The following is a 57671-nucleotide window of genomic DNA, read 5'->3' on the forward strand; positions in this document are numbered from 1 at the left end:
AGCCCTCTCGCCTCGTGCCCCGGCCCTACGAGTACTTGCCCGTGAGCGCCGCCGTATTTGCCAAGCTGGCCGTGCGCGAGCGCTCCGATGGCGTGCTGGCTTTATTGCGCACGCCCCGCCGCACCCTGGCCGACTTGGCACTACCTGAAAACCCGCTGGTGCTGGTGCTCGAAGCCGTGGAGAAACCCGGCAACCTAGGGGCCATCCTGCGCACCGCCGACGCTGCGCCCGCCCACGCCGTGCTGGTCGGCGACCCGCGTACTGACTTATATAATCCCAATGTCATCCGGGCCAGCCTAGGGGGCATTTTTACGGTGCCCACCGTGGCCGCGCCGATGGCCGAAATCCTGGCTTTCTTGCGCGAAAAAGGCATCCGCACTTTTGCCGCCGCCCTCGCCGACGACGCCAAAAGCTACACCGCCACCAATTTTGCGGGGCCCACCGCCCTAGTGCTCGGTACCGAGGCCGACGGCCTCACGCCTGCCACCCGCCAAGCCTGCGACGAAACTGTCATCATCCCCATGCGCGGCGTGCTCGACTCGCTCAACGTGAGCGTGGCGGCGGCAGTGCTCACCTTCGAGGCCGTGCGCCAGCGTGGCTAGTATACTACCAAGCTAAAATCGAGCTCCTTGGCTAAGCTGCGCAAGGTTTCGACGTGCGCATCGGCTACTATGCTCAGCGCGTGTGCGTCGCTATCTAGCGGCAGCAGCACTAGCGCCAGCCCTAGGGGCTCTAAAGCATCTTGTAGAATGTCAAGGGCTTCGGGGCCGGTGGCGGCACGGCTAGCAAGCTCTTTTTCGTTCAGCCGCTCGGGGCGGCCTTGCTGCGCCAGCGTTTCGTTGAGGCCGTAGGCGAGGTCTGCCACCGGGTCTTGCCAGTCGGCTTCCCACAGCAGCTCCTCATTGAGCAGCGCATCAATCAAGGCTACATCGCGCAACTCCTGTGCGGGCAGCGCGGCCACAATTCCACGCTCTTCCAGCTCTTCTGCAAATTCTTCTTGGTAAGCAGCCGAGTCGTTAAGCACCAACGCCAAGCGCTTCGTAACGCGTTGCATGGCTTCGGTATCGGCCAGCGTGAAGAGCTGAACGAAAGCAATCAATGATTCCATAAACTAGATAACTACTAATAGCAAAATGTGAAACAGCTACGTGCGAGTAGCTTCAAAAACAAAGAAAGGCTGCCCAAAGGCAGCCTTTCCCACTCTGTCCGCTTAGTCAGCCTGCGCAGCAGGCGTATCCGCGAAATCCTAAAAATCCGTTCGAATCTGCGATTATTGGGCGTCGGCGGTCTTTGCGTAACGCAGGCGCTCATTTTCGTCGAGGTAAATCTTGCGCATGCGTACCGACTTCGGCGTTACTTCCAGGTACTCATCCTTCTGGATGTATTCCATGGCGTCTTCCAGCGAGAACTGGCGCTTGGGCACAATTTTCACGTTTTCGTCCGAGCCCGAAGCACGCATGTTGGTCAGCTTCTTGCCCTTCTGAATGTTGATGGTCAGGTCGTTGGGGCGGGTGTGCTCGCCAATAACCTGGCCGCCGTACACTTCTTCACCTGGGTCTACGAAGAAGATACCGCGGTCCTGCATCTTATCGATGGTATAAGCCGTGCCGGGGCCGCTTTCCAGCGAAATCAGCGAGCCCGAGATGCGGCCCGGAATCGGGCCTTTGTGCAGCTCGTACGAGGCAAAGCGGTGGTTCATGATGGCTTCACCAGCAGTGGCAGTCAGCACGTTGTTGCGCAGGCCGATAAGGCCCCGGCTCGGAATGCTGAACTCCAAGTGCTGCAGGTCGCCCTTGGGCTCCATGATGGTCAGCTCACCTTTGCGCATCGTTACCAGCTCGATAACCTTGCCAGCGGTTTCCTCGGGCACATCTACTACTAGGTGCTCGATGGGCTCCATGCGGTTGCCATTGTCGTCCTCTTTGTACAGCACCTGCGGCTGGCCGAGCTGCAGCTCGTAGCCCTCGCGGCGCATGGTTTCGATGAGTACCGACAAGTGCAGAATGCCCCGGCCAAACACCAGGAAGGTGTCTTCACGGTCGGTTTCTTTCACGCGCAGTGCCAGGTTCTTCTCAGTTTCTTTGAAGAGACGGTCGCGCAAGTGACGCGAAGTCACGAACTTACCTTCCTTACCAAAGAACGGCGAGTTGTTGATGGTGAACAGCATGTTCATCGTTGGCTCGTCGATGGCGATGCGTGCCAGGGCCTCTGGGTTTTCGGCGTCGGCCAGCGTATCGCCGATGTCGAAGCCTTCGATACCGGTTACGGCGCAGATGTCACCGCTGCTTACTTCGGCTACCTTGGTGCGACCCAGGCCTTCGAATACTTGCAGCTCCTTGATTTTTACTTTTTTCACGCTGCCGTCGGCCTTCATCAGGCTCATGTTGGCGCCCTCTTTCAGGGTACCGCGATGCACGCGCCCAATGGCAATGCGGCCTACGAACGACGAGTAGTCGAGCGAGGTAACCTGCATCTGGGGGGTACCTTCGTTGACGGGGGCGGCCGGAATCGACTCGATTACGGCGTCCAGCAGCGGAGTGATGGTGTCGGTTTTTACTTTCCAGTCGGTGCTCATCCAGCCCTGCTTGCTCGACCCGTAAAGGGTTACGAAGTCAAGCTGGTCTTCGGTGGCACCTAGGTTGAACATCAGGTCGAAAACCTGCTCGTGCACCTCGTCGGGGCGGCAGTTTTCCTTGTCTACTTTGTTCACCACCACGATGGGCTTCAGGCCCAGGTCGAGGGCTTTGCCCAGCACGAAGCGGGTCTGCGGCATGGCGCCTTCAAAGGCATCCACGAGCAGCAGCACGCCATCGGCCATCTTCAACACGCGCTCTACCTCGCCGCCAAAGTCGGCGTGACCAGGGGTGTCGATGATGTTGATTTTTACGCCATTGTAGCGTACCGACACGTTCTTCGAGACGATGGTGATGCCACGCTCCCGCTCTAGGTCGTTGTTGTCGAGGATAAGGTCATCGAACTGCTGGTGAGCGTCGAAAATCTTAGAAGCGTGGATAATCTTATCCACCAAAGTCGTCTTGCCGTGGTCAACGTGGGCAATGATGGCGATATTCCGAATGTTCTGAGTCATACGTAAGTTTTTGCGGCCGCAAAGGTACGGATTCTCAGGCACAAATCCGGCATCCGCACAATTATCTAGTTATTACCTGGCTCGGATACAGACACTTTTTAGATTTTTAAAATTCCGGTTTTGCTATTCTTTAAAAGCACGGCACTACATCCGAACGACTTGGTTTTCGCGTTTGTTAGCTAGTCAATTACCCCCTTAGTAACTATGCGCCTCTCCTTGCTTTCACTTCTGCTGAGCTCACTCGCCTTCACGCCCGCTTGCTCGCAAACCCACGCCGACCAGTCCAAAACCGTGGCGGCGGTGCCCACCGGCCCTAAAGGTGCCACTGTTACCACAGCCAAGTACCCGCAGCCCCAGCCCGTGACGGGCAAGGCCGGCGAATTTGCGGTGGTGAAATCGGATGCCGAGTGGAAGAAGCTGCTGACGCCTGCGCAGTACTACATCCTGCGCCAGGAGGGCACCGAGCCGCCCTTCCACAACAAGTATTTTGATAACCACGCCGCCGGTAATTATTACTGCGCCGCCGACCACAACCTGCTGTTTTCGTCGTCCACCAAGTTTGAGTCGGGCACTGGCTGGCCCAGCTTCTACGCCCCAGCCACCGACGCCAGCGTAAAAGTGAAGTCCGATAAAAGCTTTGGCATGAGCCGCGACGAGATAGTGTGCGCCAAGTGCGGAGGCCACCTAGGGCACATCTTCGATGATGGCCCCAAGCCCACTGGCCAGCGCTACTGCATGGACTCCGACGCCATGCTATTTGAAAAGAAGTAAGCCCAACTCCTAGCTTCGAGTTGCGTTTAAAGAAGGCGGCCCACCTAGGGCCGCCTTCTTTGCTGATAATCATGTCATTTCGTACTTATCTACGCCTAGCTTGGCTGGCTGGGCCCGCGCTGCTGGCAAGCTGCACGGCCACTGAGCAAACCGCCGAAAACGCTGCCCCGCGCAGCATCCCGACCGAAGTAAACTCGGACGCTGACCGCCGCGCCATTTACCAATCAAACGGCACGGTTAGCCGGGCCGGCGCGCCCGTGCCCGATGCCACTCCCAATGTAATGCGCCTTGGGGAAGAGGCGTCGGACATCAACCGCACCAAGCGCCCCGAAACGATGAATACCAACGACGCTAACCTCACCACGCCCGAAACACGCCTGCGGCGCATCGACCAGTCGATTGCCGATACCCTGCGCCGCCCTTAGTACTTACACAACACAATGCTGCCTACCTAGGCGCCTAGCTTCTATAGTGCGGAAGCCAAGCGCCTAGGTAGGCAGCATCGTATTAAAACCGGCCTAGGGCCTAGGCTAAACGTTATCTATAGCTACGCCATCGTTGGTCGTAGCGGTCGGCGTGCTGAGGTCGGAGGCGCCCTCCGCCACTACGTTATCAGCGGCAGCGCGCTTCGAGCGTCCACCGCGGCTAGGGCTGGCGGCCGGGGCAGCGCTAGCGGCGGGCTTGCGGGTAGTCGCAGTAGCCGCAGAGCGGCTGCGTTTGTTGGCGGCCGGTGTTGCATTGGGCGCTGGGGCGGTTTTGCTTGTGGCAGCGGCCTTCTTAGTGCTGCTCTTGGGGGCTTTGCTGGTGCTAGGCTCCGCTGCCGCGTCGGCAGCGTTGGCGCTTGGGGCGGGAAAGCTTAAGTCGGTGCTGCGGCCCGGTGCCACCGAGTCGTAGTGCCGCACAATGGTGTGCAGGGCCTGCTCAAACATGCGCTCGGTGTCTACGTCGAGGCGGCGCGTGGCTTCCTTCACTACCTCTTTCAGCTTGGCCTTCGTTTCTTTGCGGATGCGAGCGACCATTTCACTCATGCGCGCATCTAGTTCTTTCTGCAGCTGCTTGGCCGCCGTTTTAAGCGTTTCCTTCTGGCTAGCCTTTTTCTCGGCTTGGCTATTGGTAAGGGTTTGGCTGGCGCGGCGGCTAGCTTTATCGGCTTTGCGCTGGGCTTTTTCCTGCGGTGTGCGCTTGGGAGAAGCTACCGCATCAGCAGCTTCGGGATTAGTTTTTTTGGCCATGAGTACAGGTGAAATGGGAAAATAAACGCGGTGAAAGCTGACTGAAATTGACAGCCCACGCCTCATGCAAGTAGCTGATTTGCAAACGGCGCCGGTGGTTAGGTTGTTAGCTGCTATGCTCTTCGCCCTAGGTGGTTTTTTACTCGAAATAATTTTCGCAGCGAGTATACTTAATTATCGTCAGCAGTGCTAATTAAACTGCGCACTAAGTAATACGGCGCTTCGCTAAAGAAGTACTACAGTTGTTTACAATGAACTCATTGCCAGAACGCTATACGGTTACCGCGGCCCTGCCTTACGCCAATGGTCCGGTGCACATCGGCCACCTAGCCGGTGTTTATTTACCAGCCGACATCTACGTGCGGTATCTGCGTGCCCAAAACCGCGACGTAAAATTTATTTGCGGCTCCGACGAGCACGGGGTGCCCATTACTATTCGGGCTCAGAAAGAAGGTGTTACGCCGCAGCAAATTGTCGATAAATACCACAAGATTATCGGCGATTCTTTCCGCGAGTTCAACGTGTCGTTCGACGTGTATTCGCGCACGTCTTCCAAAACCCACGCCGAGGTTTCGAGCGAGTTTTTTAAGAAGCTGTACGAGGAAGGCAAATTCATTGAGCAAACTACGCAGCAGCTCTATGACGAGCAAGCCGGTCAATTTTTGGCCGACCGCTACGTGGTGGGCACCTGCCCCAACTGCGGCAACGAAAATGCCTACGGCGACCAGTGTGAGCGCTGCGGCACGTCGCTCAGCCCCACAGAGCTAATCAATCCGCGCTCGATGCTGAGCGGCAACACGCCCGTGCTGCGTGATACCAAGCACTGGTTTTTGCCCCTCGACCAATACGAGCCCTGGCTGCGCGAATGGATAATCGAGGGTCACAAAAACGATTGGAAAACCAACGTGTACGGCCAGTGCAAATCGTGGATTGACCAGGGCCTGCACCCCCGCGCCGTAACCCGCGACCTTGACTGGGGAGTGCCCGTGCCAGTGCCCGGCGCCGAAGGTAAAGTGCTGTACGTGTGGTTTGATGCGCCCATTGGCTACATCTCGGCCACCAAGGAAGGCTTCCCCGACGAGTGGCAGAAGTACTGGCAGGACCCCGGCACCAAACTGGTGCATTTTATCGGTAAGGATAATATCGTATTTCACTGCATTATTTTCCCAGTAATGCTGCAGGCGCACGGCAATTACATCCTGCCGGATAACGTGCCCGCCAATGAATTCCTGAACCTAGAAGGCGACAAAATCAGCACCTCGCGCAACTGGGCGGTGTGGCTGCACGAGTACTTGCAGGATTTCCCGGGCCAGGCCGATGTGCTGCGCTATGTGCTCTGTGCCAACGCGCCCGAAACCAAGGATAACGATTTCACTTGGAAAGACTTCCAGGCGCGCAACAACAACGAGCTGGTTGCCACCCTAGGCAACTTCGTGAACCGCGCCGCCGTGCTCACGCAGAAGTTCTTTGAGGGGAAGGTGCCCGAGCGCGGCGAGCTAACCGAGATTGACGAAGAGGTTTTCCGGCAAGTAGGCGAGTTTCCGGCGCGAGTAGGGGAGCTAATCGAAAATTACCGCTTCCGCGACGCCCTAGCCGAGGTAATGAACCTAGCCCGCGTCGGCAACAAGTACCTGGCCGAAACCGAGCCCTGGAAACTCATCAAAACCGATGCAGCGCGCACCGGCACTGTGCTGCACGTAGCCCTGCAAGTGGCCGCCGCGCTGGTACCGCTACTCACGCCTTTCCTGCCCGAGTCGGCCGCCAAGCTGGCTAATATGCTGAATTTTCAGCCCGGCGATTGGCAGAGTGCTGCTCGCGCCGAGCAGCTGCCAGCTGGACATCAACTGCAAGAGCCCGCATTGCTATTCACCAAAATCGACGACGCTGTGGTGAACACGCAGGTGCAAAAGCTGCTTGACACCAAGCAAGCCAATGCCTTGGCTAACACTCCGGTTACGGCCGCGAAGGAAAACGTAAGCTTCGAGGAATTTGGCAAGATGGACCTGCGCGTCGGGACTATTATCGCCGCCGAAAAAGTAGCCAAAACCAAAAAGCTGCTTAAGCTGACGATTGACACCGGCCTCGACCAGCGCACCATCGTCAGCGGCATCGCCGAGTCGTTTATTCCGGAGGCTCTGATTGGGCAGCAGGCCATGGTGTTGCTGAACCTGGCGCCCCGTGAAATAAAAGGTATCCAGAGCCAAGGCATGCTGCTGCTGGCCGAAAACGCCGATGGCAGCCTGGCCCTGATGCAGCCCGGCGCCGCCGTGCGCAACGGCAGCAGCATCCTATAGCAAGTAGCAAGCTCAGCAGGACAGCCGTTTTTGCATTCGCGGATTAACCTTTTTTATTTGACATTCACCACGTTCATCGCGCGCTCCAGGCCCATCGCTCCGAAGGCCAGCACCGCTTCGCCAGCTTTCTCAATGCGCAGCGGAAGGTCAATTTGCTCGTCGGCCGAGAAAGGGTCAAGCACATAGTCAACCTGGCGCCCCTTCGAAAAATTGGCATCGACGCCAAAGCGCAACCGGGCGTATTTATCGGTACCTAGGGTGGCTTGGATGTCCTTCAAACCGTTGTGCCCACCCGCCGAGCCTTGGCCTTTCAGGCGCAGCTTGCCAAAGGGCAAGGCCAGGTCGTCGGTCACGACTACCATATTATCGACCGGAATCTTCAGCGTGCTCAGCCAATGCTGCGCCGCTTTGCCGCTAAGATTCATGAATGTAGTAGGCTTCACCAACACGTAGGTGTGGCCTTTGCTTTTAAACTCAGTAGTGAACGCGTGGCGACCTAGGGCGAAGCGCGGCGCCTCAAATTTTTCGGCCAAGTAGTCGGCCACCATAAAGCCAATATTATGGCGCGTGTCGGCATACTCAGGGCCGATATTGCCTAAGGCAAGAACCAAAAAGACCACAGATTCAAACGGATTTTTAGGATTGAACGGATGCGCCTGCTGCGCAGGCTGACTAGCTGGCAATGCTTGAGGCTAGCTGATGTGATAGTAGCAAAGCAGGCCAACTTGAAGTAAGTACTAGGCAAAAGAAAAAGGCTGCTTGTAAAGCAGCCTTTTTCTTTTGCAAAACAACGCAGTGGCAGCAGTTAAACTGCTTAACGGAAAGAAGGCCGTCCGGGTAGGCAGCCTGCGCAGCAGGCGTATCCGTTCAATCCTAAAAATCCGTTTGAATCTGCGATTAACGGTTAGCGGCCATTTCGCCTTTCAGTGCACGCGGGATGGTGATGGTGGCGATAGGAGCCTGGGCGTTGGTGAGGATGGTGTAGTTGTTGGTTTGCACCGCGCCTACTTTCACCGACTTACCGAGCTCTAGGGTGCTGATGTCAACTTCTACGTAGTCGGGCAGGTTTTCGGCCGTAGCCTTCACCTTCAGCTTACGCAGCTTGCTAGCCAGCTTACCACCGGCGAGTACGCCCGGCGATACGCCTACGTATTTCACGGGGATGTCCATTTTCACTTCTTTGCCTTCCTGCAGTTCCAGGAAGTCAACGTGCAGCAGCATTTCGTTGACGGGGTGGAACTGAGCATCTTGCACGATGGCGCGGTAGTGCGTGCCTTCCACGTTCAGGTCCACGATGTGGGCCTCCGGGGTGTACAGCAACTCGCGGAACAGGATGGCGGGCACCGAGAAGTGCACTGCTTCGGCACCACCGTACAGTACGCAAGGCACTTGGGAGTCGAGGCGCAGTGCCTTGGCGTCCGTCTTGCCGAGATTCGCTCTTTTAAACCCTACAATCTCTAGGCTTTTCATAAAAGAAGTTGGTTTGGAATGAATTAGCCGCCCGGCAACCTTGCCGAAACGGGCCGCAAAGGTACGGCTTTAGGCCGGCAAAAGCAAGCCTTGCGTAGTTACCCCACCCCCGACCCCTCCCCTCCGGGAGAGGGGAGCCGACCGCAACCAGACGTTTGATAACGCTAGCAGTCATTAGGCTCCCCTCTCCCGGAGGGGAGGGGCTGGGGGTGGGGTTATACAAGCACCGATTAAATAAACAGCGAGCTGATGCTGTCGTGCGTCACTACATTGCGAATAGCCGCCGCAAACAGCGGGGCCACCGAAATCACCCGAATCTTGTCATTGGCCTCGCGCTGCGGAATTGTGTCGGTCGTAATCAGCTCCGTGAGCGACGACGCCCGAATGCGCTCGTGCGCCGGGCCACTGAGTAGCGGGTGCGTAATAACAGCGCGCACCGAGCGGGCCCCACGCTCCATCACGAGGTCGGCGGCTTTGCAGATGGTGCCGGCCGTGTCCACCATGTCGTCCACAAATACTACATCCATACCCTTCACGTCGCCGATTACCTGCATCGAGGCGATTTCGTTGGCCCGCAGGCGCATCTTGTCGCAGACTACGATTTCGGCCCCAAATTTCTTGGCATAGGCACGGGTGCGCACCACGCCGCCCACGTCAGGCGAGGCAAAGATGAGGTTCTCTAGGTTCAACGACTTGATGTAAGGCGCCGTAACGGTGGCCCCATCGAGGTGGTCTACCGGAATATCGAAGAAGCCTTGAATCTGGCCGGCGTGCAGGTCGCAGGCCATGAGGCGGTCGGTGCCCACGCTCTGGATGATGTTGGCTACCACTTTGGCCCCGATGCTCACGCGGGGCTTGTCTTTGCGGTCTTGGCGGGCGTAGCCCATATAAGGCATCACGATGTTGACCTTGTGCGCCGAAGCCCGCTTGCAGGCATCCACCATCAGCATCAGCTCCATGAGGTGCTCGGAGGGCGGGAAGGTGCTCTGAATGAGGAAGACTTCGCAGCCGCGCACGCTCTCGTTGAAGCTGGGCCCTAGCTCGTTATCAGCAAAGCGCTGCACCGTGAGGTCGCCCAGCGGCTGGCCGTAGCATTCGGCAATGTGGCGGCCCAGCTCTTGCGAGGCAGTGCCGGCGAATATCTTAACAATGGGTTCCATCGAAGAAGGAAGCAAGTGGTAGCTTGCCGTAGTAAATGTTAGAGAACAGCCTGAAGCCAGTGGGGCGAGCAGTGGCTTGCCCCGCCGGGGTAAAAAGCGAAAGGCGCCGGCTTGCTCCCGAAGGGGAACAGCCAGCGCCTTTATAAAAATTGCAGCGTAGGGTAGTCGTAGCGAGGCATTGCTGCCACAACGTTTCCCAGGATGTAAAGCAAGGCCGCTGCGGCAGCCAACCCGCCAGATACTCCGCGCGTGCCCAACTACTAGGGTCGGGTCTTTCGGAAGCTAAGGGCTGCGGCGGCTGCTTACTCATGCGGTCGAAACTTAGCAGGGCTGCCAATAGGCAGCGGTTTGCGCCTGCAAAGTTGCGATAGGTTTAAGGAATTGCGGCGGAATAAATGCACAACTGCCAAAAATTAACACGTCGGCTAGGGCTGCTGAAGCAGCTATATCCTTCTGGTTGGGGTAGGTATCAGTGGCGAGAGCCCTAGGTATGCCCACGGCGTAAAAGTCGTATGAAACCGAGACTACCCTTTCGCAGCTAGTGAAAAGAGGTAGGCTTGATTTGTGTTGCGTTCGAGCTTCTCAAACCGCTCATTTTGGTATCATCGGGTATTCACGAACTGGATAAAGCCAGCGAAGCCTAGCCGCTCAAGTACTTCTGGCTCTTACTATTCTAGTTTACCTGTTTGAGGGGAAGGTGGCCCTCCACATACAGCCCGAGTAACTGGCGCTCCTACAAGCGGCGGGCGCGAGCGCTTGGGGCACCTGACTTTATGCGCTTTGTGGGGCCCGGTCGCCGCTGGGGCAAGGATGGCAAAAGCCGGTGGGTGCTCTTTGGCTGAAAAGACCTATTGGTAGTGAGTAATTGCTAGTGACGTACTGCTAGTGTCGCGCTAACTAAAACGAAAGCCCCAACCGATGAATGGCCGGGGCTTTTTGCGTCTAGCGCCTTGTTGCTAAACCTAGTACAACAAAGTTGTGCCAGCTTGCGGCGCCGCCTATCTTGGTAGCCGTGAAGCACTTTCTACTCTCTTGTTGCCTGCTGCTCGGCTTTGTGCTTGGCGTTACCATCCTGCCGCCGTTCCCGGACCTGGCAGCCACCGCGCGGCCCCGGCGGCTGGCTCGCCCCGCGCCCCTCACCGATACGGTGTACGTGTGCCAGGGCGCCCATGCCCGGCTCTACCATTGTAGCCGCACCTGCGCGCAGCTCACGCGCTGTGGGCACCCAGTGCAGCTGCTGGAGGCGGCCCAGGCCAAACGCTGGGGCCAGTGGGCGTGCCAGCAGTGTCTTATACGCTTGGTCTGAGCGGCCCTGGGGCGCTAGGCGCTAAAGCTGGGGACGCTTAAATATTTAAAGTGCTATCAACATTAAACAATACTTGCTTATTATATATGGACTTGAGAGAATTAATTGAATACGAAAACGAGAATACTAATCTTGATTTTAAAAAGGTTCCTTATCGGAAGGAGATGTTTGGAGAGCTCCTTAAAGACCTAATTGCAATGGCGAATGCTGATACAAGAGGCGATAGATTTATAATTATTGGCGTTAAGCATTATCCCGATGGTAGAAGGGATATATTAGGAATAGATAATTTTATTGATGATGCTATATATCAAAAGCTAGTCAATGACAATATTGAGCCGGAGTTACGTTTTGAATATTCTGCTTTTGATTTTGATGATAAAAAATTAGCTTATTTTAGAATATATAGTTGTGTTGACCAGCCATACATGATGAAGAAGGATTACAGTGTGAAAGATAATGACACTATTCAAAGGGGTGAAAGCTTCGTTAGAAAAGGTTCTTTTAAAACTCGTTTACTGCGTAGGGATATTGATAGAATGTTTGCTAATAAGTTGGAAAAAGATGATTTTAAAAATTTTATTAGTGTAGAATTAGATTGCGATAGTGGATTCGGGCTTTATGAAAGTGGAGAATTTATTCTGCCTTCTAGAAGCGCAAGAAAAAGAATTGAGGAAGTTATAAAACAAAAGGAAAAAGAACTTGAAAATCTAAGTCGTTTACAAAACAGGATAAAAGAGGGCCCACTTGCTGAATTAGATGCATCTCTTATTGCATGTAATTTGCCTTTACTCATGCCTAGTAATCCCTTTGGTTCATACGAACAAAGAGATTTGAGTACATTGAGAGAAAATCTAGCGAAGGTCACAGAAACGTATAGAGAAGATGATGCTTATTGTGTTTTTGAAGAGCAATCTAGCAAAATAAATTTTAAACTTATTAATGCAGGCGAGAAGTATATAGAAGATGTATCTTTAGAATTCTCCATTAGAGGAGACTTTGATTTTTTGATAGCCCCTGAAAAATTTTCAAAGCCTAGCTCATTCGGGCCTACAATTCCCTTATCCAATTGGGAGAGGCTAGAGTATCCTGAAGTAATTGAAAACAACAATAGTTACATTATTCATTCTTCTATAGGACAATTAAAGCATGGTATTCCATCTAAAGCGTTTAAGGTTCCAATAAGAATATTTTTACCTCTTGGATGTTTTGGAAAGAAACTTATAGTTGATATTAAAATATTCGGTGCCAATATTGCCAAGCACATTAATAAATTTATTGAAATTGATATTTTGCAAAACACTGCAAAATGAGTTTTGCGACAATAGAAATAAAAAAGTCCGACCAACCGGCCGGGCTTTTTTGTGTCATGTCAGTAGTACCTAGGATATACCTAGCCACCTAGACTCATTGGAAGTCAGTATACGCACCAGCCCTGAAGTATTTAACCCTCGTGCCTTTGCCACCTCGCTCTCAAGTGTAGTAGCAGCTCCCATTACTATTATGTAAGCTTGGATTACTTGATACAGAAAAAGGCGGCCGCTACGGTAGGTAGTGACCGCCCTTTTCTAAGCTGGTGCTAGTGAGAAAGCGAGCGCTGGAACTGCGCTACCACATAAGCACCAGTTAGGTACTGATAGCCTACTAGCTCCCACCCTCTACTACTTAGGTAATTGAAGGCCTGCGACTCCGAGTCAAAAGAAGCAACCTTAGTAGCCTCTTCCTCCAAGCGACTGTCTACTAGGGGAGCCTTTTTAGACTCCTGCCCATACGCCATCGCAATTGTTAGTGCCCGGTCAGAACTCGCCCGTAGCGACACGTACAGGCGGCAAAACTGTTTGGGCTGGCTGGTGGGCGTGCCGGGGGTAGCCTGGGCAAAGACGGGAGAAGCAGCGCTGGTGGCAAGCAGCAGAGCAAGCGCGAGGTGTTTGAGCATGAGGCATGAAATAGGTGATGTTTCAAAAATAGCGGGTCTGCCCCTGCGAGATAAGGCGTTAGCTACTCACTAGGCAGTGAATTGCGCAGCCTTCCTCGCAGCAATTGCCGCTCGCTTCGTGTCGCCGTCCACGTGCACGTACTTCCTCGTGGTCTTGCTGTCTTTGTGGTCCAGCAGCTTTTGCAATACCTCGGCCTTGCCCCGACCCGCCCGATGTTGGTGGCGAAGGCCTCGCGGCCCACGTGGTGGGGCAGGTCCCATAGTCAGGCCCAGCGCCCAACCTAGGCGCTGAAGCAGACAATTAGAATAGTGGTCGGTGTAGTCGTAGAAGCCGGGCAGCTCATTCTCCTGCCAGGCATTCCCTAGGTAGCCGATGGCCCGCGTGGTGAGCGGCAGTATGTCGTGCGTCTTCTTGTGGGGCAAATGCCGGTAGCGTCGTCGAAGAGTTCGGGCCACCAGCTGCTATTGAGCCCGATAGGGTGGGGCGCCCGGTCGGTGACTAGTTGCAAGCGCAGCAGGCAGGTGCCGTCCTGCTTGGCGGGTATTCGCAGAATAATCTTGGCGGAGTAGCTCACTGGGTAAACGCCAAAATGCCAATAACCCGAAAACGGCCTCCGCTCAGATTGAGCGGAGGCCGTTTTCGGGTTATTCAGCGGCACTATCGTGTGCCTGAGTTGTCCGACCAGGGCTCGAACCTGGACTTTCTTGAATCAAAATCAAGCGTGTTGCCGGTTACACCATCGGACAAGGTCCCTAGAGCGATGTGCTGTTCGGGGCTGCAAAGGTACAAAAAGAATGATACGACGCAAGAGGGAGGTCAAAAATTTTTTAAAAAACTTTGTGAACGGTTTCTGAAGGCTGTTTTAGGAAGGGTGGGCGTGGGTAGCCAACCTAGGCGCTGCACAGCTTTGAAAAGCCCCGTTTTGAGCGTACTTTTGCACCCTCAAAACGTATTAACTTAGTAAAACAAAACCAAATGGCGAATTCGGGCAAAATCACCCAGGTTATCGGCCCCGTGGTGGACGTGAGCTTCGCGGGCGAAAGCGACCTCCCCAACATCTTCGATGCGCTGGAAGTAACCAAAGACAATGGCCAGGTGGTGATGCTGGAGTGCCAACAGCATTTGGGCGAAGACCGGGTGCGCACCATCGCCATGGACTCGACCGAGGGCCTGACCCGCGGTGCCGCTGTGCGCAGCCTAGGTCACGCCATCACGATGCCTACCGGCGACGGCGTGAAAGGCCGCCTGTTCAACGTGATTGGCCAGGCCATCGACGGTATCGCGCAGCCCGTGAGCACTGGCGGCTTGCCCATTCACCGCAACGCGCCTGCCTTTGAAGACCTCGCTACTTCGTCAGAAGTATTCTTCACCGGCATCAAAGTAATCGACCTGCTCGCTCCGTATGTGAAGGGTGGTAAAATTGGTTTGTTCGGTGGTGCTGGTGTAGGCAAAACCGTACTGATTCAGGAACTCATCAACAACGTAGCCAAGGCCTACTCGGGTCTGTCGGTGTTTGCTGGTGTGGGTGAGCGTACCCGCGAAGGCAATGACCTGCTGCGCGAATTCATCGAAGCCAACATCATCCGCTACGGCGATGCGTTCAAGCACTCGATGGAAGAAGGCGGCTGGGACCTGAGCAAGGTGGACATGGCCGAGATGGAAAAATCGCAGGCTACCCTCGTGTTCGGCCAGATGAACGAGCCCCCCGGAGCCCGCGCTCGCGTGGCCCTGTCGGGTCTGACGATTGCGGAGAGCTTCCGCGACGGCGACGGCACCGGTGCTGGCCGCGACATCCTGTTCTTCATCGACAACATCTTCCGCTTCACGCAGGCGGGTTCGGAAGTATCGGCTCTGCTGGGCCGTATGCCTTCGGCCGTAGGGTACCAGCCCACGCTGGCTACCGAGATGGGTGCCATGCAAGAGCGCATCACCTCGACCAAGCGCGGCTCGATTACCTCGGTACAGGCCGTGTATGTACCTGCCGATGACTTGACTGACCCGGCTCCGGCTAACACCTTTGCTCACTTGGACGCTACGACGGTATTGAGCCGTAAAATCGCCGAGCTAGGTATCTACCCAGCTGTGGACCCGCTCGACTCGACCTCGCGCATCCTTGACGCTACTGTACTCGGTGCTGAGCACTACAACACTGCCCAGCGCGTGAAGGAAATTCTGCAGCGCTACAAGGAACTGCAAGACATCATCGCCATCCTAGGTATGGACGAACTGTCGGAAGAAGACAAGCAGACTGTAAACCGCGCTCGCCGCGTGCAGCGCTTCCTGTCGCAGCCCTTCTTCGTGGCCGAGCAGTTCACTGGCCTGCAAGGCGTGCTGGTTGACATCAAGGACACTATCAAAGGCTTCAACGAAATCATCGACGGCAAGTACGACCACCTGCCCGAGTCGGCCTTCAACCTGGTTGGCACCATCGAAGACGCAGTAGCCAAGGGTGAGCGTCTGGTGGCTGAAGCCAAGTAAACCGCATGTCATGCTGACGAAGGAAGCATCTTATCACGGCTGCTTTCGTCAGAAATTAGTAATCCGAACCTTGCGAACGTGATAAGATGCTTCGCAAGCTCAGCATGACAGAAGAAATGCATTTAGAAATCATCACCCCCGACCGCAAGGTATTTGATGGCGAAGCTACTTCGGTGCGCTTTCCGGGTACCGATGGGTCGTTTGAAGTGCTCAACAACCACGCCCCGCTGATTGCGGCCCTCAAAACGGGCGACGTGATTGTGACGGGTGCGGGCGGCGGCACGTTTCACATTGGCGGCGGCATCGTGGAGGTGCTGCGCAACAAAGTGACCGTGCTAGCCGAGTCGGCCTCGGCCTAGGTTACGAATAACACCTATTGCGGGAGCGCCCGCGCTGGCTTTGGCCGGCGCGGGCGCTTTTTTGCTACCTAGGGCCTGTTGTTTGGGTGGGTACTTCAGCCTTGCGGGGCGTTTTTTCGTTCAGCGACTATTCTTCCCTTTTTACTGGCCTCTGCGCAATGTCGCTTCCTGCTGAAACCAATATTTACACCCCCCGCCAGCGTTACCTGCTGCTTATTGCCACGCTGCTTATACTTGGCGCGCTGGCCCTGTACGGGATGCTGGGTTACCTCACGGCCTTCCTGGGGGCGGGCATCCTGTATGTAGTGCTGCGCCCGTGGTTTACGGCACTGGTGCACAAGCGCGGCTGGAACCGCACGCTGGTGACGGTGCTGCTGCTGATTTTCGCAGTGGTAGTGCTCATCATTCCTTTTTTTGCTCTCACCTCGCTGCTCATTGACAAGGTGCGGATAGTGGCGCAAAACACCGACCAAATTCTGGCGACGGTGCAAGATATCGAGCGTAAACTAGGCATTCAAGTAACGCAACAGGCGCAGGTGCGCCAACTCTTGCAGCAAGGTGCGGCGCGCGTAAGCCAATGGATACCAACGCTGGCCAGCAGCGTGCTCAACGTCATTGTCATCGTGGGCCTGATGCTCTTCACGATGTATTATCTATTTATGCAGGAAGAAACCTTCCTGGCGGGCCTGCGCCGCTACTTGCCCTTCCGCGAAAAGACGCTGGACGAGCTCAGTGAGTCGCTGCGCAATAACGTGAATGCCAACGTGCTGGGGCAAGGGGTGGTAGCTCTGGTACAGGGCTTATTGACCGGCCTGACGTTGTGGATATTCGGGGTGCCGTCGCCGATGTTCTGGACGGTTATAGCGTTTTTCATGGCTTTCATCCCGGTACTAGGTACCCCGCTGGTGTGGGGGCCGGCCGCCATTTATCAGTTTACCCAAGGGCACAATGGGCAGGCCATTGGCATTCTGATAGTAGGCGTTGTGGTGATTATCAACGTGGATAACCTGCTGCGCATCTGGATGGCGAAGTACATGGGCGACATCCACCCCTGGGTGACGCTGGTGGGGCTGACTCTAGGTGTCGATATTTTTGGTATTGTGGGGCTGGTTATCGGGCCGCTGCTGCTGTCGTACCTCATCGTACTGATGCAGGTGTTTGCCCGCGAAAACCGGGTATTGCTGCACCTAGTGCCCGACACGCTGACGGCCAAAGCCGAAGAAATAGTAGATGAATCGGTGAAAGTGCGCAGCGAGGCCGAAGAAATTCGCCGAACCCAGTAGGTAAGCGCGGGCGCGGCAGTAGTCTGGCGCTACCTTCGCCCTGCTATGGACCTGACCCCGATTCACCCGAAAGTTACCCCCATCTACCAGACGTCAGTCTTCAAATTCAGCTCGCTGGCCGAGCTTGAAGACTACTACACTACGCCCGGCCGCGGGGGTATGTATGGCTACTCGCGCTCCGAGCACCCCAATTCGGACGAACTGGTGGCCGAAGTAGCCCGCTTGGAGGGCGCCGCGGGCGGCGTAGCCACCGGCGCTGGCCTAGCTGGCCTGCTGGCGGCCGTGCTGGCCACCTGCCAGGCCGGCGACCATGTACTGTGCCCCGCCGAGCTCTATGGTGGCTCAGTGGTGCTGCTGTCGCAGGAGTTGAGCCGCCTAGGTATCGAAACCACCTATGTGCCACTGGCGCAACTTTATGATTTGGCTCAGCACCGCAAGCCTAATACTAAGTTGGTGCTGGCTGAGGTGCTGAGCAACCCCTTGCTAACAGTGCTCGACGGGCCCCGCCTGGCGCAGGCATGCCGCGAGCAAGGCATTAAGCTGCTTATTGATAGCTCGTTTACTTCGCCCATGCTAACGCGCCCGCTGGACTGGGGCGCCGATATGGTGTGGCACTCGGCCACGAAGTACCTGGCCGGCCACTCCGACGTAACGGCTGGCGTGGTAGTGGCCAACGACCCAGTCCTCAATAAGCGCCTGCGGCAAGTGGCCACTAACTTGGGGCTGATGCTGGCCCCGCTGGATAGCTGGCTGGCCGTGCGGGGCCTCAAAACCCTGCGGCTGCGCATGCGGCAGCATTCAGAAAATGCGCTGGCCGTGGCCCGCTTTCTGGCTAAGCACCCAGCCGTAGCGGAAGTTTTTTACCCCGGCCTCGACACGCACCCCGGCCACGATTTAGCCAAAGCACAACTGCTGAATGGCTTGTACGGGGGGATGCTCTCGCTGCGGCTTGCCAACGATACCGTGGCGGCGGCCGACGACTTTGTGCAGCGCACCAAGCTGTTTCCGCTGGCGCCCTCGCTGGCGGGTGTTGCGTCGTCGTGCTCGTACCCTACGGCAACCTCGCACCGCGGCCTCAGCGACGAGCAGCGTCGGGCTCTAGGTATCACGCCGGGCGTGCTGCGCCTGAGCGTGGGCATTGAAGAGCCCGCCGAGCTGCTAGCTGACCTAGGGCAAGCGCTGGACTAAAGCAGGCCTTCGCGCACGGCCTTGACTACGCGGCGCTGGTCGTCGTCGGTCATGGCCGTGCCGCTGGGTAGGCACAGGCCGCGGGCGAATAAGTCCTCGCACACCGCGCCACCATACATGGGCGCGTCGGCAAACAGCGGCTGCTGGTGCAGGGGCTTCCAGAGGGGGCGGCTCTCGATTTTGCGGGTTTCGAGGTGCTGGCGCAGGCTTTCGGGCGTGGCGCTGGTCTGGCTAGCGCCGTCCTTCGGCTCGGCGGGGTTGAGCAGCACGGTGGTTAGCCAGCGATTAGCGCGGCTACCGGGCAGCTCGGCGTCGGGCGCTACGGCCAGGCCGGGCAGGCCTGCTAGGTTCTCCTTATACCAGGTAAAAATCTCGCGGCGGCGCTTCACCCGGTCCTCCAGCAATTCCATTTGGCCCCGACCAATGCCCGCGAGTAGGTTGCTAAGGCGGTAGTTGTAGCCTACTTCTGAATGCTGGTAGTGCGGGGCAGCATCCTTGGCCTGCGTAGCCCAGAAAAGGGCCTTGGCAGCGTAATCAGCACGATTCGTTAATAAGGCGCCGCCGCCGCTGGTAGTCAGTATCTTATTACCATTGAAGCTGAACACGCTTACCTCGCCGAAGCTGCCCAGCGGCCGACCCTGGTAGCGAGACCCTAGGGCCTCGGCGGCATCTTCGAGCACCGGCAAGCCAAACTCTTGCGCAATAGCCAGCAGTTCGTCGAGCTTGGCGGGCATGCCGTACAGGTGTACCAGCAGCAAGGCTTTGAGCTTTTTACCTAATCTGAGCCGGTCGGTGATGGCCTCGCGCAGGCGCACGGGGCACATGTTCCAGGTATCGGCTTCACTATCTACGAACACCGGCGTGGCGCCGCAATAGCCAATGGGGTTGGCCGTAGCCACGAACGTAAACGACGGGCACAGCACTTCATCGCCCGGTCCCACGCCCAGCAGCCGCAGCCCCAGGTGGATGGCGGCCGTGCCCGAATGGAGCGCCACCGCGTGGCCTACGCCCGTGAAGGCGCACAAATCGGCCTCAAAGCCGGTCAAATTAGGGCCGGCCGGTGCTACCCAGTTGTCTTCTACCGCTTTGTGCAGGTAGTTGAGCTCGTGGCGACCTAGGTGCGGGGGAGAAAGGTAAATGCGGTCCAAAATCAAGCAAGAAGAAGCAATGGGCAGTCTGCTAGTCTAAACGTGCCAAGCGCACGCTAGGCCATCCGATAAGCAGTTATTGCTCATTTAATAATGGGGCGGGCTGGCACACCCACGGCCGTGACACCCGCGGGCAGCTCGCGCACAACTACGGCCCCGGCGCCCACAGTGGTTCCCGCCCCCACACGCACCCCCTGAATAACAGTAGCATTGGTGCCCAGGTACACGCCGGCGCCGAGCCGGGCCGCGCCGCTTATGTTGGCGTGGGGCATCAAGGAGCAAAAGTCTTCCAGCACTGCATCGTGGCCGATAGTGCAGCCCAGGTTAAGGAATACAAACCGCCCTAGGGTGATGTCGCACGTGAGTATGCAGCCCTGCTGGATAATGCAGCCCGCCCCTAGGGCTACCCGCTGCGACGATGCTAGCCGCACTCGCGGGTGCACCAGCGCCGGAAACGCGAGCTGCGGCGACATAAGCCGTGCCACCACCGCGGCGCGACTGGCGCTACTGCCCACCGCCACGGCCACAGCCAGCGGCTCGGAGGTTTGGTTGAGGTCGTGGGCGGTGCCTAGGTAGGGGAGGCCTGCTATAGTAGGCGTGGCGGGTGGCTGGTCGTCGTAAAAGCCACGCACGTCCCAGCCTGCCCCGGCCTCGTTGAGTTGATGTAGAAGCACCAGCACCTCGCGCCCCAGCCCACCCGCCCCAAAAATAACGAGGGGCTGCGGAGCCACAGCCGGCCGCTCGCTGGGGTGGTAGTCAGAAAAAAATAGCTGCGTCATGGCGGCTGGCAAAAGAAAGGGGCGCCAGTGGCCCCGCCACTGGGCAGCTAAGCTACCACGATGGTTTCGCCGTGCTGGCTGGTATCGAGGCCATGCGCCTCGTTTTCAGCATTTACCCGGATGGGCACAATCAGGTTCGTAATCTGATAAAGTATCCACGAGCCCCCAAAGGTAAAGACCCCCACGATAAGCAGCGTAAGCAGGTGGTAGCCCAGCAGCGCCGGCCCGCCGCCCGTAAACAAGCCGCCCTTTTGTGCAAACAGCGCCGTGGCCAGCATGCCCACGATGCCACCCACGCCGTGGCACGGAAATACATCGAGGGTATCGTCGAGGGTTGTGCGGTTTTTGAGGATAACGGCCCCAAAGCTCACCCCCGATGCCAGGATGCCAATAGCCAGCGCTGGCCCGTAGCTCACGTAGCCCGCCGCCGGCGTAATAGCCACCAGCCCCACCACAGCCCCAATGGCCGTGCCCATGGCCGAGGGCCGGTGCCCCCGGGCCGACTCTAGTAGCATCCAGGTGAGCATAGCTGCCGCCGAGGCGAGGTGCGTGGTGAAGAAAGCCTGCACCGCCGTGGTATTAGCCCCAAAAGCCGAGCCTGCGTTGAAGCCAAACCAGCCAAACCACAGTAGGCCGGTGCCTAAGATAACAAAAGGCACATTTACAGGCACGTGGGCGTGGCCATCGAGGTGCACTCGGCGCCGGCCAATGGAGATGGCCCCCGCCAGCGCCGCAAAACCCGCTGAGATGTGCACTACCGTGCCGCCCGCAAAGTCGAGCACGCCCCATTTGGCCAGGAAGCCGTCGGGGTGCCAGGCCCAATGCGCCAGCGGGCAGTAGATGAGGATGCTAAACAAGCACATGAAAATGAGGTAGCCCCAAAACCGGATGCGCTCGGCAAAGCCGCCACTGATGAGCGCCGGCGTGATAATAGCAAACTTGAGCTGAAATGCGGCAAACAGCACGAGTGGCATGGCCGCGCCCAGGCGCGGGTGCGGCGCCGTGCCCACGTTGTTGAACATGAAGAACGTGCGTGGGTCACCAATCACGCCCCCAATATCATCGCCGAAGGCTAGCGAGAAGCCTACCACATACCACAGCACCGAAATGATACCTAGGGCAATAAAGCTCTGCAACATGGTCGAGATAACGTTGCGCCGACTCACCATGCCCCCATAAAAAAACGCCAGTCCCGGCGTCATAAAAAGTACCAGGCCCGAGGCCGTAAGCATCCAGGCAATATCAGCTGGTTGGAAGGCATTAGGCGCTGCCTCGGGGTGGTGGTGAGGCAAAAAAGCGGCGGCTGCGGCCAGTGCCAGTAGTAAGACTAATGATAAACGAGCTAACAGTACTTTGCGCGGCATAAATGCAGGTTTTATCAAAATGACCTGCGCGAAGATAGGGGATGTCTCTATTTTTACACGTAATTATCTAAAATAAGCCTGTTTTATGAATGGTAGTGCCGCGTATTAAGTAGTTAATGGTTGCCCTAGGTGTTATTTTAAGAGGAGCTTAGATAAAAATGTCAGCAACCCAACGTAATACTTTAAGGTACTAGCAGACACAGCGCATTTTTCTCACCAAACCGCTGTGCTACAGCAATGACTCATAAAACAAAATGGTTGGTACTGGCTCCGACGGGGCTGTTGGTAGTGGGAGCTGGCGCGTGCCTCATTACGTGGGCCGGCGGCCTGAAGGAAAAAGGAGCTCCTACTAAGAAATGGGTGAGTGCAGGCACGCTTGCCCTCGTTGTTTTCAATGCGGGCCTGAGCTTGTTTGGCAATGGCGTAAGCGAAAGCGTGCTATACCAGCTAAAGGAGAAACCTGCGGCGCAGTAGACGGGCTTTTGCTTTCTAGGTGGTCTCGGCTCCGTGCGAAGAAATGCCTCAACTACACAAGTTGAGCTTGTGAGATAAGCGTAGTCTAACCCCACAAAAAAAGCCCCGGCGCAGGCCGGGGCTTTTTTTGTTAGGCTATTAGCGAGAACCTATTCGGTTTTGGCTTCCATTTTCTCGGTGCCCTCTACAGTCTTATTGCCTACTTTTTGAGTAGTGCGCTTCACTGCACGGGTACCTTTTTTAGCACCTTTCTTAATGCCACGGCCAGCCTTTTTGGCTACGTTGCCAGCAGCGTCGGCCGTGTTTTCAAGGGCTTGACCTACGTTGGTTTTGCCGGTTTTAGTAACAACTTTTTTCGTGCCGTTGTCGCGCACCTTTACTTCCGTTTCGGGAGTTTGGGCAAACGAGGCAGTGGTGAAAGCACAGGCGGCGAGGAGCAGAATTGCGTTTTTCATGGTTGAGGGGGAGGTAGAATTGTAGTTCTTGGGCCTTTTACGCGGCCCTTTACCTAGGGTTGTCCAGGGCTAACAGATGAGGTTAAACCTATTTAATCTAGGAATACTCAAAGCTCATGCCAAACCTCTTCTTAGCCCGGCAGCAGCAGCGAGCTATCGCCGTAGCTCAGGAAACGGTAGCCGTGCGCCAGGGCGTGGTCGTACACCGCGCGCCAGCCAGGACCTAGCAAAGCGCTCACTAGCAGCAGCAACGTGCTTTCGGGTTGGTGAAAATTGGTAATCAGCCCCTGCACCAGCCGAAACTGGTAGCCCGGCGCAATAAGCAGCCGCGTGCTGGCCTCTAATGTATCGGAGCCCTGCTGCTCTAGATAATCTAGCAACGCTTGCAGGGCCTGCTCGGGTGCTACATCCGGAGCATCTTCATAGGGCTGCCACTGCGCCACGGCCAGCGCAGGCGGGTTGGGCTGCCGCACTAGGCCGGCCCCGAGCCAGTATAGACTTTCGAGGGTGCGCAGGCTGGTAGTGCCCACCGCAATAACTGGGTGGGGCCGGTGCGCCAGCAGCTGTCGCAGCAGGCTGGCCTGCACAATAATAGGCTCGGCGTGCATGGGGTGGTCGGCCATGGTCTCGGCCTTCACGGGTTGAAACGTGCCGGCGCCTACGTGCAGCGTTACTTGGCCTAGGGCCGTGCCGCGCTGGGTTAGCTCCTGCAGTAGCTCGGGGGTGAAATGCAGGCCAGCCGTGGGGGCAGCCACAGCGCCCTCGTGGGCGGCGTACACGGTTTGGTAGCGCACGGCATCGGTGGCGGTGTCGGGGCGGTGCAGGTAGGGCGGCAGCGGCAAGTGGCCAGCCGCGCGCAGCACCTCGGCAAAAGGCAAGGAGGCTGGCTCCCAGCGAAAATCAATGAGGCTTTCACCACTTTCTTCTACGGCCTGGCGCTCGGCCCACAGCGTGGCGGGCTGGCCAGCAAACGAAAACTCCAGCGTAACGGGACCGTCCTTCCAGCGGCGGCCATTACCCACGAGGCAGCGCCACGTGGCGGCGCCCGTTTGCTGCAGGGCCGGCTCAAGGGCGCGGTGCGGCGCTACGGGTTCGAGGCAAAATAGCTCGACCGCGCCGCCTGTGGGGCGCTTGGCCAGCAGCCGGGCCCGCACCACCTGGGTGTCGTTGAAGATGAGCAGCGTATGGGGTGGCAGCTCGCCGGGGAGGTCGCGAAAGGTTTTGTCGGTGATGGTGCCCGCCCGGCTCACCAGCAGGCGGCTGGCGGCGCGGTCGGGCAGCGGCTCGGGCGCGATGCGGGCCGCGGGCAGGTCATAGTGAAAATCATGAATGCGGAGCTGCTGCGGGGAAAGCATAGAAAGAGTAAGGGAAGAATAGAAAATGAGTACAAAGGTCGGGCGGCGCACGACGCTTTACGGCGTGTGGGGGCCGATGTCAGCAACTTCGGGTCTTACTTGCGACTTCATCCGGTGCCCATTATGCGTTCGTTTTGCCTTTTTCTACTTGGTTTGCCGTTGCTTGCCCAGGCAGTGGCCCCGCCCGCCCACCCCTATGCCGACGCCACCCGCCGGCGCATTGCCACTGCCCAGGACGAGCGCAGAACGACTGAGCTGCTGCCTTTTCTCACCGATAAAAACCCCACTTACCGCGGCGCTGCGGCAGAGGCCCTAGGGTCGGTGCAAGACCCGAAGGCGGTGCCCGCGCTGTTGCCGCTGCTGCGTGATGCCGCGCCCACCGTGCGCCGTGCCGCTGCCTACGCCCTCGGCCAAACCGGCGACAGCACCGCCGTGCCCGCCCTAGGTCAGCGCCTAGCCCAGCCTGAGCCTAATGCCCTTGCCCGCCGCGCTACCTACGAGGCTTTGGGACGCTGCGTGACCAAGCACTCGGTCAGTCAGTTGTGGATCATCAAGGTGCCCGGCACGGATAGTGCTGCCGCGCCCGGTCGTGCCTGGGGCTTGTATCGGGCCGCCCTGCGCGGCTTGGCCCCGGCTGAGGCGGTGAGCCAAGCTACCAAGCTTCTAGGTCAGAAAAACCAAGTGCTGGCGGCCCGTACGGGTGCTTCGGCAGCGCTCACGCGTATGCGAGGCCAAGACTCTACACTAGTGCGAGTGGCGCTGCCGACGCTGCTGAAAGGATTGAGTTCGGACCCGAATTATTTCGTGCGTGCCAACTGTGCCACGGCTCTAGGTAGGGTGGCGCGGCCGGTAGCGTATGCAGCCTTAGCGAAAGCGTCCACCACCGATGCCGACCACCGGGTACGCATTGCGGCACTGCGGGCATTGCCCGTAGCTAATAGCTCCTTGGTAGGCAATAGCCTTACTCCCTTGGTTGTAATGCGACAGGCTTTGCGGCGGCCTTTGGCACAGGAGAGCCTGACTGGTGCAGAAGGGATGCTAAAAGTGCCTTTCGATACAGTCAAAGCGGGGGCTGATTATCTATCTTATTTAGTAGGTGTTCGTCACTTCCGCGCCCGCGCCACGTTGCTGCAAGCTGTTCTTCGACACGTGCCCGCCACTCAGCGCCCAGTCATCGCCGACACCATTCGCCGCCGCTACGAGCGCACGCCCAACCAATACGAAAAAGCGGCCCTTCTTACAGCCCTAGGGGAGGACCCGGCGCAGTTTGACTTCGTAGCGAAGGAGGCAGCCTTGACTACTGGCCCGCCCGTAGTGCCCGGCACTGCCCTAGGTACCCTGGTAGCAATGCGCGCCAATAAAAGATTCCCTACTACTCGCCAAGCCGATTTTACGGCGGCGCTACGGCGGGCGCTGGCCGGTGGCGACGAGGCACAACTCAGTACCGCCGCCGAGGCAATGGCCGACCCCAAGCTGGTGCCCGCGCCCCAGCCCGAAGATGTGGCTGCTCTGCGCCAAGCCCGTGATAAACTAACGCTGCCTCGCGAAATAGAGCCTTGGATAGCACTGCAGCAAGCTCTAGATAAGCTTGAAAAAGTGGCAACTCCCACGCCAATTCCGCGGGGCACGGCCGGGCAGCATCCCATCGATTGGGCTGTGGTGCAAAGCGTGCCGGTGGGCCAGCGTGTGCGCCTGATTACTACGCAGGGCCCCATTGAGCTGGAACTGAAAGTAGTGGAGTCGCCGGGCGCGGTGGCCAGCTTCGTGAGCTTGGTGCGGCAGCACTTCTACGACGGGCTGTATTTCCACCGGGTGGTGCCCAACTTCATGGTGCAGGGCGGCGACCCGCGCGGCGATGGCTCGGGCAGCACGCCCTACACCCTGCGCTCGGAGCTGGCCCAGCTCACCTACGGGGCGGGCGCCGTGGGACTGGCCTCGGCTGGCAAAGACACAGAAAGCTGCCAGTTCTTCGTTACCCACCTACCTACCCCGCACCTCGATGGCCGCTACCCGATTTTTGCCCAGGTAGTGCGTGGCCTCGACGTGGTGCAGCGCCTCGACATCGGCGACCGCATCACCACTATCGCGCTGCTGCCCGCTGGGGCATCGGCGACTGCTCTTCCTTCTAAGAAATGAAAAAAACTTGGCTGCTGGCCGTGCTCGTGCTGGCCGTATTAACCGACCTCGTGCTCACGTATGTGCAGTATAGCAACTTGATTCTTGATGGGGACCTAGCCGCTATTGTGGTGCCGCGCGCCGACTATGCGCCGGTGCTGCACGACCCTTTTGGCTGGTCGATGCTAACTACTGGTGGCTGGTACTCGGCACCCAATCGGTTTTTCTCGCACATCACGCTGCGCGAGTATTGCCTGCGCGCGCCGCTCTTGCTGCAGGCTTTTACTACTCCTATCAACAGCGTGTACATGGCCTTGGCTCTGTGCAGCGTGAGCGTGCAGGCGCTGCTGCTTTATGTGCTAGGGTGGTACGCCACTGGTAGTCGGCGCCTAAGCAACTGGCGCTTGTGGCTGGCAATGGCCCTAATGACACCTTTCTTTCAAACGACGGGCTACAATGGGCAGATGTCGATAGTAGATACATCCTTTACCTACACCTTCTTCTACGCCCTGCCGCTGCTGGTGCTGCTGGTGCTGCTGTGGCCGCTATACCGGGCGGCCGGCCAGCGGCAGCCCTTGCGCGTGGGGGGCGTGCAGCTAGTAGCTATGCTGCTGCTAATAGTAGTGTTAGCCTTTAGCGGGCCTATCATTGCGGGGGTGGTGCTGGTGCTACTGCTGGGCGTAGGCCTGCATGCAGTCCGCCAGCGCTGGCCGCAGCCTGCGGCCTATTGGCTCAAGAACCTGCCCGGCCAGGCCGGGCTGCTGTGGGGTTGGCTAGGTGCGCTGTGTCTCTACTCGCTCTACATTGGCCGGCACAATACCGAGAACCTAATGGCTACGCTGCCGCTAGGGCAGCGCTACCAGCTGGTGCCCCTAGGCATTTGGGACGAGCTCACGAGCAAGCTAGGGCTGCCGCTGTTGGTACTGGGCTGTCTGGCCAATGTGCAGCTCATTCGCCGCCAGCTGCCGCCTACAGCCGAGGGGCAGCGCATTGTGCAGGTGCTGCGCTACCTAGGGTGGTTTGCGTTGGTTTACATTGCCTTGCTGCCGCTGGGCGGCTACCGCGACTACCGGCCGCTCATTCTGCGGCACGACTCTATTGTGCCTATTACGCTAGGGTTGGTTGGCTTCTATGCGCTCTCTAGCTGCTACTTGCTACAGCAGTTGCGCGGCAAGTCGGTACGGTGGTATGCCGCCGCCGTGGTACTGGTAGCGTTCATTTTTACGAACGCTGACCGCCGGCTCATCCCTAATAACAACAACAGCCGCGAGCGCCAGGCGCTGGCCCTGCTTTCCCAGGCGGGCAGCGCGCCGGTCGTGCGCTTACCCCAGGAGTGTACCGTTATGTCGTGGTCGCCTATTGTCCGGCCCTACGAGTCGCTCACCAATGCCGAGTTGCTCAAGCACTGGGGTATTACCAAAGGCCACACTATGTATTACTACCCAGCGCAATGAGCAAAGCCTAGGAAACATAAGGTGCTAGAAACAAGTGAGTAATGCACTTGCGCTTAACCCGATGGGGCCGCTAGCCGTTGCTACTAGCCTTTCGCTTACTGTTGTCGCTATGCCTGCCCTTTCCCTTCTCGCCCTGCACCAAGTTGGTTTTTACCTAGAGCGCTTGCAAGACCTCGCGGTGCTCTACGTGCCCAAGCTGCTCTCGGCCATCGTGATGCTGATAGTAGGCTGGTGGCTTATCGGCTGGGGCAGCCGCCTGGTGGCTGCCGCCACGGCGCGGCTCGATGTGTCGCTCAGCTCGTTTCTCACCAGCATGTTCAGCATCGCCCTCAAGGTGTTGCTGCTCATGTCGGCGGCGGGCATGGTGGGCTTCGAAACCACGTCGTTTGTAGCCATTGTGGGGGCCGCAGGCTTGGCCGTAGGTTTGGCGCTGCAAGGCACGCTGGCCAACTTCGCGGGTGGGGTATTGATTCTGATATTCAAGCCCTTCACCGTCGGCGACGTTATTGAGAGCCAGGGCCGCACCGGCACGGTGCAGGCCATCCAGATTTTCAATACCATCCTGCTCACGCCCCAGGGCGATACGGCCATTTTGCCCAACGGCGCCACCTCCAACGGCGTTATCGTCAACAAAGCCCACCCGCAGCGAACACTAGTCGATATCCAATTGGAGCTAGACAGCAGCACAGACTTCGACGCCCTGCGCCAGCAGGTGCTGCCCCTGCTGGGCCACGACAATGAGGTGCCCGATGCCCCCGCCCCGCAGGTGGTGCTCGTTGCCCTCAAACCCGGCGCCACCATGACGGTAGCCTTCCGCGCCTACGCGCAGCCCGGCCAGGAAGAAAACCTGCGCAACCACCTCATGGAGCGCTTGCAGCAGTGGTTTGCGCAGAAGCCCTTGGCCGATACCGCGCCCGGCAAGTAGACCTAGGCGGTGCTACACCGGCACCACTACCACCTTCTTAGTATCGAAAAATTCCTCCTCGTAAAAATCCTTCAGGTCGATAACCTGCGCTACGAGGCCGCTTTCGGCGATTTCCTCCCCTAGGTCGCCCCCTTTGAGGTAGTACAGCCCCGCGCCCGCGGCCGGGTGCTTTTTATAGCTGTGCATAATCCAGGGGTGAAACGCGGCCAGGCGAGCCACGGCCCGGCTCACCACAAAGTCGAACTTCTCGGATACTTGCTCGGCGCGGGTTTGGGTGGCCGTGACATTGGCGAGGCCCAGCGCGCCGGCCATAAACTGTACGGCCTTAATCTTTTTGCCGATGCTATCGACCAAGTGAAACTTCACCTCCGGGAACATGATGGCCAGCGGCAAACCCGGTAGCCCGCCGCCCGTGCCCACGTCGAGCACCGCGCTGCCCGCTGGAAACTGCACCACCTTGGCAATGCCCAGCGAGTGCAGAATGTGGCGTTCCACTAGGTTGTCGGTATCGGTGCGGGCCACGAGGTTTATCTGCGCATTCCAGGCTTTAAACTCCTTTTCGAGCTCTGCAAACTGCTGGCGCTGCTGCGGCGTGAGCTGTGGAAAATATTTAGTGAGTAGGGACATAAAAAACGTGTGTCATTGCGAGAAGAAACGACGAAGCAACCTCTCCTTCGCGTCAACTAGCGTTCGCAAACGCCAGCGACATGCAAAGGAAAGGTTGCTTCGTGGTTCCTCCTCGCAATGACAGGCAAGGAGAGTGGTAGGAGCTTAATAATTAAATAAACTCTTTTTTGTCCTTCACCATGTCGAAGAGAAGCTCGCGGGCGCGGTGCAGCTGGGCTTTCACGGTGCCGAGGGGGGCTTTCAGCTCGGTGGCGATTTCCTCGTAGCTGAGCTCGTCGAAGTAGCGCAGGCTCACGAGGCGCTGGTACTTGTCGGGCAGGCGCGACACCACATGGCGCATGATTTCGATTTTCTGATTCTTAATCGTCGTGTCAGCCGGGTTGAGGTCGTTGTCGCGAAACTCCAGCTGAATCTCGTCGCCGTCGCCCATTTTCACGGCCGAGTCAATGCTCATCGTCTTGATTTTATTCTTGCGAATAAAGTCGATGCAGTTGTTGGTGGCGATGCGAAACAGCCAAGTGCTAAACGCAAACTCGGGGTTAAACTTGTGCAGGTTACGGAAGGCCTTGGCGAAGGCCTCGATGGTGAGGTCCTCGGCGTCGTCGGGGTTGCGCACCATTTTGAGCACGACGTGAAACACCGGCTTTTTGTAAATCTGCATCAGCTCGGCATAGGCCTTTTCGTCGCCGTTGTCCACGGCGGCGCGGATGAGTTTGAAGTCATGCCGGGCTTTAGACGAAAACTGTTTCTGAATATCAGCGGGGTTTACTTCCATTGGAGCGGGCGGCGCACCAAGAGCGAAAAGCCCCAGGCGCAATAAAAAGCGAGGTACAGAAAATCAACGAAGGGCAGCGTAGCTGCTGGCAGCACTTGCCCGAGGCGGCGAGCCAGTGGTATATAAGCCAGTAGTAGCAGCAATGTTCGAGCCAGCCACAATCCTCCCAAAGATATAATATTTTCGGAGGAAAGTGAAACTGCCAATACGGCCGGCGTCAGCAAGTAAAAAAGGACATTGCTGCCCATAAATATAGCGAGCCGAAAGCGGTCGGGGGACCGGTAGCGGCTGCCGGCCGAGAGGTGACGCCGCTTTTGGCGCCACCAGCCCGCCCAAGTACGGGCGGGCTCGCTCAAGGTTTGGGCGGCGGGGTCGACTACCACTGCCACGCGGGCACCTAGGGCCACGGCATCCTGCACTAGCAGGTCATCATCGCCGCTTAGGCGCCGAATATGGCTAGCGAAGCCCTTGGTAGCCTGAAAAATACGGCGGGTGTAGGCTAAGTTGCGGCCCACGCCCATGTAGGGCCGGCCGGCCCAGGCTAGCCCTAGGTACTGCGCCGCCGTGAGCAGCGTTTCGTAGCGAATGAGCTGGTTGAGTAGGCCAGGCTCTTCGACATAGCCCGAAAAGCCGAGCACTATGTCGGCCCCGTTTTTTTGGCTGAAGCCGCGCTGCATCAGGCGCAGCCAGTCGTAGGTGACAGGACGGCAGTCGGCGTCAGTAAATAGCATCCGCTCATAGCGGGCAGTCTTGATGCCGAGCGTAAGCGCGTACTTCTTGGGCGAAAAGCCAGCTGGCGTGTGCGTCACCGTCACGAGCCGAAAGCGCCCGGGATAATACTGGGCCAGTTGCTGGGCGTAGAACTCGGTTTCGTCGTGGCTGCGGTCGTTGATGAGTACTAGCTCGAAACCCGCCGGGTACTCTTGCTTGAGCAAGATGGGCACCAGCTCGCGCAAGTTGTCAAGCTCGTTGTGGGCGCACAGAATGAGCGAAACCGGCTCATGGTCGGGGCCTGGCTCATCGCCCTCGGCCTCGGCAGGCCGCTGCGTAAACGGCCGAAAATACCGCGCCCAATACCAGAGCTGCACGAGTAGCAGCGGCAACAAGATAAGCGACGGCGGGAGCGGGGGTAGCGGGGGTAACGACACAGTACTAGGGTGCAAAGGTACGGCCGGGGCCGGCCCAGTGTTGGCCTTAACTTGCCGAATAAGCAGCCCGCCTATCCGAAGTACCTTTGTAGCAGTGCCGCGGGCCTAGCGCCGCGCCGGAACTATCTGCCGCGCCCGGCCAGTTGCCCGGCCTTCGGCCCAGTGCTTTTTTGACCATGACTTTTGACCTCCTCGCCCAAGACCCGGGCTCCAAGGCCCGCGCCGGGCTGCTCACGACCGCGCACGGTACCATCGAAACGCCCATCTTTATGCCCGTGGGCACGGCCGGCACCGTGAAGGCCGTGGGCCAGCGCGAGCTCAAGCAAGATGTGCAGGCCCAGATTATCCTAGGTAACACCTACCACCTCTACCTGCGCCCAGGCCTCGATGTGCTGCAAGCGGCGGGTGGCCTGCACAAATTCAACGGCTGGGACCGGCCCATCCTAACTGATAGTGGTGGCTACCAAGTATTTTCGCTGAGCGGTACCCGCAAGATTAAGGAAGAGGGTGTCACCTTTCGCTCGCACATCGACGGGAGCAAGCACTTGTTTTCGCCCGAGGGCGTGATGGACATCCAGCGCCGCATCGGGGCCGACATCATCATGGCCTTCGACGAGTGCACGCCCTGGCCCTGCGAGTATGACTACGCTCGCCGCTCTCTGGACATGACGCATCGCTGGCTCAAGCGCTGCATCCAGCGCCTCGACACCACCGAGCCGCTCTACGGCTACGAGCAAAATCTCTTCCCCATCGTACAGGGCAGCACCTTCAAGGACCTGCGTAAGCAGTCGGCCGAGTTCATCGCCGAGCAGGGCCGCGCCGGCAACGCTATCGGCGGCCTGAGCGTGGGAGAACCGGCCGAGCTGATGTATGAGATGACCGAGCTGGTTTGCGACATCTTACCCCACGATAAGCCGCGCTACCTCATGGGTGTGGGCACGCCAGCCAATATCCTCGAAAACATTGCCCTAGGGGTCGATATGTTCGACTGCGTAATGCCAACCCGCAATGCCCGCAATGGCATGCTCTTCACAACCCAAGGCATTATTAACGTGACCAATAAGAAGTGGGAGATGGACTTCTCACCCATTGACGAAACCTTAGGTGGCCACGCCAGCACGTTTTACACCAAGGCGTATATGCGCCACTTGTTCCAGGCCAAGGAAATGCTCGGCGCGCAAATTGCTTCGGCGCATAACCTCACTTTTTATCTGTGGCTGGTGAAGGAAGCACGCAAGCAAATCGTGGCCGGCACGTTTGCAGCGTGGAAGCCGGGCATGGTGGAGAAACTGATGCAACGCCTATAACCGCAGATTATAGCGGATTTAACGGATTTCGCAGATGACGCCCGCCTACGGCGGGCTGGCTATGCTTTTATAAGTGTTGCAGATGGATATTATGGATGCGGTTTTTGAGGATTGGGTGTATGCGGACCAGTTCGTAAGCGTTAGGGTGGAGGAGCCGGGCGCTGCCTACGGGGTAGACTTGGCAGCTTACACACCTTTTACGCACCGGGCTATTGGCTGCGCCATGCGGGTGCACAGCATCTTGGGTGCGGGCTTTCCAGAGATAATTTATCAGCGAGCGCTGGCTATCGAGTTGGAGCGAGAAGGGATGCAAGCGCAGCGCGAGGTCGAAACGCCCATCTACTTCCGGGGGCAGCAAATTGGCAGCCGCCGAGTCGACTTTATGGTAGAAGGCCCGCAGCCTGAAAAGCCCATTTTGCTAGAATTAAAAGCAACAACCGACCTCGCAGATATTCATTTTGCTCAAGTCATTAATTACCTAGAAGCCTACTGCCTGCATGTGGGCCTGCTCCTAAACTTCGGTGGGGCCTCTCTGCAATACCGCCGCTTCATCAAGTCTACTTTCCATACCTAAGCCGCTCCCGCATACGTTCCGCCTAAGCCCCACCTAATCAGCCCGCCGTAGGCGGGCGTCATCTGCGAAATCCGTTAAATCCGCTATAATCTGCGATTTATGAAATTGCTCGATAAATACATCATCGTCAAGTTTCTCACCGCGTTTTTCTTCACGGTGGTAATGCTGGTGTCGGTGATTTGCGTGATTGACTACACCGAGAAAAACGACGACTTTATTCACCACAACCTGTCGTTTGGGCACGTTTTCACGCACTATTACATCTACCTGTTTCCGTATTTCGCCAACCTGCTCTCGCCGATTACTATCTTCCTGGCGGTGGTATTTGTGACGGCGAAGCTGGCGGCGCGCACCGAGATAGTGGCCATGCTGGCGAGCGGCATGAGCTTTGGGCGCCTGCTGGTGCCCTACCTCATGGGGGCCACCATTATCGGGGCGCTCACGTTTGGGCTGGTGGGCTGGGTTATTCCGAAGGCTACTAAAGAGATAGTGTTGTTCGAGTCGCTGCACGTGAAAGAGCCCTGGCGCTTTGAAGGGCGCAACGTGCACATGAAAATCGGGCCCAAAAGCTACGTGTACCTCGAAAGCTATAGTAGCAGCAGCAACACGGGCTACCACTTTGCGCTCGAAACCATCGACGGCACCGTGCTGCGCCGCCGCATGACGGCCGACAACCTAAGCTGGGACAGCACTAAGCACGTCTGGAAAATGTCGCAGCAGCTGGTGCGCTCGTTTCGGGGCAACCAAGACGAAGCGCTGCAAACCATCCCGGCCCGCGACACCACGCTGAACCTCTACCCGAAGGACTTCGCCAACACCTACCGCCTTGCCGAAACCCTGACCTCGCCCGAGCTAGACGCGCTGATTGATAATAAAATATTACGCGGCGCCGACGACACTGACCAGTACTTGAGCGTGAAGTTTGAGCGCTATGCTTACCCGTTTGATATTCTCATTCTCACCTTCATCGGCGTGGTTTTGAGCGCTCGCAAGAGCCGCGGCGGCGTAGGCGGGCAAATTGCGCTGGGCTTCGTGCTAGCATTCATTTTTATCATCTTCGTGATGCTGAGTCGCAACCTGGCGCAGGTAGGCAGCATGCCACCGCTGCTAGCGGCCTGGTTTCCGGGCATGGTGTTTTCGGCTATTGGGCTGGTGCTCTATCGCTTTGTACCAAAGTAGTTTTGATGCCTCGTGCATAGTGCTTGGTGCTTGGGTTCTATGTGTAGTGTACAGGTAAGTCTGTGTATACCAACCTAAGCACCAAGTACTAGGCACTAAGCACTATGTTAAAAGACTACCTTAAGCTCCATTTTATCGTCTTGCTCTGGGGCTTCACGGCCATCCTGGGCAAGCTGCTGACCGTGCCGCCCGTCGAGCTGGTATTCTGGCGTACAGCCTTGGCCACCATTGGGTTGGCGGGGCTGCTGGTAGTGCGGCGCACGGGCTGGCGCGTGGCGCCGGCCGAGGCCTTGAAATTGCTGGGCGTGGGCGCGCTGGTGGCGGCGCACTGGATTACCTTTTTCCTGGCCGCGCGCCTTTCCTCAGTGAGCGTGTGCCTGGCGGGCCTGGCCACGTTGGCGTTGTGGACCTCGCTGCTCGAGCCCCTGCTGCTGTGGCGCCGCGTGCGCCCCTACGAGGTGGGCCTAGGGCTGCTGGCGATGGTGGGGCTGTACCTCATTTCGCAGGCCGAGTTTACGCAGCTCACCGGCTTGCTGGTGGCGGTGGCGTCGGCAGGATTGTCGGCACTGTTCAGTGTGCTCAATTCGCAGCTGGTCAAGCGCCACGCGCCAGTCCGGCTCACTTTCTACGAGATGGCCGGCGCTTGCCTGAGCATCGCATTATTCTTCCCGGTTTACAGCCGCTACTTCACTCAGGGGCAGGGCCTGCACCTGGCGCTGCACGGCCTCGACTGGCTGTGGCTGCTACTGCTGGCGGGCGTGTGCACGGTGTATGCCTTCTCTTCTTCGGTCGAGCTGATGAAGCGAATCTCGGCTTTTGTCGTGAACCTGACCATCAACCTAGAGCCGGTCTACGGCATCGTGCTCGCCCAAATCATGTTTGTGCTGGGCGTGCCGGGCTTTGGGCAAGAGAAAATGTCGGGCGGCTTTTACCTAGGTACCATTTTAATTCTGGCCAGCGTGCTGGTGCACCCCGTGCTCGACCAGCGGAACCAGCGCCGCTTGCGCAAGCAGGCTGCTGAAGCCATCGCTTAAGAGACGTAGGTGCGCCGGATAGCTTGAGCTATCAGCTTTTACAGCAGCCCGCGCCACACCAAATACTCGCTCGGCCAAGGCAATGCGGGCGCCTCCGCCGCGCCCGGAAATAGCCCATACACCGCCGAGCCCGAGCCCGAAAGGCTAGCGTAGGCTGCGCCCGCGGCGTAGAGCTGCGCTTTGATGTCGGCCAGCACCGGGTAGGTCGGCGCCAGCGACGCCTCGAAATCATTGCTGACCGTGTCGCGCCAAGTGCTTATTGGCAGACCTAGGGCCTCGCGCAGAGGTACCTTAGGTGCCTGTGGCACGATGCCCGCAAAGGCCTGCGCCGTGCTGATGTGCAGGCCCGGGTACACCACCACGCAGGGCGTGCCGCGTAGGTCGAGGGCTAGGGGCTCAAACACGTCGCCTCTCTCCAACGCCAGGCAGGGCTTGTTCTGAATAAAAAACGCGCAGTCGGCACCTAGGCGGCGGGCGTAGTTTTCGAGTTGAGTCACGCTGAGATTTAGCCCAAACACATCAGCTAGCGCGCGCAGCGCAAACGCCGCATCGGCCGAGCCACCGCCTAGGCCCGCGCCTATGGGCACTAGCTTGTGCAGATGCAATTGGGCAAAAGGTAATTCTGGGAAATCTGCTTTAAGCAGCTCGTAGGCCTTGACGCACAAGTTGGTAGCTGCCTCGCCCGGAATGGGCCGGCCCGTGAGCGTGAGGCTGGTGCCGGCCTGGCCCTTGGGGGCGGGCAGCACTTCGAGCACATCGGTCCAGGGCAGGGGCAGAAATACGGTTTCGAGGGCGTGGTAGCCATCGGGCCGCTTGGCCGTCACGTACAGACCTAGGTTGAGCTTGGCATTGGGGAAGGTGAGCACGGGCAATGGTAAATTTGAGGGGCGAAGCCTGGGCCGGAGCGTAGCGTATGCTCCTGACCCGGCGCTGGCCCGCCTGCTATGTCGTTTATTTCTACGCTTTCGATAATGCCCGGCCAGCCGGTGGCCGAAGTAGCCGCCGCGCTGCGCGCCACCCTAGGCGCGGCAAAAGTAGTGCACCTGCAAGGCCTGGCCGCCGCCCGGCCCGCGGCCGACTGGCCGGCGTTTTACGACGCCCTCACCGAGGCTACCGGCCAATGCCTGCACCTCGACGAAAACTACGCCCTAGGTAGCGTGCGCACCGGCGAAAAGTGGATAGAGGTGCGCTACGACGCCGCCATCCCTGACGATGCGGCCTACCGCTTCAGCAAAAACGCCCAGCCCCTGCACACCGACGAGTCGTACCTCAGCGAGCCGGCCGATGTCATGTTTATGCATTGCCTAGTGCAGGCCCCCGCCGGCGGCGAAACCACTTTTGTAGATGCCGATGTGTTGTGGCAGCAGCTGCAACTGCACGTGCCCACCTTGGCAGCGCAACTGCTAGGCCGCCCTGTGTGCTTCGCCAAAGCCGGCGATTCGCGCACGCTGCCCATCATTGCGCAGACGCCCGCTGGCCTGCGCCTCAACTGGAACTACCACTGCGTAGACCCCGCCGAAACCACCGAAAACCACGCGCTGGCGCAGCAGTTTCGAGAGTTCCTCTTGACGCATATCAACGATACCGCCGCTGAAGTGGCCATTCAGCTAGCGCCCGGCGAGGCCGTAGCGTGGTGGGATGACCAGGTGCTGCACGGCCGCCGCGCCTTCCGGGCCGTGGCTACCAACGACCGATTTTTGCTGAAAAGTGGCTTCCGGCTTGCGGCCGATGTATGAGGCCATCAAGCGTGCGCTCGACCTAGGGGCGGCTGCGCTGGGCCTAGTGCTGCTGCTGCCGGTGCTGCTGCTGGTGGCGGGTGGCGCCTGGCTGGGCGGGTTGCGCCCGGTGCTATTCAGGCAGTGGCGCACGGGCTACCGCGAGCGGCCGTTTCAGCTGCTGAAATTCTGCACCATGACCCAGCAGCGCGACGCGGCCGGCGAGCTTTTGCCCGACGCCCAGCGCCTTACCGCCCTAGGTAGCTGGCTGCGGCGCACCAGCCTCGATGAGCTGCCCCAACTCTGGAACGTGCTGCGCGGCGACCTGAGCTTGGTCGGCCCGCGGCCGTTCATTCATGAATACTTGCCCCTGTACTCGGCGGCCCAAAAAGTGCGCTTCACGGTACGCCCCGGCATCACGGGCTGGGCGCAGGTAAACGGGCGCAACGCTATCTCGTGGGAAGAAAAATTTGCCTATGATGCGTGGTACGTCGAGCACCGCAGCCTAGGGCTCGACTTACGCATTTTGTGGCGCACGGCCGGGCGGGTGCTGGGGCGGCGGGGCGTTGTAGCAGCGGGCGAGGCCACCATGCCCGCCTTCCGGGGTAGCCAGGGTGTGGGGCCTACCTAGGCGGGTACCTGGTAGCGGGCGGCCCACTCGGCGGCCAGCGCCGGCAGCCGCGCTGAGCCATCGGTGAGCCAGTCGAGGGCCGAGGCTACGTCGGCAAAGTAGTGCGAGCTGAAGCGGATGGCTGGCTGTACCAAGTCGTGGAGGGCGTCGATGGCCAGCTGATTGTGCACGCGGTGGCTGTCAATAATCAGCACAAGCCGCTCGAGAGCTAGCGCCACTAGGCCCGGCATCCAGTGGGTGCCCAGCCACTCTTGGTCGGCTAGTGGCAAATCTGGAACGGTGTTCATGTCAAGCAGCAAATGGCGCACTTCTAGTTGCTGCAGCAGCGCCAGCACTTGCTGCGCGCTTGTGCGGAACAGGCGCGAATCGCTCAAGGATACCCATTCCAGTAGCATCACGTGAAAAGCTGCGTCGTGCTGAAGACAGAAGTTAGGGATGTGGCGAATAATCACAACGAACAGGGCACTAGCGCCCGCCACGAAGATAAGGCACTCAATACTACTAATCGTCAGATAAGCTGGTTAATAACAAAATTATAGTACTGATGTACAAAGTTATGTGTTTGAAAGCTGGTAAATATTTATATAACGCTCCACTAGCATTAAGGCAGATGCAAGGTGAGATAGCAGCACCACTGTCCATTACTGGACACATCGCCCACTACTGGACACAGGTGCAGCTAAATAAAATAAACGGTATTGATGCAAGTTATTTAATGTGAGTGAATTATGCGTCTGGCATGGCGCTTGGCTTAGTAAGTAGCAACCCGCTACCTACTTGCCCGATTATGGACAGAGCTATTTCGACCACCACCCAGCGCCGCCGCCAACTACGCACCTGGCTGCTTGGCCTAGGTGCCCTGGCAGCCGCGCTGGCCGCGGCGCTGGGCTTGCGTGCAGTGCTGCAACCCAGCCTGCGCCGGGCCGACATCCTCACGGCCCGCGTCGAAACGGGCGACGTGGACGCGACGCTCACGGCGGCGGGCACCGTTATTCCGGCCCGCGAGGCAGTGCTAGTGAGTCCCATTCAGAGCACCATTCGGCGGGTGGCGCTGGCGGTGGGCGCGCGAGTGCAGCCCGGCCAAACCATCGTGGAACTCGACAAAGACCTCGCCGCCTCGGCCCTGGCCAAGCTCGACGACGAGCAGCTGCGCAATCAAAATAAGAATGCCCAGCTCCAGCTCTCGCTGGCGCGCAGCCTCACCGACCTGCAAGCCCAGCAGCAGGCGCAAGACCTGAAAGTAAGCAGCTTGCAATCGGCTCTGCGCGATGAGCAGCACTTGCTCGGCATTGGGGGCGGCACCGCCGAGGCCGTGCGCCAGGCCGAACTAAACCTGCGCACCGCCCGCCTCGAAGCCGAGCGCCTGCGCCACCAGCTGGCCAACCAGCGCCAAGCCAGCGCCGCCGACCGCCGCGAGCTGAGCTTTACGGTGTCAATGCAGCAGCGAAGTATTGCGGAGCAAGCTGGCAAGCTGCGCCAAGCCGACATCAGCAGCCCGCAGCCTGGCGTGCTGACGTGGGTAAACGACAACCTAGGCGCTACCGTGCAGGCCGGCGATGCGCTGGCCCGCGTGGCCGACCTCAGCCGCTACCGGGTGCGCGCCACCCTGGCCGATACCTACGCCGACCAACTGCACCCCGGCGACGCCGTGCTAGTGCGCCTAGGTCCCGGCACCGACCTGCGCGGCACGGTAGCCAGCATCAGCCCCGCCGTGGACAAAGGCACGGTGACTTTCTACGCTACCCTCGCCAACGACCATCACCCCGGCCTGCGGGCCAATCTGCGGGCTGATGTCTTCGTGATAACCCGCGCCCACCGCGCCGTGCCGCGCCTCAAGAATGGCCCCTTCTACCAGGGCGGACAAGAGCAGCCAGTGTTTGTGCTGAGTGGCGGCCGGGCCGTGCGCCGGGTAGCACGCTTCGGCGACAGCAACACCGACTATGTGCAGGTGCTGAGTGGCCTGGCAGTAGGGGAGGAGGTAATAGTATCGGAGATGAAGAACCACCTGGACACGCCAGCGCTGCAGGTGGAGTGAGTGATAGCGTGAGACCCCACGAGACCCCTATGGGGCCGCCCCTTCTCCGCTTAATGCGCGGATTAATGCGCGGATTAATGCGCGGATTAATGCGCGGAATCCTCCGGGAGAGGGGGAGCCTGAAGATTATTCATGTAAATGCTTATCAATCGTGCTTTTTTTGCTACTCACCTTTCTTCGAAAAAAAGCCGCCTGTCAGTCATCTGGCACCCCTCTCCCGGAGGGGAGGGGCGGCCCCATAGGGGTCTCGTGGGGTATCGCGGCTGGGTTGCTTTCACTAGCGATAGCGGCCCCCGCCCAAACCCTGACCCTTCCCGCGCTCATTGAGCAAACCCTAGCTACTTCGGCTGCCAGCCTGCAAGCCCGCGCCGCCCGCGAAGGTGGCTACTGGGCCTACCGCGCCTACCAGGCCAACTACCGCCCGCAGCTGACGCTGGCCGGCACAGTGCCCAATTTCAACCGCGCCATCATCCCGGTGGTGCAACCCGATGGCACCACCGAGTTTCAGAGCGTGCGCTATAATAACTCGCTGCTGGGGGTGGGCCTGAGCCAAAATATTGGCCTCACGGGCGGGCAAGTCGTCATTGGCTCACAGGTGCAGCGCTTCGATGACTTTGCCCGCAGCGAGAAGCGCTATAACAACCAGCCCTTTACCCTAGGTCTCACGCAGCCTCTGGGCTACTTCAATGCTCTGCGCTGGAACCGCCGCATTGCGCCGCTGCTCTACCAGGAAAGCCAGCGCCAGTACCTCGAAGACCGCGAAGCCCTGGCCCAGCGCGTAACCGAGCTGTACTTCGACGTACTGTTGCAGCAGGTAAACGCCACCGTGGCTGGCCAGAATGCCCAGGCCACCGCCGAGCTGCTGCGCGTGGGCCGCGAGAAATACGCTCTAGGTCGCCTGTCGCAGAGCGATTTGGTGCAGTTGGAGCTGAATCTGCTCGACGCCCAGCAGGCCCAGGTGCAGGCCCGCCTCGATGCCGAGCGCGCCGCCGTGAGTTTGCGCACCTACTGCGCCCTACCCGGCCTGGCCGAAACCCCGCCGCTGGCCGTGCCCACGCCCGCGCCCGCCCTGGCCGTGGTGCCCACCGAGGCCCTAAGCCAGGCTCGCCAGCACCGGGCCGCGCCGCTAGCCTTCCAGCGGCAGCAGCTGCAAGCGGCCCGCGACGTAGCCCAGGCGCGGGGTACCACCGGCTTCCTGGCCACCCTCACCGCCAACCTCGGCTACGTGAACCAAGCGCCCTACCTGCTCGACAGCTACCGGGCGCTGCAAAACCAGCAGCAGGTATCGTTGGCCTTTTCGCTGCCGCTCGTGGACTGGGGCCGCCGTCGCGCTACCGTGCGCACCGCCGAGCTGGCCCGCGACCAAACCCAGGCCGCCGTGACCCAAGACGAGCGCGCCTTCGAGCAAACCGTGCTCACGCAGGCGGCCCAGGTGCCCGCCCTAGCTGGGCAAGCCAGCCTGGCCGCCCGCGCCGATACGCTGGCCCAGCGCCGCTACGCCATCACCCGCGCCACCTACGAGGCCGGTCGCCTCTCGCTCACCGACCTCACGCTGGCCTCGGCGGCCAAAGACCTCGCGCGGCGCAGCTACATCCTGGCGTTGCGGGCCGGGTGGGTGGCCCACTACCGGCTGCGCGGGCTCACTTTATTTGACTTCGAAACCGGGCAGCCGCTGGCTGCCGAGTAGCTGCTTTTATACGATTGTCAGGCTGACGAAGGAAGCATATTGGCCGCTTCATTAGCCTGAAAACTATTTCGCCAAGATGCTTCCTTCGTCAGCATGACAGACGATTTTAACGCGCTTTTTATGCAGTCAACTTCCACCACCTCCCCCGTCATCCGCCTCGCCGACATCGAGAAGGTCTACCAAACCCGCACCATCGAAACCGTGGCGCTTAGCCAAGTCAACCTCACCATCAACCGGGGCGAGTTTGTGTCGGTAATGGGTCCCAGCGGCTGTGGCAAATCGACTTTGCTCAGCCTCATGGGCCTGCTCGACGAGCCTAGCTCGGGCACTATCGAGATTGACGGCCGGCCCGTGACCTCGTATTCTGATAAAGAGCTGGCCGGGTTGCGCAACCACAAAATCGGTTTTGTCTTCCAGAGCTACCACCTCATCAACGACCTGTCGGTGCTCGACAACGTGGAAATGCCCCTGCTCTACCGGCCCAGTATCGGGGGCAGCGAGCGCCGCCGCCGGGCCCTGGAGGCCCTCGACAAAGTGGGCCTAAACGCCCGCACCAAGCACTTCCCGGCTCAGCTCTCGGGCGGGCAGCGGCAGCGCGTAGCCATTGCCCGCGCCCTGGCCGGCCAGCCCGAAATCATCTTGGCCGACGAGCCCACCGGCAACTTAGACTCGGTAATGGGCGAGGAAATCATGGAACTGCTCCTAGGTCTCAATCGAGAGCAGGGAACCACCCTCGTGATGGTGACGCACGACGAGCAGCAGGCGCTGAAAACCCAGCGATTGATACGGTTTTTCGACGGCCGGCAGGTAGCGTGATTCAATGAGCAATCAACAATGAGCAAGGTGCAGGCCGCAAAACGCCTGGCTAGTCAGTTCATTAGGTATTGCTCCTGCTTATTGCCCGCTGCTCATTGCTCACTGTTAACTGCTCATTGCTCTCATGTTCCTTTCCTACCTCAAACTCGCTTGGCGCGGCTGGCAGCGGCGCAAGTTTTTTACCGGCATTAGCCTGTTTGGTATCAGCTTCACCTTGATGATGCTGGTAGTGGTGTACGCCCTTTTCGACCACGCTGTGGGGGCGCGGTCCCCCGAGCGGCGTACCGACCGACTGCTGTTCGTCAACCGTATGGTTCTAAAAGGGCCGGGCACGCAAAGCAGCTCGGCGCTGGGCTACGATTTTTTGCAGCGCCACGTGCGCTCGCTACGCACGCCGCAAGCTGTGGCTGTGAGTGAAGCTTTCCCCATCAATATCGCCCTATACGTGGGCCAGCAGGTGGTGAAGGCCGACCGCCGCTACACCGACGCCGCCCTGTGGCAGGTGCTCGACTTTGACTTCGTGGCCGGGCGGGCCTACAACGCCGCCGAGGTGCGCGACGCCGCTCACGTCATCGTGCTTAATGCCACCGTGGCCCGGCGTTGCTTTGGCTCGGAGGCTGCCGCCGTGGGCCAGGCCGTGCAGTTCAATGGTCAGCCCTACCGAGTGCTGGGTGTGGTGGCCGACGTGCCCACCGCCCGCGAATTGAACTACGCCGAGTGCTGGCTGCCCGTGACTACCACCGCCGACGACCTGCGCCGCCCCGGCTACCTAGGCGAGTACCAGGCTACCCTCCTGGCTCGCAGTGCGGCCGACGTGCCCGCGGTGCAGGCCGAGTATCAGCAGGTGCTGGCCCGCCTGCCCATTCCTGAAAAAGAATACAAGGAAATCAATTCCTACGCCCGCACGCTGCTAGCCCACTACATGGCCAACCACAACAACGACGCCGGGCAAGACGGCGACGCCGCCCGCTTCTGGCGGCAATGGCTGGCCCTAGGGCTGCTCTTTATGCTGCTGCCCGCTCTCAACCTAGTTAACATCAACGTGAGCCGCACCTTGGAGCGAGCCGCCGAGATAGGCGTGCGCAAGGCCTTCGGGGCCACGGCCGGGCGGCTGGCCGGGCAATTTCTAGTTGAAAACCTACTGCTGACTTTGCTAGGTGGGCTGCTGGGGCTGGCCCTGGCCGCCGCTGTGCTGCACCTGCTCAACGACAGCCACTTCATCCCCTACGCCCAGCTGGCCCTGAGCGGGCGCGTGTTTGCTCTGGGCCTGGGGCTGGCCCTTGTATTTGGGCTGCTCTCGGGGGCCTACCCGGCCTACAAAATGTCGAAGCTGCCCGCCATCAAAGCCCTTAAAGGCGAGCTAGGAGCCTAGGGTGCCCTAGGCTTCGCTGCTCCTTGCTCACTGTCAATTGCTCCTTAACTTATGCTACGCCACCTGTTTACCCTAATGTGGAACCGCCGCCGGGCCAATGCCCTGCTCATTATAGAGATTTTGCTGGCCTTTGTGGTGCTGTTTGCGGTGGGCACCATCGGGGCGGGCCTGTGGGCCAACTATCGCCAGCCGCTGGGCTTCGAGTACAACCAGGCGTGGCAGGTCAACCTGGCGTTTGGCAGTCAGCCGCGGGCCGAGCGCTTTGGCACCTTGCAGCAGGTGCTAGGCCGGCTGCGCGCCCTGCCCGGCGTGCAGGGCGTGGCCGTGTCGGCGGCCAATACTCCGTTCTCGTTCAACGACAGCCAGATGTCGGTAGAGAAAACCGATGCCCAGGGCCGGGTAGTGCACAGCGCCGAAACGGTAAATATCTTCAACGTCGGCCCCGAACTGCGCCAGGTGATGAACCTGAATATGATGGCCGGCCGCTGGTTTGAGCCCGCAGATGTGGCCCCCAGCGCCCACGGCCCCATCGTGATAGATGAACGGCTGCGGGAGGCATTCTTCCCCAGCAATGAGCAAGCTGTGGGCAAGCTACTCAGCTTCGACAAAAAGCAGTGGCGAGTAGTGGGTGTGATGCAAGCCTACCGCGCCGATGGCGAACTGCAAGACCCTGTGCCTGCCGTGGTGCAGCCGGTGTTTGCGGCTGATACGACTTTTCTGCCCGATGCGCTGCTGCTGCGGGTGGCTGCCGGCAGCGGGGCCGCCCTCGAAAAGCGCCTGACCGATGAAATCCGCCGCATCGGCCCCGGCTGGTCGGCCACAGTGCGCACCCTACCCGAAATGCACGCCAGCCAAGTGAAAACGCTGCTGACCAAGCCCGTGCTGCTAAGTGTGATGAGCATTTTCCTGCTCCTCAACATGGCCCTAGGTCTCTTTGGGGTGCTGTGGCTCAACATCAGCCAGCGCCGCGCCGAGCTGGGTGTGCGCCGGGCGCTGGGGGCCACGGCCGGCGCCATCAGCCGCCTGGTGGTGGGCGAAACGCTGGTGGTTACCACCTTCGGGCTGGTGCTGGGGCTGCTGATAGCCGTGCAGTTTCCGCTGCTCGGGGCCTTCGAGGTGCCGGCCGGGGTGTACCTCACCGCGATGGGACTGGCGGCGGTGGGGCTCTACGGGCTGGCGGCCGTGTGCGCGCTCTATCCTGGCCGGCTGGCGGCGGGCATTCGGCCGGCAGTGGCCCTGCGCGAGGAGTAAAAATGGCGCTAAAAAGCGGGTTGGTGTAAGGCCAGCGCCAGTTGGGATAATATTCTTGGGGCCGGCGGCAACGGCAAACACCTTTGCAACATCTACCAGGGCAGCCAGCTGTACCGCGCCACTAATTATATTTTTTGACCCGTGTAACGGACGCCTGCCCAGCCTGGTACCCTAGGCAAAACCAACCAAGTATTCTCTTCACGCTACCTGTCTTTCTGAGTCATGAAAAACCTTCTGCTCCCCGCCCTGCTCGGCCTCGCTGCCCTCACTACTGCCCAAGCTCAAAACACCCAAACCCGCCAGGTGCCCGCCTTCCAAGCCATCAACGTGGGTACCGGCATCGAGCTGGCCCTCACGGCTGGCCACAGCCAGCGTGTGGAGGTGAGCGCCACCACCGACGAGTACCGCGACCGCATCGAAACCACCGTGAAAGACGGCGTGCTGACGCTGCGCTACAAAAACGAAGATGACAGAAACCGCCGCAACGACCGCACCAACAAGCGCCTGCGCGTAGCCGTGACGGCCGACGAACTCACGGCTCTTACGGCAGGTAGCGGCTCATCGGTGCGCACTTCGGGCGACTTCGATGCGGCTGAGTTCCGGCTCGATGTGTCGTCGGGGGCCAGTGTGCAGGCCGACTTAGCCACTACTACCCTCACCGTGCGCCAAAGCAGCGGCAGCTCGGCTACGCTCAGCGGCCGCGCCACCAGCCTCGACGTGCAAAGCAGCAGCGGCGCCAGCATGGATGCCCCCAAGCTGCAGGCCGACCATTGCCGCGCCGAAGCCAGCAGCGGTAGCTCCATCACGGTGGCCGTGAAAGACGACCTCGTGGCCCAGGCCAGCAGCGGCGGCAGCATCAGCTACAAAGGCTCGCCACAGCTCACCAAGCGCATCAGCAGCGGCGGCAGCGTAAGCGGCCGGTGAGTACGTTTGTCCTTGCGAGCGTAGCGAAACTATCGCACCTAGGCGGCTATGTTGCCCGGGTGCGATGGTTTCGCTACGCTCGCAAGGATAGGATATGATAGAACATGATACTAATTGTCGACGATGACCTAGCCGTGCGCGTGTCGCTGCAACTGCTGCTGAAGCAGGCTGGCTACCCGGCGCAGGCCGTGGCCGGCCCGGCCGAGGCGCTGGCCGCCGTGCGGGCGGTGGCGCCTCAGCTCATTTTGCTCGACATGAACTTTACGGCTGCCACTACCGGGACCGACGGGCTGGCGCTCCTAGGTCAGCTCAAAGCCCTAGCGCCGCAGGTACCCGTCATTCTGCTCACGGGCTGGGGCAGCATTGCGCTGGCGGTGGCGGGCATGAAGGCTGGCGCGGCCGAATTTATTACCAAGCCCTGGCAAAATGAAACGCTGCTTCAAATCATCGGCACCGTTTTGCAGCTGCACGCGCCCACCGAGGCTGCGCCGTTGCCCAGCCGCCCGGCCCTCGACCGGCAGTTTGCCCTAGGTAGCATAGTGGGTGAAGACCCGCGCCTGCTAGCCGTGCTGCGGCAGGTAGGGCAGGTGGCTGCTACCGATGCCTCGGTGCTGATAGAAGGTGAAAGTGGCACCGGCAAAGAGCTCATTGCCGAGGCTCTGCACCAGAACAGTCCGCGTCGTGCCCAGCCCTTCGTGAAAGTGAACCTAGGCGGCATCTCGTCGTCGCTGTTTGAGAGCGAGCTGTTCGGCCACCGCCGCGGCGCCTTCACCGATGCCCGCGCCGACCGCGTGGGCCGCTTCGAGCTGGCCAATGGCGGCACCATCTTCTTGGACGAAATAGGCGAGCTGGAGCTGGCTAGCCAGGTAAAGCTGCTGCGCGTGCTGCAAGACCGCACCTACGAGGTGCTCGGCGACTCGCGCCCCCGCCGCCTCGACATCCGGGTGGTGGCCGCTACCAATAAGAACCTGGCCGAGCTCGTGGCCCAGGGCCGCTTCCGCGAAGACCTGTTTTACCGGCTCAACCTCATTACGCTGCACCTGCCTGCCCTGCGCGAGCGGGCCGACGATATTCCGCGCTTGGCGCAGTACTTTATCCGGCAGCTGCAAGCCACCTACAGCCGCCCCGGCCTGCGCCTGGGCCCGGCCGCTGCGCACTACTTGCAAACCCAAACGCTGCCCGGCAATATTCGCGAGCTCAAAAACCTGGTTGAGCGTGCCGTGCTCACCAGCCCGCACGACGAGCTCACGCCCGCCGACTTCCAGGCGCGGCACCTAGGGCCCCCCGCAGCCACTGCCGAGGCCGCCCTACCGCCTCCCGGCACCATGACGCTGGAGGCCCTAGAAGAGCAGGCCATTCGCCAAAGCGTGGCGCATTATCGGGGCAATCTCAGTCAGGTAGCGCGGGCGCTGGGCCTAAGCCGCGGGGCGTTGTATAGAAGGCTGGATAAGTTTGGCATTCCGTACAGCGAATAGGCCAGCGCGGCCGTAAAAAGTTGTCATTGCGAGCGCAGCGAAGCAATCGCACCTGTTAAGCACCCCGTTCTGATGCGATTGCTTCGCTGCGCTCGCAATGACAACCGTTTCAGGTATGCGCCTCAAGCTGCTTTTGTTTTTGCTGCCGCTGTATGCGGTGCTCATCACGCTGGCGGCGCAGGCGCGCACCACCAATGTGGCGCTGTTTCTCACCTGCGAGGTGGTGCTGCTCGGCAGCCTAGTGCTGGCCTGGCAGCTTTACCGCAGCTTTATGCAGCCCATTCGGCTCATCGAGGCCGGCACGGCAGCGCTACAAGCCCAGGATTTTAACTTGAAGTTTCAGCCCGTGGGTCAGCCAGGACTCGACCAACTCGTGGCGGTGTACAACCACATGCTCGATGCCCTGCGCCAAGAGCGCGTGAGCCAGCACGAGCAAAGTGTGCTGCTCGAGCGGCTTATTCAGGCCTCGCCGGCTGGTATCCTGATACTGACTTTCGACCAACTCATTGCCAGCGCCAATGCGGCGGCGGCGCGGGCCCTAGGTCAGCCCGCGGCGGTGCTGGCCGGCCAGGCGGTGGCCGGACTGCCCGCCCCGTGGGGCGCGGTGCTGGCCGACCTAACCGCCGGCCAGCCCCAAACCGTGCGTCTGCCTGGCGGCCAAACCTACCGGGCCGCCGCCGCGCACTTTCTCGACCGGGGCTTTCAGCGGCGCTTCGTGGTGCTCGAAGAGCTGACGCAGGAAATTCGGGCCCAGGAAAAGCAAACCTACGAGCAGCTCATTCGGCTGGTGGCGCATGAGGTCAACAACTCCATCGGGGCCGTAAACTCGCTGCTGGGTAGCTTCCGGCACTATACCCCGCAGCTGGCCCTAGCCGACCAAGCCGACTTTGCGCAGGCCCTGGAAGTAAGCATCGCCCGCAATACCCAACTCGCCGACTTTGTGGCCGGCTACGCCCGCCTGGTGCGCCTGCCCCCGCCCGCCCCGCACCCCACCGACCTGCACGCCCTGCTGCGCGACCTAGGCCACTTGCTGGCTCCGCGCAGCGCGGCCCAGGGCGTGGCGTGGCATTGGCAGTTAGCCTCGGCGGGCCCGCTTGTAGTGCAGGCCGATTCGCAGCAGCTCACGCAGGCCCTACTCAACGTAGCCAAAAACGCCCTCGAAGCTATCGGTACTGGCGGCGGCAACGTGTGGGTAACGACCACTACCCAGCCACTTACACTCAGCATCGCCAACGATGGCGCATCGCTCAGCCCCGAGGTCAGTCAGCAGCTGTTCACGCCGTTTTTCAGCACCAAGGCGGGCGGGCAGGGCATTGGCCTCACGCTGGTGCGCGACATTTTAGTAGCGCACGGCATCTCTTTTCGGCTCGAAACGGAAGGCGACGGGCGCACGGTGTTTGAGCTTGTATTTAGTGCTGGCGCGTAGCCAATAGTCTGGATTTAATTCTATTGCTTCTTACCAAAAGGGGACCTAGGTATCCCATTATGGTAGGTGACCTTCGTTGGGAATAGGGGAATAAATAGAAGAAACTGCACGATAAAAATAAAAAGCAGCTTGGCAATGGGTTTGTGAAAAGGCAGGCATACGCTTTATCCTTTTCCTGCATGTACTATTCTCCTTTGCATTGGCTACGGACGCTGCTCCTGTTAGCTTGCCTTTGCCTAAGCTTGCCCGGTGCCGCCCAAATCCAGTATGCCAATAAAGTGGTGCTGGAAGATGGCATCGTATCGAATAATAGCCGGGCGGCTGATGGCAACTTGGCCACTAACGCCATCGTCAAGCCCTCGCTGGTGCTCGGCTACACCCGGCTGCGGGTCAGCTTCCCCATCACGGCCGCTGCCGGCAAAGAAGCGGGCATGTACATCCGGCCCAACATTCTGATTTCGGCGGCCCTCCTGGGCGGCGCCACGCTGAATACGTTTTACCAAGACGGCGCTACTACCACCCCGGTTGATAGCCATGTACTGAGCAGCAACCTGCTAGCCCTGCAAATAGACGCCTCGGGCATCCGGCGTATTTCCTTTACCCCAACCCAGTCGTTCAATCAGATAGAGTTGGTTTTCTTTTCGGTGCTGGCCCTAGGTCAGGATATCGAGATATACGAGGCCTTTAGCACCGTAGCGCCCCTGCCGGTGGTGCTCACCAGCTTTAGAGCCACAGCTACACCGGCGGGCGTGGCGCTGGCGTGGGCCACGGCATCGGAGCGCAATGCCGACCAGTTTGTGATAGAGCGGGCCACGGCCGCTGCCCCCTGCAGCTTCCGGGCCATTGGGCGGGTGCAAGCGGCGGGTACTACGGCGCAGGCCCGCACCTACCAGTATGTAGATGCTGGGGCGGCCCCCGGCACCCAGCACTATTACCGCCTGCGGCAACTCGACCACGATGGCATAGCCACCTTCGGGCCGGTGGCGGCCGTACAGGCTACAGCGTGGGCTACCAAGCTGCTGGCGTACCCAAATCCCACTACTGGCCCACTCACTGTGGCTGGGGCAGCGGGCCCCAGTTTTATGGTGCTAGACTACCTAGGCCGACCCGTGCGGCGCGCTACTACCACCCCCAGCCAGCCGCAGCTGGATGTGAGTGGCTTGCCCGCTGGCCCGTATTTTTTGCAGGACGAGGCAACCGGCCAACGCGTAAAAGTTGTGAAAGCAAACTGAGTGTGTTGGTGGCGAGGTAAGGGCGTACGTCGTTTGCTTTTAGCTCTTCCTTATTTATCACTTGCCGAGCGCAAACACTGCTGGGCGCTTGTGCAGCTTGGGCAACTCGGGCAGCTGCCGCCAGGCAGCCACGGGCAGCGTGCGCAGGTACTCGGTGGGCGCGGTGAGGTCAGCGGCCACGCAGAGGCGAGTGCCGGGCCCTAGGTGGGTCAGCAGGTCGGCCAGCAGCTGGTCGTTGCGGTAGGGCGTTTCGATGCACAGCTGCGACTGGTCGCGCTGGATGCTCTCCTTTTCCAGGCTTTTGATGGCCGCAATGCGCGCGCCTTTTTCGATGGGCAAATATCCATGAAACGCGAACCGCTGCCCATTGAGCCCTGAGCCCATGAGCGCCAGCAAGATGCTCGACGGCCCCACGAGCGGCCGCACCGGCAGCCCTAGCCGGTGCGCCTCCTGCGCCAATGCCGCGCCGGGGTCGGCAATGCCGGGGCAACCGGCCTCCGATAGTACGCCCGCTTCAAGACCCTGCTTCACTAGCGGCTCGAGGGCGGCGCGCACCTGGGCCGGCGTGCTGTCCTTGTCAATCAGCTCGAAGCGAATGTCTTCGATGACGCGGTGCGGGGCTACCTCCTTCACGAAGCGGCGGGCTGTGCGCAGGTTTTCGACCAGAAAGTAGGGCAGCCGTGCCACGGCTGCTACCACCTGCGGCGGCAGTACCTGCGGCGCGGTGCCCTCAGCCAGCGGGGTAGGGAGGAGGTAAAGCATATTGATGAGCAATGAGCAGTGAACAATGAGTAGCGAAAGAAGATGGGCAGGTGATGTACTATGAGCCCGCCCGTCGCTCATTATCAATGGCTCATGGAAGAGAAGTTGCGTACTAGCCCGAAAATTTCGTCGGGCTTTTCGGCGTGTACCCAGTGGCCGGCGTCGGGCACGGTGGCCACCTGTGAGTTGGGAAACAGCGCTGGGATGCTGTGCAGCTTGTCCTCCGCTGTGATGTAGTCTGACTTGCCGCCCCGGATAAAAAGGGTGGGCTTGAGAAACGGCTGGGCCGACGAGATTTCCTGGCCCACGGCTGCCAGGTTTTCGACCAGCGCCGGCAGGTTGATGCGCCAAGCAAAAGAGTTGTCCTCGCGCCGGTACAAGTTCTTAAGCAAAAACTGCCGCACGCCTAGCTGCGGAATTCGCGGCAGTAGCGCTGCCTCAGCCTGCTGCCGGTTCTGAATGGTGCTCAGGTCCACGGCTTGTAAACCCGCAATGATGTCATCCTGGTGCTCCATGTCCGAAAAGCGCGGCGCGATGTCCAGCACTATCAGCTGCGCCAGTCGCTCGGGGTACCCTAGGGCTAGGGTCATGGCCACCTTGCCCCCCATGCTGTGCCCCAGCAGTGTGAGGCGTGCCACATCGAGCCCTAGGTGGTCAAACAGCGCTAGCACGTCCTGCGCCATCAAGGCGTAGCTGTGCTCGGGCGCGTGGAACGAGCGCCCGTGGTTGCGCAAGTCCACGCTAATAACGCGCAGGCCAGCCTCGTCGGCCCAGCGGCGCGCCAGCGTCTGCCAGTTATCGAGGGTGCCAAAGAGGCCGTGCAAAATCACCAGCGGCGGGGCAGCCGGGTCGCCTTGTTCGAGAAAGTGCAGCAGGGGAGTAGCCATGGGGTAGAAGCGGAATAGAAGTGCAAAGATGAGAGCCTACAGCTCGGTGGTGAGAGCGAGACCGCAACTACCCATATAAAGGTCCTCCTACATCGGTGAAAATGTAGGACATACACATCTTAATCATTATGCCTCTAAGCCTCGGGTATTGTGTGTGGTTTCTTGCTCTCTTTAATATGGAATTTTCTTGTAAAATTCTTAAAATAAGTTGCTGCATAAAACTTGATTTTCTTGCGAGTCATAAGCAGAACATATGTTGTATTATTTATGGCGCGATATGCTGAATAAGAAGTGGTAAATATTCTCTAGCTCAGTATTAACACAAAGCCAGTTTAACGCAAATGATACATGCTTAAACAAACATTCGCTAAGAAAAACTTAGATTTTGACACAGTAAAACTGGACGTTTAGATAATATATCCTGAATTTTATTGTCTCTACTGTTCTGTTTTGTTATTTCGAGGCCACAATTGATAAGGCATGTGTAATTATAGCGTCTAAAATGAATTAAAATAAATATTTCCAATGATATTGATTATCTATTAAAATTTATTACTAATATTTGATAGTGCTTTGTGAATACTTACTCAATATTATGTCAACTTGCTGTCGGATAGCGTGTGGTTTGTTGAGCAATAGTTATAAAAATGTCTAAAGCAAATACTCTTCTTTCGGAGCTAGTTCACGAATTAGTTGAGCAAGCGGCTGCCCAATACCCTACACGCGTAGCAGTAGTAGCCACGAACGTAACTCTGACCTACGCGCAGCTACTAGCGCGGGCCGACCAGCTTAGCCAGGCTATTCGGCAACAAGCCCCGGCCGACGCGCTGATTGGCCTCAGCACCACGCGCGGATTCGACATGGTGGTGGGGGCGCTGGCCATTTTGAAGGCGGGCAAAGGATATCTGCCCCTCAACCCCAGCTACCCAGCGCAGCGCCTAGCGCAGCTCGTGGCCAATTCGGGCCTCACTAGCTGCGTCGCGCCCGCCACCGATGCCGCCTCGTTAGCGGCGCTGGGCTTACACGTGCTGCCGCCCGATGCCACAGCTCCGAGCGGCGAGCACGCTGTCCACCCCGGTGCAGCAGCCTACGTGCTGTACACCTCCGGCTCGACCGGCGAGCCTAAGGGCGTATGCATGGGGCACAAAGCGCTGGTGAACTTACTGCAATGGCAAAACGAGCACTCACTGGCGGGCCCTGGCACGCGCACCTTGCAGTTTGCGCCGCTGAGTTTTGACGTGTCGTTTCAGGAGATTTTCGCTACCCTGACCACCGGTGGCACACTAGTATTGCTCGATGAAGAGCAGCGCCTCGACTTCGACGGCCTGCTGGCACTACTCGATGAGCAGGCGGTCAACCGACTGTTTTTGCCTTTCGTGGCGCTGCAGGCGCTGGCCGAGGCCGCCGTAAATGCCCAGCGCTTTCCGGCCAGCCTGCGCGAAATAATGACGGCCGGCGAGCAGCTTAAGATTACGCCGCAGCTCGCGGCCTTTTGCGCCGCCCTGCCCGGCTGCGTGCTCTACAACCAGTATGGGCCCACCGAGTGCCACGTCGTGACGCAGTTGCGCCTGGCGGGCTCGCCCGCTGCCTGGCCCGCGCTGCCCGGCATCGGCCAAGCTATTGCTAACACCGAAGTTTTCTTTCTAGATGCCAACCTGCAGCCCGTGCCCGCCGGCGAAGTGGGCGAGCTGTGCATTGCTGGCGTGTGCCTAGCCGAAGGCTACCTCAACCAGCCTGCGCTAACGCAGGCAAAGTTTGTGGAAGCGGATGGCCAGCGATTCTATCGCACCGGCGACCTAGGGCGCTACCTGCCCGATGGCAACATCGAGTTTCTGGGGCGTCAAGATGACCAGGTCAAAATCCGCGGGCACCGCGTCGAGGTGGGGGAGGTTGAGGTGGCACTGGCCGATTTGCCGGGCGTTCGGCAGGCCGTGGTGGTGGCCCACGTTGGCCCCACCGGCTCGCCCCAGCTAGTAGCCTACCTCGTGCCTGCGCCCGGTGCCGAGCCAGCGGTGTCGGTGGTGCGCCAGGCGCTGGCCGAGCGCCTGCCCGACTACATGCTACCCAGCGCCTTTGTGTGGCTGGCCGAGCTGCCCAAAACCACGAGCGGCAAGGTCGACAAGAAAGCCCTACCGGCTCCCGAGCGCAAGCGCCCTGCCCTAGGTGTACCGTTTCGGCGGCCCGCTGCCGGTGCCGAGCAGCACGTGGCGCAGCTCTGGGCCGAGCTGTTGCAGCTAGATGAAATAGGAGCCGACGACAATTTTTTTGAGCTGGGTGGCAACTCATTGCTGGCCCAAAAAACAGTGGCTACGCTCCAGAAGCGGCACCAGCACACCGTGCCCATCACCAAGCTCTACCAGTTGCCCACAGCGGCTGGCCTAGCCGCTTACCTAGGTGGTGGGAGCCAGCATCGCCCGGCCCCGGCCGACCTTAGCCAAACTCGCGCTAGTCACGCAGGCGACGTGGCGGTGATTGGCTTGGCGGGGCGCTTTCCGGGGGCAGCGTCGGTGGCGGAACTGTGGGATGTGCTGGCGCAGGGGCGCGAAACCATCCAATTTTTCAGTCCCGAAGAACTAGACGCGTCTATTCCGGTCGCCCTCAAAAACGACCCGCTGTACGTAGCGGCCCGCGGCCTGATTGACCACGCGGAGGAGTTCGACGCCCGCTTTTTTAAGCTGCCACCCAAGCTGGCCGAGCTGATGGACCCGCAGCAGCGGGTATTTCTGGAAATAGCCTGGGAGGCGCTAGAAGAAGCCGGCTATCTGCCCCAGACCTACGCTGGGCGCGTGGGCGTGTTTGCGGGCAGCGGCAATAATACCTACTACCTGCGCCACGTACTGCGCCACCCCGAGCAGGTGGCGCAGCTAGGCGAGTTTCAGGTAATGACGGTGAATGAGAAGGACTACCTGGCCTCGCGGATCGCCTACCAGCTAGGCCTCACGGGGCCAGCCGTGAGTGTGTACTCGGCCTGCTCCACGTCGCTACTGGCCATTACGCAAGCCGTGCAGAGCCTGCGCAGCGGCCAGTGTGAGGTGGCGCTGGCGGGCGGCGTCAGCATCACGGCGCCGCAGCGTAGCGGCCACCTTTACCAAGAAGGCGCCATGCTGAGCGGTAATGGCCACTGCCGCCCGTTTGATGCGCAGGCGCAGGGTACGGTATTCAGCGACGGAGCCGGGGTAGTGCTGCTCAAGCCCCTGGCCGCCGCCCAGCGTGATGGCGATACCATTCACGCCGTTATTAAAGGGGTAGGGGTGAATAACGACGGCGCTGGCAAGGGCAGCTTCACTGCCCCCAGTGCTGAGGGCCAGGCCGGCGCCATTCGCCAAGCCTTGGCCGATGGCGCCATCGACCCTGCCACCATCAGCTACGTGGAGGCCCATGGCACCGCCACGCCGCTTGGCGACCCTATTGAAATCGAGGGCCTGGCGATGGCCTTTGGCGAGCAGGCGGCCCGGCAGTTTTGCGCCCTGGGCTCTATCAAGAGCAACCTAGGGCACCTCACGGCGGCGGCTGGGGTAGCAGGCTTTATCAAGACCGTGCTGGCCATGCGCCACCAACAGCTGCCGGCCTCGCTGGGCTTTGCGGCGCCCAACCCACACATCGACTTTGCCAGTAGTTCCTTCTTTGTCAACGCCGCGCTTTCGCCCTGGCAGCCCGCGGGCGCCCGCCGCGCCGGGGTAAGCTCCTTCGGCGTGGGCGGTACCAATGTGCATGTGGTACTGGAAGAATACGTGGCGCCCAAGCCCAATACGGCTGGGCTGCCGAGCGCCGAGCGCCCGGCCCAGCTCCTCACGTGGTCAGCCAAGTCAGAAGCCAGCCGCACGGCCTACGCCCAGCAGCTTGCGCAGTACCTAGGTGCTAATTCGGCTACTTCCTTAGTCGATGCGGCTTTTACGCTGCACACCACGCGGCCGGCGTTTGCACACCGCGGTTTTGTAGTGGCAGGCACGGCGGCCGAGGCAGTAGCTGCGCTTCAGCGCCCGTCAAGCACCCTAGGCGGCACCAAGACTGTAGCCACGGTGCCCGGCGAAACGGTGTTTCTATTCCCCGGCCAAGGCTCGCAATACCTAAACATGGGGCGCGGCCTTTATGAGCACGAGCCCACCTATCGCCAGGCGGTAGACGAGTGCGCCACGCTGCTGCGCGACCAGCTGGCAGTTGATATCCGCGAAGTGCTGTACCCTACGCCGGACAGCGTTAGCGCCGAAGAACGCCTAAAAAATACGCGATACACCCAGCCAGCGCTTTTCGTGACGGAGTACGCCCTGGCGCAGCTGTGGCAGAGCTGGGGCATTCAGCCCAGTATTTTGTGCGGCCACAGCGTGGGCGAGTTTGTGGCGGCCCACCTAGCGGGTGTGTTCACGCTGGCCGATGCCCTGCGGCTGGTGGCCACCCGCGCCCAGCTGGTGAGCGAACTGCCGCGCGGCAGTATGCTAGCGGTGCAATTGCCCGCCGCCGAGGTGCTGACTCAATTGCCCGCCGCCCTCTCGCTAGCGGCCACCAATGGCGCTCGGCGCTGCGTGGTAGCCGGCCCCGCCGAAGACGTGGCCACTTTCGTGCAGTGGCTCGACGCGCAAGCCATTCCAAGCCGGGTGCTGGCTACTAGCCACGCCTTTCACTCCGCCATGATGGAGCCTGTGCTGCCTGCCTTCCGGGCGGCGGTAGCCACTGTGGCGCTGCACCGCCCCCAACGGCCGGTGGTATCTACCGTCAGTGGCACTTGGCTTACGGATGCTCAAGCAACCGACCCCGAATATTGGACGCAGCACTTGCGGCGCACGGTACGCTTTGCCGAAGCCCTTGATACCCTAGGTAGCCTCCCCAGCCCGCTGCTGCTCGAAGTAGGGCCCAGCGGCGTGCTAGCCGCGCTGGCCCGGCCGCACCTAGGGCGCCGCGCCGCGGCCGTGCTACCAGGCTTGCCCCCGGCTACCACTCACACTGATAGCCACGCCATGCTGGCAGCATTGGGAGAGTTGTGGATGAATGGGTTGCCTATAGAGTTTTCTCGCTTATATGCTCGGCAAGCGCGCCGCAAAATCAGCTTGCCTACCTACGTTTTTGACCGCCAGCGGTGCTGGGTCGACCCTCCTGCTGCCGCCACCGCCTCGGCGGCGCCCGCGGCATATGAGCTGCCTCGCCCTCTACTACCTGCTACTATCCCGCTACTTCCTTCTGCCATTAGTATGAGAAAGACGACGCTACTTACCAAGGTGCGAACCTTGCTGGAAGAAACCTCCGGCATTGAGCTAGCCACCGCCCCGCCTACCGCCAGCTTCCTAGAAGTTGGGTTCGATTCGCTGCTACTGACGCAGCTGGCCATTACATTGAAGAAAGAGTTTGGCTTGCCTATCACCTTCCGGCAGCTGAATGAAGAATATGCCACCCTAGGCCAGCTAGTCGACTACCTCGACCAGCAGTTGCCAGCCGAGGCACCAGCCACTCCGGTGGCGCCTACGCCTGCACCAGTTGCCCCTGCACTGGCGGTGCCCATACCCGCCGCAGTGCCAGTGGGGGCCTTTATGGCAGGGCCAGCGCTACCCGCGCCGATTGCCAGCGACACGCTGGGGCTATTGGCTCAGCAGCTACAGCTTATTGCCCAGCAAGTAGCCTTGGTGCAAGCTAGTACGGCTGGCGCGGTGCCCCTGCCGGTGCCGGCGGCAGCACCTAGCCTGGCGCTGCCTACCCCAGCCCTAGCTGCCCCGGTGCAGGCTTCCGCGCCCGCAGCACCGGCCCCCTCTTCGGCGGCTGAACTCTCGGCAGAAGAAGTTGCCGAGCTGAAAAAGCCTTTCGGAGCTACTGCTCGCATCGAGCGCCAGGCCACCGAGCTGGGGCCGGTGCAGCAGGCGTTTTTACAGGAATTGACGCGCCGCTACACTAAAAAAACTGCTGCTAGCAAGGCCTACACGCAGCAGCACCGCGCCCATATGGCCGACCCGCGCGTGGTGTCGGGCTTCCGGCCGCTGACCAAGGAGCTAGTTTATCCGCTGGTAGTCAACCGCTCGCAGGGTAGCCACCTCTGGGACCTCGACGGCAATGAGTACATTGATGCTCTCAATGGGTTTGGGTCGTCGCTGCTAGGCTACCAACCCGCTTTTCTGAAAGAAACGCTGCACGCCCAAATTGAGCAGGGCTACGAGATAGGGCCCCAGCACGTGCTGGCTGGCGAGGTGAGCGAATTG

50 protein-coding genes and 1 tRNA gene (2 of these 51 only partly in view) are annotated in these 57671 nt (G+C 59.6%); 30 read left to right on the forward strand and 21 right to left on the reverse strand.

Annotated elements, in window-relative coordinates; all coding sequences use genetic code 11:
- Positions 1–602, forward strand: partial view of a TrmH family RNA methyltransferase gene (locus JAO77_RS09720; RefSeq protein WP_198990159.1) — the 3' portion only. Its footprint begins 229 nt before the window's first position; 602 of the gene's 831 nt are visible here — the last part of the coding sequence; the start codon falls outside the window, past its left edge; it ends in the stop codon at positions 600–602.
- Here JAO77_RS09720 and JAO77_RS09725 read toward each other — a convergent pair.
- Both JAO77_RS09725 and typA read right to left on the reverse strand, forming a co-directional pair.
- A complete protein-coding gene (locus tag JAO77_RS09725; protein ID WP_198990160.1) occupies positions 599–1108 on the reverse strand; it encodes a DUF6630 family protein in 510 nt (169 codons plus the stop codon). The genes JAO77_RS09720 and JAO77_RS09725 overlap by 4 nt on opposite strands.
- Positions 1109–1270: 162 nt before the next feature.
- Complete coding sequence (gene typA / locus JAO77_RS09730) at positions 1271–3088, reverse strand: translational GTPase TypA (protein ID WP_198990161.1); 1818 nt, start codon at positions 3086–3088, stop codon at positions 1271–1273.
- 204 nt (positions 3089–3292) lie between these two features.
- Between typA and msrB the strand changes: the two genes are divergently transcribed.
- Together msrB and JAO77_RS09740 are read left to right on the forward strand one after the other, a co-directional pair.
- Entirely contained in the window at positions 3293–3859 is a 567-nt protein-coding gene (gene msrB, locus JAO77_RS09735; protein ID WP_198990162.1) for a peptide-methionine (R)-S-oxide reductase MsrB, read from the forward strand.
- A 71-nt stretch (positions 3860–3930) separates the two neighbouring features.
- A complete protein-coding gene (locus JAO77_RS09740) occupies positions 3931–4284 on the forward strand; it encodes a hypothetical protein (RefSeq protein WP_198990163.1) in 354 nt (117 codons plus the stop codon).
- A gap of 105 nt (positions 4285–4389) precedes the next feature.
- Here JAO77_RS09740 and JAO77_RS09745 read toward each other — a convergent pair whose 3' ends face one another.
- Positions 4390–5091 (reverse strand): hypothetical protein, encoded by a 702-nt coding sequence (locus JAO77_RS09745; RefSeq protein WP_198990164.1) that lies wholly within the window; start codon positions 5089–5091, stop codon positions 4390–4392.
- A gap of 251 nt (positions 5092–5342) precedes the next feature.
- On the opposite strand from JAO77_RS09745, the gene metG reads away from it, so the two are divergent.
- A complete protein-coding gene (gene metG / locus JAO77_RS09750) occupies positions 5343–7385 on the forward strand; it encodes a methionine--tRNA ligase (RefSeq protein WP_198990165.1) in 2043 nt (680 codons plus the stop codon).
- Positions 7386–7438: 53 nt separating this feature from the next.
- Here the strand turns inward: metG and pth are convergent, their stop codons facing one another.
- From pth to JAO77_RS09765, 3 genes are all read right to left on the reverse strand, one after another.
- Positions 7439–8005 carry an aminoacyl-tRNA hydrolase gene (gene pth, locus JAO77_RS09755; RefSeq protein ID WP_198990166.1) on the reverse strand — a complete coding sequence of 189 codons (567 nt, stop codon included), beginning with the start codon at positions 8003–8005 and terminating at the stop codon, positions 7439–7441.
- 277 nt (positions 8006–8282) lie between these two features.
- Positions 8283–8855: a 50S ribosomal protein L25/general stress protein Ctc gene (locus tag JAO77_RS09760; protein ID WP_198990167.1), complete on the reverse strand. Its 573-nt coding sequence runs from the start codon at positions 8853–8855 to the stop codon at positions 8283–8285.
- A 230-nt stretch (positions 8856–9085) separates the two neighbouring features.
- Positions 9086–10015, reverse strand: a complete 930-nt coding sequence (locus JAO77_RS09765; RefSeq protein WP_198990168.1) for a ribose-phosphate pyrophosphokinase — start codon at positions 10013–10015, stop codon at positions 9086–9088.
- A 1012-nt stretch (positions 10016–11027) separates the two neighbouring features.
- On the opposite strand from JAO77_RS09765, the gene JAO77_RS09770 reads away from it, so the two are divergent.
- Positions 11028–11321, forward strand: a complete 294-nt coding sequence (locus JAO77_RS09770; protein WP_198990169.1) for a hypothetical protein — start codon at positions 11028–11030, stop codon at positions 11319–11321.
- An 86-nt stretch (positions 11322–11407) separates the two neighbouring features.
- The gene (locus tag JAO77_RS09775; protein ID WP_198990170.1) at positions 11408–12634 is read left to right on the forward strand and encodes an AlbA family DNA-binding domain-containing protein; all 1227 of its coding nucleotides are present in this window, start codon (positions 11408–11410) and stop codon (positions 12632–12634) included.
- Between the two features lie 266 nt (positions 12635–12900).
- Here the strand turns inward: JAO77_RS09775 and JAO77_RS09780 are convergent, their stop codons facing one another.
- The 3 genes from JAO77_RS09780 to JAO77_RS09790 form a co-directional block, all read right to left on the reverse strand.
- A complete protein-coding gene (locus JAO77_RS09780) occupies positions 12901–13257 on the reverse strand; it encodes a hypothetical protein (protein ID WP_198990171.1) in 357 nt (118 codons plus the stop codon).
- Positions 13258–13326: 69 nt separating this feature from the next.
- Positions 13327–13680: a site-specific integrase gene (locus JAO77_RS09785; protein WP_198990172.1), complete on the reverse strand. Its 354-nt coding sequence runs from the start codon at positions 13678–13680 to the stop codon at positions 13327–13329.
- Positions 13681–13931: 251 nt separating this feature from the next.
- Positions 13932–14004, reverse strand: a tRNA-Gln gene (locus JAO77_RS09790).
- A 229-nt stretch (positions 14005–14233) separates the two neighbouring features.
- On the opposite strand from JAO77_RS09790, the gene atpD reads away from it, so the two are divergent.
- From atpD to JAO77_RS09810, 4 genes are all read left to right on the forward strand, one after another.
- Positions 14234–15736, forward strand: coding sequence for a F0F1 ATP synthase subunit beta (atpD, locus tag JAO77_RS09795; protein ID WP_198990173.1), 1503 nt, complete (start codon positions 14234–14236; stop codon positions 15734–15736).
- Positions 15737–15852: 116 nt separating this feature from the next.
- The gene (gene atpC / locus JAO77_RS09800) at positions 15853–16095 is read left to right on the forward strand and encodes an ATP synthase F1 subunit epsilon (protein ID WP_144852524.1); all 243 of its coding nucleotides are present in this window, start codon (positions 15853–15855) and stop codon (positions 16093–16095) included.
- Positions 16096–16253: 158 nt separating this feature from the next.
- On the forward strand, positions 16254–17378 hold the full coding sequence (locus tag JAO77_RS09805) for an AI-2E family transporter (protein WP_198990174.1): 1125 nt from the start codon (positions 16254–16256) through the stop codon (positions 17376–17378).
- Between the two features lie 45 nt (positions 17379–17423).
- Entirely contained in the window at positions 17424–18566 is a 1143-nt protein-coding gene (locus tag JAO77_RS09810; RefSeq protein WP_198990175.1) for a trans-sulfuration enzyme family protein, read from the forward strand.
- On the opposite strand, the gene JAO77_RS09815 is transcribed toward JAO77_RS09810, so the two are convergent.
- From JAO77_RS09815 to JAO77_RS09825, 3 genes are all read right to left on the reverse strand, one after another.
- Entirely contained in the window at positions 18563–19714 is a 1152-nt protein-coding gene (locus JAO77_RS09815; RefSeq protein WP_213019360.1) for a DegT/DnrJ/EryC1/StrS family aminotransferase, read from the reverse strand. The two genes, JAO77_RS09810 and JAO77_RS09815, sit on opposite strands and share 4 nt — an antisense overlap.
- Positions 19715–19797: 83 nt before the next feature.
- Positions 19798–20493 carry an acetyltransferase gene (locus JAO77_RS09820; RefSeq protein ID WP_198990176.1) on the reverse strand — a complete coding sequence of 232 codons (696 nt, stop codon included), beginning with the start codon at positions 20491–20493 and terminating at the stop codon, positions 19798–19800.
- A gap of 47 nt (positions 20494–20540) precedes the next feature.
- Complete coding sequence (locus tag JAO77_RS09825; protein WP_198990177.1) at positions 20541–21857, reverse strand: ammonium transporter; 1317 nt, start codon at positions 21855–21857, stop codon at positions 20541–20543.
- Between the two features lie 237 nt (positions 21858–22094).
- On the opposite strand from JAO77_RS09825, the gene JAO77_RS09830 reads away from it, so the two are divergent.
- The gene (locus JAO77_RS09830) at positions 22095–22331 is read left to right on the forward strand and encodes a hypothetical protein (RefSeq protein ID WP_198990178.1); all 237 of its coding nucleotides are present in this window, start codon (positions 22095–22097) and stop codon (positions 22329–22331) included.
- 149 nt (positions 22332–22480) lie between these two features.
- Here the strand turns inward: JAO77_RS09830 and JAO77_RS09835 are convergent, their stop codons facing one another.
- Positions 22481–22786: a hypothetical protein gene (locus tag JAO77_RS09835; protein ID WP_198990179.1), complete on the reverse strand. Its 306-nt coding sequence runs from the start codon at positions 22784–22786 to the stop codon at positions 22481–22483.
- A 131-nt stretch (positions 22787–22917) separates the two neighbouring features.
- Complete coding sequence (locus JAO77_RS09840) at positions 22918–24141, reverse strand: S-adenosylmethionine:tRNA ribosyltransferase-isomerase (protein ID WP_198990180.1); 1224 nt, start codon at positions 24139–24141, stop codon at positions 22918–22920.
- A 153-nt stretch (positions 24142–24294) separates the two neighbouring features.
- Between JAO77_RS09840 and JAO77_RS09845 the strand changes: the two genes are divergently transcribed.
- The 3 genes from JAO77_RS09845 (at position 24295) to JAO77_RS09855 (ending at position 28635) form a co-directional block, all read left to right on the forward strand.
- Positions 24295–26277 (forward strand): peptidylprolyl isomerase, encoded by a 1983-nt coding sequence (locus JAO77_RS09845; protein ID WP_198990181.1) that lies wholly within the window; start codon positions 24295–24297, stop codon positions 26275–26277.
- Entirely contained in the window at positions 26274–27710 is a 1437-nt protein-coding gene (locus tag JAO77_RS09850) for a hypothetical protein (RefSeq protein ID WP_198990182.1), read from the forward strand. The genes JAO77_RS09845 and JAO77_RS09850 overlap by 4 nt, the downstream gene beginning before the upstream one ends.
- Before the next feature lie 109 nt (positions 27711–27819).
- Positions 27820–28635 (forward strand): mechanosensitive ion channel family protein, encoded by an 816-nt coding sequence (locus JAO77_RS09855; RefSeq protein WP_198990183.1) that lies wholly within the window; start codon positions 27820–27822, stop codon positions 28633–28635.
- A 12-nt stretch (positions 28636–28647) separates the two neighbouring features.
- Here JAO77_RS09855 and rsmG read toward each other — a convergent pair whose 3' ends face one another.
- The 3 genes from rsmG to JAO77_RS09870 form a co-directional block, all read right to left on the reverse strand.
- The gene (gene rsmG / locus JAO77_RS09860; protein ID WP_198990184.1) at positions 28648–29262 is read right to left on the reverse strand and encodes a 16S rRNA (guanine(527)-N(7))-methyltransferase RsmG; all 615 of its coding nucleotides are present in this window, start codon (positions 29260–29262) and stop codon (positions 28648–28650) included.
- 151 nt (positions 29263–29413) lie between these two features.
- Positions 29414–30037 carry an RNA polymerase sigma factor gene (locus JAO77_RS09865; protein WP_144852004.1) on the reverse strand — a complete coding sequence of 208 codons (624 nt, stop codon included), beginning with the start codon at positions 30035–30037 and terminating at the stop codon, positions 29414–29416.
- Entirely contained in the window at positions 30028–31185 is a 1158-nt protein-coding gene (locus JAO77_RS09870; RefSeq protein WP_198990185.1) for a glycosyltransferase, read from the reverse strand. The genes JAO77_RS09865 and JAO77_RS09870 overlap by 10 nt, the downstream gene beginning before the upstream one ends.
- A gap of 176 nt (positions 31186–31361) precedes the next feature.
- On the opposite strand from JAO77_RS09870, the gene tgt reads away from it, so the two are divergent.
- The 4 genes from tgt to JAO77_RS09890 all read left to right on the forward strand — a co-directional run bounded on the left by tgt (position 31362) and on the right by JAO77_RS09890 (position 35279).
- A complete protein-coding gene (tgt, locus tag JAO77_RS09875) occupies positions 31362–32492 on the forward strand; it encodes a tRNA guanosine(34) transglycosylase Tgt (protein WP_198990186.1) in 1131 nt (376 codons plus the stop codon).
- Between the two features lie 82 nt (positions 32493–32574).
- Complete coding sequence (locus JAO77_RS09880; RefSeq protein ID WP_235998339.1) at positions 32575–33066, forward strand: GxxExxY protein; 492 nt, start codon at positions 32575–32577, stop codon at positions 33064–33066.
- A gap of 99 nt (positions 33067–33165) precedes the next feature.
- On the forward strand, positions 33166–34245 hold the full coding sequence (locus tag JAO77_RS09885; RefSeq protein ID WP_198990187.1) for an LptF/LptG family permease: 1080 nt from the start codon (positions 33166–33168) through the stop codon (positions 34243–34245).
- 104 nt (positions 34246–34349) lie between these two features.
- Positions 34350–35279, forward strand: coding sequence for a DMT family transporter (locus JAO77_RS09890; protein ID WP_198990188.1), 930 nt, complete (start codon positions 34350–34352; stop codon positions 35277–35279).
- Positions 35280–35317: 38 nt separating this feature from the next.
- Here the strand turns inward: JAO77_RS09890 and ispE are convergent, their stop codons facing one another.
- On the reverse strand, positions 35318–36145 hold the full coding sequence (gene ispE / locus JAO77_RS09895) for a 4-(cytidine 5'-diphospho)-2-C-methyl-D-erythritol kinase (RefSeq protein ID WP_198990189.1): 828 nt from the start codon (positions 36143–36145) through the stop codon (positions 35318–35320).
- A gap of 78 nt (positions 36146–36223) precedes the next feature.
- On the opposite strand from ispE, the gene JAO77_RS09900 reads away from it, so the two are divergent.
- Together JAO77_RS09900 and JAO77_RS09905 are read left to right on the forward strand one after the other, a co-directional pair.
- Positions 36224–37015 (forward strand): TauD/TfdA family dioxygenase, encoded by a 792-nt coding sequence (locus JAO77_RS09900; RefSeq protein ID WP_198990190.1) that lies wholly within the window; start codon positions 36224–36226, stop codon positions 37013–37015.
- Positions 36987–37625: a sugar transferase gene (locus JAO77_RS09905; protein WP_370550011.1), complete on the forward strand. Its 639-nt coding sequence runs from the start codon at positions 36987–36989 to the stop codon at positions 37623–37625. The genes JAO77_RS09900 and JAO77_RS09905 overlap by 29 nt, the downstream gene beginning before the upstream one ends.
- Here JAO77_RS09905 and JAO77_RS09910 read toward each other — a convergent pair.
- Complete coding sequence (locus JAO77_RS09910; protein ID WP_198990191.1) at positions 37622–38077, reverse strand: hypothetical protein; 456 nt, start codon at positions 38075–38077, stop codon at positions 37622–37624. The genes JAO77_RS09905 and JAO77_RS09910 overlap by 4 nt on opposite strands.
- A 335-nt stretch (positions 38078–38412) precedes the next feature.
- On the opposite strand from JAO77_RS09910, the gene JAO77_RS09915 reads away from it, so the two are divergent.
- The 9 genes from JAO77_RS09915 (at position 38413) to JAO77_RS09955 (ending at position 49843) form a co-directional block, all read left to right on the forward strand.
- Positions 38413–39660 (forward strand): efflux RND transporter periplasmic adaptor subunit, encoded by a 1248-nt coding sequence (locus JAO77_RS09915; RefSeq protein ID WP_198990192.1) that lies wholly within the window; start codon positions 38413–38415, stop codon positions 39658–39660.
- A 268-nt stretch (positions 39661–39928) separates the two neighbouring features.
- The gene (locus JAO77_RS09920; RefSeq protein WP_198990193.1) at positions 39929–41347 is read left to right on the forward strand and encodes a TolC family protein; all 1419 of its coding nucleotides are present in this window, start codon (positions 39929–39931) and stop codon (positions 41345–41347) included.
- A 120-nt stretch (positions 41348–41467) separates the two neighbouring features.
- Positions 41468–42163 (forward strand): ABC transporter ATP-binding protein, encoded by a 696-nt coding sequence (locus JAO77_RS09925; RefSeq protein WP_198990194.1) that lies wholly within the window; start codon positions 41468–41470, stop codon positions 42161–42163.
- Between the two features lie 124 nt (positions 42164–42287).
- Positions 42288–43535: an ABC transporter permease gene (locus JAO77_RS09930; protein WP_198990195.1), complete on the forward strand. Its 1248-nt coding sequence runs from the start codon at positions 42288–42290 to the stop codon at positions 43533–43535.
- Positions 43536–43586: 51 nt separating this feature from the next.
- Positions 43587–44786, forward strand: a complete 1200-nt coding sequence (locus JAO77_RS09935) for an ABC transporter permease (protein WP_198990196.1) — start codon at positions 43587–43589, stop codon at positions 44784–44786.
- Positions 44787–45008: 222 nt separating this feature from the next.
- Entirely contained in the window at positions 45009–45710 is a 702-nt protein-coding gene (locus JAO77_RS09940; protein WP_198990197.1) for a head GIN domain-containing protein, read from the forward strand.
- A 104-nt stretch (positions 45711–45814) separates the two neighbouring features.
- Positions 45815–47185, forward strand: a complete 1371-nt coding sequence (locus JAO77_RS09945) for a sigma-54-dependent transcriptional regulator (RefSeq protein WP_198990198.1) — start codon at positions 45815–45817, stop codon at positions 47183–47185.
- Between the two features lie 97 nt (positions 47186–47282).
- On the forward strand, positions 47283–48611 hold the full coding sequence (locus JAO77_RS09950; RefSeq protein ID WP_235998340.1) for a sensor histidine kinase: 1329 nt from the start codon (positions 47283–47285) through the stop codon (positions 48609–48611).
- 242 nt (positions 48612–48853) lie between these two features.
- Complete coding sequence (locus JAO77_RS09955) at positions 48854–49843, forward strand: T9SS type A sorting domain-containing protein (protein ID WP_198990199.1); 990 nt, start codon at positions 48854–48856, stop codon at positions 49841–49843.
- Positions 49844–49900: 57 nt separating this feature from the next.
- Here JAO77_RS09955 and JAO77_RS09960 read toward each other — a convergent pair whose 3' ends face one another.
- Both JAO77_RS09960 and JAO77_RS09965 read right to left on the reverse strand, forming a co-directional pair.
- The gene (locus tag JAO77_RS09960; protein ID WP_213019362.1) at positions 49901–50605 is read right to left on the reverse strand and encodes an SAM-dependent methyltransferase; all 705 of its coding nucleotides are present in this window, start codon (positions 50603–50605) and stop codon (positions 49901–49903) included.
- Between the two features lie 83 nt (positions 50606–50688).
- The gene (locus tag JAO77_RS09965) at positions 50689–51492 is read right to left on the reverse strand and encodes an alpha/beta fold hydrolase (RefSeq protein WP_198990200.1); all 804 of its coding nucleotides are present in this window, start codon (positions 51490–51492) and stop codon (positions 50689–50691) included.
- Positions 51493–52139: 647 nt separating this feature from the next.
- On the opposite strand from JAO77_RS09965, the gene JAO77_RS09970 reads away from it, so the two are divergent.
- Positions 52140–57671: the 5' portion of a polyketide synthase gene (locus JAO77_RS09970; RefSeq protein WP_198990201.1), read on the forward strand. Its footprint extends 1161 nt past the window's final position; only the first 5532 of its 6693 coding nucleotides appear in the window; the start codon lies at positions 52140–52142; its stop codon lies beyond the right edge, outside the window.

Origin of the sequence: Hymenobacter sp. BT559, from assembly GCF_016427535.1 — a bacterium.
Classification (GTDB): Bacteria; Bacteroidota; Bacteroidia; order Cytophagales; family Hymenobacteraceae; genus Hymenobacter.

Coding starts and splice junctions, on each gene's coding strand:
- JAO77_RS09725 (WP_198990160.1), bottom strand. CDS start 1,108: ATGGAATCATTGATTGCTTTCGTTCAGCTCTTCACGCTGGCCGATACC.
- typA (WP_198990161.1), bottom strand. CDS start 3,088: ATGACTCAGAACATTCGGAATATCGCCATCATTGCCCACGTTGACCAC.
- msrB (WP_198990162.1), top strand. CDS start 3,293: ATGCGCCTCTCCTTGCTTTCACTTCTGCTGAGCTCACTCGCCTTCACG.
- JAO77_RS09740 (WP_198990163.1), top strand. CDS start 3,931: ATGTCATTTCGTACTTATCTACGCCTAGCTTGGCTGGCTGGGCCCGCG.
- JAO77_RS09745 (WP_198990164.1), bottom strand. CDS start 5,091: ATGGCCAAAAAAACTAATCCCGAAGCTGCTGATGCGGTAGCTTCTCCC.
- metG (WP_198990165.1), top strand. CDS start 5,343: ATGAACTCATTGCCAGAACGCTATACGGTTACCGCGGCCCTGCCTTAC.
- JAO77_RS09760 (WP_198990167.1), bottom strand. CDS start 8,855: ATGAAAAGCCTAGAGATTGTAGGGTTTAAAAGAGCGAATCTCGGCAAG.
- JAO77_RS09765 (WP_198990168.1), bottom strand. CDS start 10,015: ATGGAACCCATTGTTAAGATATTCGCCGGCACTGCCTCGCAAGAGCTG.
- JAO77_RS09775 (WP_198990170.1), top strand. CDS start 11,408: ATGGACTTGAGAGAATTAATTGAATACGAAAACGAGAATACTAATCTT.
- JAO77_RS09780 (WP_198990171.1), bottom strand. CDS start 13,257: ATGCTCAAACACCTCGCGCTTGCTCTGCTGCTTGCCACCAGCGCTGCT.
- atpD (WP_198990173.1), top strand. CDS start 14,234: ATGGCGAATTCGGGCAAAATCACCCAGGTTATCGGCCCCGTGGTGGAC.
- atpC (WP_144852524.1), top strand. CDS start 15,853: ATGCATTTAGAAATCATCACCCCCGACCGCAAGGTATTTGATGGCGAA.
- JAO77_RS09805 (WP_198990174.1), top strand. CDS start 16,254: ATGTCGCTTCCTGCTGAAACCAATATTTACACCCCCCGCCAGCGTTAC.
- JAO77_RS09810 (WP_198990175.1), top strand. CDS start 17,424: ATGGACCTGACCCCGATTCACCCGAAAGTTACCCCCATCTACCAGACG.
- JAO77_RS09820 (WP_198990176.1), bottom strand. CDS start 20,493: ATGACGCAGCTATTTTTTTCTGACTACCACCCCAGCGAGCGGCCGGCT.
- JAO77_RS09825 (WP_198990177.1), bottom strand. CDS start 21,857: ATGCCGCGCAAAGTACTGTTAGCTCGTTTATCATTAGTCTTACTACTG.
- JAO77_RS09830 (WP_198990178.1), top strand. CDS start 22,095: ATGACTCATAAAACAAAATGGTTGGTACTGGCTCCGACGGGGCTGTTG.
- JAO77_RS09835 (WP_198990179.1), bottom strand. CDS start 22,786: ATGAAAAACGCAATTCTGCTCCTCGCCGCCTGTGCTTTCACCACTGCC.
- JAO77_RS09840 (WP_198990180.1), bottom strand. CDS start 24,141: ATGCTTTCCCCGCAGCAGCTCCGCATTCATGATTTTCACTATGACCTG.
- JAO77_RS09850 (WP_198990182.1), top strand. CDS start 26,274: ATGAAAAAAACTTGGCTGCTGGCCGTGCTCGTGCTGGCCGTATTAACC.
- JAO77_RS09855 (WP_198990183.1), top strand. CDS start 27,820: ATGCCTGCCCTTTCCCTTCTCGCCCTGCACCAAGTTGGTTTTTACCTA.
- rsmG (WP_198990184.1), bottom strand. CDS start 29,262: ATGTCCCTACTCACTAAATATTTTCCACAGCTCACGCCGCAGCAGCGC.
- JAO77_RS09865 (WP_144852004.1), bottom strand. CDS start 30,037: ATGGAAGTAAACCCCGCTGATATTCAGAAACAGTTTTCGTCTAAAGCC.
- tgt (WP_198990186.1), top strand. CDS start 31,362: ATGACTTTTGACCTCCTCGCCCAAGACCCGGGCTCCAAGGCCCGCGCC.
- JAO77_RS09880 (WP_235998339.1), top strand. CDS start 32,575: ATGGATATTATGGATGCGGTTTTTGAGGATTGGGTGTATGCGGACCAG.
- JAO77_RS09885 (WP_198990187.1), top strand. CDS start 33,166: ATGAAATTGCTCGATAAATACATCATCGTCAAGTTTCTCACCGCGTTT.
- JAO77_RS09890 (WP_198990188.1), top strand. CDS start 34,350: ATGTTAAAAGACTACCTTAAGCTCCATTTTATCGTCTTGCTCTGGGGC.
- JAO77_RS09900 (WP_198990190.1), top strand. CDS start 36,224: ATGTCGTTTATTTCTACGCTTTCGATAATGCCCGGCCAGCCGGTGGCC.
- JAO77_RS09915 (WP_198990192.1), top strand. CDS start 38,413: ATGGACAGAGCTATTTCGACCACCACCCAGCGCCGCCGCCAACTACGC.
- JAO77_RS09925 (WP_198990194.1), top strand. CDS start 41,468: ATGCAGTCAACTTCCACCACCTCCCCCGTCATCCGCCTCGCCGACATC.
- JAO77_RS09930 (WP_198990195.1), top strand. CDS start 42,288: ATGTTCCTTTCCTACCTCAAACTCGCTTGGCGCGGCTGGCAGCGGCGC.
- JAO77_RS09935 (WP_198990196.1), top strand. CDS start 43,587: ATGCTACGCCACCTGTTTACCCTAATGTGGAACCGCCGCCGGGCCAAT.
- JAO77_RS09940 (WP_198990197.1), top strand. CDS start 45,009: ATGAAAAACCTTCTGCTCCCCGCCCTGCTCGGCCTCGCTGCCCTCACT.
- JAO77_RS09945 (WP_198990198.1), top strand. CDS start 45,815: ATGATACTAATTGTCGACGATGACCTAGCCGTGCGCGTGTCGCTGCAA.
- JAO77_RS09950 (WP_235998340.1), top strand. CDS start 47,283: ATGACAACCGTTTCAGGTATGCGCCTCAAGCTGCTTTTGTTTTTGCTG.
- JAO77_RS09960 (WP_213019362.1), bottom strand. CDS start 50,605: ATGCTTTACCTCCTCCCTACCCCGCTGGCTGAGGGCACCGCGCCGCAG.
- JAO77_RS09965 (WP_198990200.1), bottom strand. CDS start 51,492: ATGGCTACTCCCCTGCTGCACTTTCTCGAACAAGGCGACCCGGCTGCC.